The following is a 57,671-nucleotide window of genomic DNA, read 5'->3' on the forward strand; positions in this document are numbered from 1 at the left end:
TCGGCGCAGACGGTCACCACGCACGGAGCCTGGCGGACCATCGGCTGGTTGAAATGGCACGGCGCAAGTTTCTCGCGGAGAGCCTGATCGCGGGTCACCACCAGCGAATAAAGCTGCATATTGCCGCAGGTCGAGGCGCGCGAGGCGGCTTCGAGGCACTCGCGCAGCACCTCCTCGGGAATGGGCGTCGGGCGGAATTTACGTATCGAACGATGCTTGAAAAGCACACTTTTCATAAAGATCTGTTTTTTGAATCCTGGCATAAACAATACAATCCGCCCGCCGTTGCACGCCCGGGCGGATATTTTTCACAAAATTAGCAAAACTTTTAGAAGTTTTACTATTTTTGCCAAGACATAACCATTCAAAAAGTGCAGACGGCATTTGCAAAATACGAAGGCGCAGGCAACGACTTCATCCTGATCGACAACCGCGAAGGCGGCTTCACGCCCCGTGCGGAACTGATCGCAGCCTTGTGCGACCGTCATTTCGGCATCGGGGCCGACGGGCTGATGACCCTCGCCCGCAACGCGGAGATCGACTGTTCGATGCGTTATTACAACGCCGACGGATCGGAGGGAGAGATGTGCGGCAACGGCGCCCGCTGTTTCGCGCTTTTCGCCGAGCACCGGGGCATCGGCGGGGAGACCAAGTTCTTCGATGCCGCGGACGGGCTTCACACCGCCCGCATCCGCCGGCTGAAAGGCACTTCGGGAGAGATCGAACTGGGCATGACCGCCGTGCGGGAGATCCGCACGGGCGACGGCTGGTGGTTTCTCAACACGGGCGTCCCGCACTACGTCGAATTCGTCGACGAACTCGAAACGGTCGACGTTACCGGCCGCGGACGGGCCATCCGCCGCGACACGGCGCGCTTCCCGCAGGGCACGAACGTCAATTTCGTGCAGATCGCAGGCGACGGAGCGATCCGCATGCGCACCTACGAACGCGGCGTGGAGAACGAGACCCTCGCCTGCGGCACGGGAGCCACGGCGGCGGCCATCGTGACGGCCTTCGCGCGACAGCCCCACACGACCGATTTCCGCATCACCGTGCCCGGAGGTGTGCTTGCGGTACGGTTTTCGCATGAACAGGGAACACAAACCTATACGGACATCCGCCTGACGGGACCGGCGCGCCGCGTCTTCGAAGGAGTGTTCGACAGCGAAAATTTCTAAAACCAACCATTCATTTCCCCATGAGAACACAAAAGGGAATCCGCGAACACGACGCGGACGAACTTCGGAAAGCCAAACGTCTCGAACCGATACGCAAGAGCGGCAAGGAACGCCACGCGCTTTACAGCAGTTTCGCCGAAGAGGACGAAGAGGAGATCCTGCCCCTCAAACGCGAATCCGTCCTCGACTACCTCGACGAAGAGGAGGAATAAATCCGGATTCAATGACCGAAAAATTCATCATGGCGGGTCCCACCGCCCTGCACATCTGCGACTCCCAGAAAGGGGACAAATGCGTCGTGCTTCTGCACGGATACCTCGAATCGATGCTCGTCTGGGAAGATTTCGTTCCATTCCTCTACAAGGAACTCCGCGTGGTTACGTTAGACCTGCCCGGCCACGGCATCTCGGTCGTGACGGGCGAGGAGCATTCGATGGAGTTCCTCGCCGACACGGTGGCCGACGCCCTCCGGGCGCTGGGAATCCCCCGCTGCACGCTCGTCGGGCACTCGATGGGCGGCTACGTGGCCCTGGCCTTCTGCGAGCGCCATCCCGAAATGCTCGAAGGGCTGGTGCTGTTAAGCTCGACGCCCAATGCCGACACGCCGGAGAAGGCCGGGAACCGCCGCCGCGAAATCGCCCTCGTAAAGGCCGGGAAAAAGGATGCGCTGGCCCGCGTGGCCCCCGAAGCGGGCTTCGCCGAGGACAACCGCACCCGGATGAAAGACTACATCGAGGACCTCACCGAACAGGTCGCGGTCACCGAAGACGAGGGAATCGTGGCACTGCTCAACGGCATGATCGCCCGCAAGGACCGGAACGAAATGCTGCGCGCCTCGAAGGTTCCCCAGCTCTTCATCCTCGGCCGCAAGGACGGCTACATTCCGGTCGAAGCGGCCGAAAAGATGGTGGAAGGGCATCCGCAGGCCCGGGTCGTATGGCTCGAAAACAGCGGCCACATGGGATTCCTGGAAGAACCGGAAACCACGGCCCGGGCGATCCTCGATTTCGTCAACGGCAAATAGCGCCGTCCCGCTACTCGGCATAAATATTGAAGCTCTTCGGACGCTTCATCTCTTCGGTATAGACCCTGCCGAAACGGTCCGTCACGGTGATACGGAGGGTCGACACGGGACTTGACGCCTGCACGCTGAACAGGTGTCCCATTTTGTTGGCTGTGAACGACGGTCGGCTGCCCTTGTTCAGGCGCGGAATCGTATAGGTGATCAGGTGCAGGGGGTCGTACTCCCAGAGCCGCGTCACGGCGAGGGCGCCGCGCCCTTCCTCGGCCACCTCGATCTTCCACGCGGGGTCCCAGTTCCAGCAGTTGATGTAGACGCAGTTGTCGCTGCGCTGCCGGTCGAACGACTTTCCGTAGGCCTGCTGCGAGAACCAGTCGCGAATCGCGACCGGAGTGCCGTCGACCGTGATGGTCCTGTCGTCGAGATACGTCGCGGGATCGAGCCAGACCTTGTTCATGTCGTAGGTCCGGAACTGTATGTCGCGGTCAAGCCCCGTCCCCTTGTAATACCATGTCAAATCCTTGCCCTCCAGCTCGTAAACCCCATAGCCGCCCGGCGTTCCGTCCTTGCAGATATGACGGTCGGTATAGACGCCCGACCACCACCAGCAGGCACAGACGGCGCCCGTATTGTGGTCGATAACGGCATCCGTGAGCTGGCAGTTGCGGTTGTCGTGGCTGTGTCCCGAGAGCACGTGAACCTCCGAAAAACCTTCGAAGCAGTCCAGCAGTTGTCCGGCACGCGCCTCGTCGTAATAGGTGTTCCCGAACGAAGCATTGGGATAGGCCAGCGGCGCGTGCACCAGAACGAACAGCGGGGCCGTCCGGTCTTCGACCAGCGCGAGGTCCTTTCGCAGCCACGCCAACTGGTCTTCGGTGACATAGTTCTTATAGGACTTGTCCCCGATCGTTCCGACGGCTCCGCCGTTGTTGATATAGGCGATGTCGTCGAGGCAGACGAAGTGGGCTTTCCCGATATTGAACGAATAGTAGGTCGGCATCACCAGGTCGCGCCACTGCTGCGTGGCGGCCAGGTCCTCGGTGCAATAAGGGTCGTGGTCGTGGTTGCCGATGCAGTGGAAAGCGACCGTATTGAGGTCCTTCATCTCGGTGACGAAATCGTTGAGCGTGAAATAGTTCTTATACCAGTACTCGTCCCACGCCAGGTCGCCCATCGTCAGGATGTAGACCGGGCGCTGTTCGGTCAGGATGAGGCGGTTGACGTCGTCGACGAAATCGCGGAACTGCTCCAGGTCGTTGTTGCGGCGCGCCAGGTGGTAGTCCGTGGAGGCGACCAGCATGCAGCGGTCGTTGTCCACAGGGCGGAGCGTAAAGTCGAACTGTTCGACCGAGAGGTTCGTCGCCATGAACCTGCGCGAAATCTGCGGAATGTTCATCACCGTCTCGGGCATGTACCCCGAAGGGGTCGAAATGAAGACGCGGCCCAGCGATTTGTCCGAATAGAGGTAATAGCGCCCCTGTGCGTCGGTCGTGACGACCTCGACGCCGTCCGAAACGGCCACGCCGGGGAGCGGGTTGCCGTTCTTGTCCCGCACGACGCCCTTCACGTTCATGCCGGCGACGTCGGGCAGCTCTTCCAGCATGTCCGTATTGCGGATGCGGACGCTCACCCGACCGAGCCGCTGTTCCTGCTGCGCGCGCCGCACGACGACCGCATAGGTTCCGTCGGGCAGTCCCCGCGGAATCGTCACCACGGCCTTGTCGGCCGCGGCCTCCATCGGCAGGAAATAGACCTTCACCGTGCCGCCGCCTTCAGCGACCAGTCGGAAGAGGTCCTCTTCGCCGAATCCGTGTCCGCGGACTTCGAAGGTATCCCCCACGGCGGCCACGATCTCATCGCCTGGCAGTCCGACATCGGTCACCCAGACCGCCTCGGTCACGGGAGGCCGGATTTCGCGGGTGTTGTCCCGCTCGCAGGCGATGCAGATCAGGGAAACGGCCAGGACCGCGAAGAGCAGAACCACGCCCCGGCAAAATAACGAACTGAAAATTTCGATGCGTTTCATAGTGTCTCTTTATTCGTTGAAATTACTCGATGATCGATACCGAGGGCTGGCATTCCGTTCCGCCGCCGTCGACATTGACGATGCGCATGCCCGTATTCTGGGGTTTGGAGGCTGCCGCGCCCCGGGTCATGATTCCCGACAGGCAGCGCATCCGGAAGCGGGCCATGCCGTCCGGCGAGGACGCGGAGAGCGAGACGGTTTCAACGACTTTGCTGTATACGTCCTGCTGGAAAGCCATGTTGTAGGTGAGTTCCGTCCCGTCTTCGACCGTTGCGGTCTCCGCGTTCCGGACGGGTTTCCACACTCCGTCGTCCTGGTATTCGAGCATCCAGTATTTCGGACTCTTGTCCCCGAAGATCATCACGAACCCGATCTGCACGCGCGCACCGGCCGAAAGGCCGTCCAGGGGGCTTTCGAACAGCCAGCAGTCGCCTGTCCAGGCATAGGTCACGTTCGGGCACGACACGGGGTCCTTGCCCGTGAACGTCCACTTGGGACTCGTCTCCGAAACGCCTCCGGGGAGATACGAGAAACGGGCGGAAGAACTGCCGCGCTCGGCCGCAACGTAATGCTCCGTCGTCCAGGTCGTCTCGTAATCCGACAGATAATCCGCGCCCAGCAGCCATTGAACCCGGGATTTGGGCTGGCTGGGGACGTTCTGCACCACATCGGCTTCGGCAGAAAGCCCGTCGGCATCGTTATAAAAGCGGACTTTACCCGCGCGTGCGGCGCCCGTCGAATTGTCCGACGCCCGGAACTTATAGGTAGTGCGCCGTCCCGAACCGAACGAGGCGGACGAGGCGGAGAGTTGCGTGATCCACGGCGAGGGATCGACCGAGACTTCCGTATTGTGGTTCACGGCGACCTCGAACGTGCCGTCGGGACCGACCGTCACGTTTTTCTGCACGCAGGTAATCTGCTTCACCGGCTCCATGACGATCCCCGTCACGGCGTCGCTGCGCAACGAGGTGATGCGCAGGTCATCCAGATACCAGCAGCAGTTGTCGTCGCTTTCCGAACGGATGTTCAGACGGCAGCCGCGCGTGGCGCCCGTGATCGTCAGCGTCACGTCGTACCAGCCCTGGAAGGGATCGCCGGTCCACTTGGAACCGACGGGAACCCGCCGGAGGTCGAGGGTCTCATAGGTTCCTGCCTCGCAGTAGATCTCCAGCACGGCGTCGTAATCGCGCATGGTCAGCGCCCGGAACGTCACCGTCAGGTCCATCTGCTGCTCGATCTCGGCAAAGACGGGTGTCGTGAAACGTCCTTTCGAATTCGCCGTTCCGAATTTCAGACATCCGGCACGGGTATATCCGCGCAGGATTTCGCACCCCATGCCGAGCGGGTCGGTCGTATTGTCGGCCTGCTTGGGATAGAGGTCGGTCAGGGCCGTGCCGGCGCCCTGGTCCTGCGCGGCAACGTTGAACATCGCGTCCGAAGGTGTCGTCGCCCACGCGAAATCGTCCTCGAAGAGCACCCAGTCGAAACCCGCGGCAGGAGCCTGCACGACGGACAGCGTCTCGGCGGCCGAGCGTTCGGCCCCGACGGCGGTGATCGAAAAACGGCCCTTGCGCGAATCGCCCGCATTGGCGGCGGGTTTCACCTCGACGGTCACGGTTTCGCCCGCCGCACCCCCGGCAGGGGTGATCTCGATCCAGTCCGGCGTCCCCTCCCGGCCGACGGTCCAGTCGTAGTTGGATTTCACGCGGAAGCGGACCGGAGCGTCGCCCGCCGCAAGCCGCACGTAATTATCGGTAAGGTCTTCGACGGCGATGACCGGGGTTTGCACCCCGCGCTGCTGGCTGACGGCGATGCGCCGTTCGGCCGTGGCCGCCCGGATGATCAGCGTACCGCTCCGCTCGGCCCCGTCGTTCTCCTCGGGCGTAACCACGATGCGGACGGACGTGCCGGCTGCGCCCTTCGAAGGTGTGACGACGGCCCAGCCGAGATCCTCCGTCCCGGCCTCCCACGCCACGTTGGCATTGACCCTGAAACTCTGCGGCATGCCTTCGGCGTCGCAGACGACGCCTCCGTCGGTAAGGCCCTCGACGACGATCGAAGGAGTGTCGGACGAGGGCTGCTGGTGAATCGTGATCACATGTTCCTGCGTTCCGGCCCGGATGGCGATCGTGCCCGTACGCAGGTCGCCGAGATTGGAATAAGGGGTGATTTTCACCTGCACCAGACCGGCGGCTCCGCCTGCGGGGCTGACTTCGGCCCACTCCAGGCCCGAGGCGGCGAGCTGCCATTCCCGGTTGCTTTCGACCGTAAAGGAGATCTGTCCGGTATCGGAAGCCGCGATGGTGAATTCCTGCTCGACACCCGAAACATGCAGTTCATCGGCTCCGGGTGCAATCCCGTCGTCGTCGGAGCACGCACCGAGAAGCATCGGTGCAAAGAGCGGAAACAGCACCGCGAAAAGGTTGGATTTGAAGGGGTTCATAATGAATCGGATTGTAAGGGTTGAGATGTTGGTCCGAGCAAAAATAAAATTAAAATGCGGCATCGGCAAGCCCCCACGCAGGTCCCGTCCGACCGTCCGCGACGGCCTCCGGAGGCGTTCCGGCACTCCCGCACGTCCGGTCTTAACGGACTTGCAACGCCTTCCGGAGCCGTTTTCCCGGGAATGACGCCGCAGCGCATCCGGACGCCGCGACCGGCGGAGCCTGAACGCATAGACAAAATTTTGACACGGGCAGACAAAAATAAAACCGGAGGAATGCGTTTCTTTGCATTACGCCCCGGAACGCCCGGGCCTCGCCACGGCACGACTTCGCGGCGCGCTCCGTTCCGGCCGATAAAAAAACGCCCCGCGGCCGTTTGCACGCAAAAAAATCCTAAATTTGTTACAGGAACGCTTCCCGAGCCACTACCACCGATGAACCGGACCCCACATCTACCCGCCCCCATCTCCGTCCCGACCGCCGGACGCATGCTTCTCCTGGTGTTGCTGCTCTGCGTCTGCGGGAGCGTCTCCGCAGAGTCGCAGGCCGTCCAGCACCTCCCCAACCTGACGATCCGCAACTTTGCGCAGGACAAAGTCGGGTACATCTGGATCGCGACCGACAACGGACTTTGCCGCTACAACGGACAAACCTATTATTATTACCAGAGCGAGCCGGACGATCCGGGGTCGCTCCCCGCCAACCGCGTCCACGACATCCGCACTGACGCCGAAGGTACGCTCTGGATCGCCACTGCCGGCGGCATCTGCATCTACAACCCGCTGTACGACAATTTCGAACGCCTGCTGACCGAACGCGGCCTGCATCATATCGTCTGCAACGGGCGGCAGGTCATCTGCTCGGGACCCGCGGGAATGGTGCTCTTCGACGCCGCCAGCCGGAAGGCATTGCTCCGGAAAGATTCGGAATACCACCGTCCTCTGGTGCTGGAGGCCGACGGGCAGGGCTTTCTCTGGGGCGGCAGCGCCGACGGACGGAGCATCTTCAAGTATGACCGGGAACTGGAGGTCTGCGACTCGGCGATCCTGGCCCGTCCGGCGAGGTTCCGCTGCGGATGCCGCGACCGGCAGGGCCGTATCTGGTTCGGCACGGAGCAGGGCATCGTGGCCCTCGACCCCGCAACGGGACGTCCCGCGACCGACGCCCGGCTGCTGCGGTGTCTGGCCCACGCCGCCGGATTCAACGTCACGGTACTGACTCCGGCAGACGACGGCACGGTCTACATCGGCACGCAGGGCCACAACCTCCATGCGATCGACCTCTCGAACCACACCTTCGACCGCAACATCGTAAACCGGTTCTACAAACTCAACTACACGAGCGACTTCAGCTGCGGATTCTGCGACCGCGAGGGCAACGTCTGGATCGGTACGGCCGACCGCGGATACTACGTCCGCTTCACCTATAAAAAGAATTTCACACAAATGCCACGCCTCGGCAAACAGACGCTGGGCAAATTCATCAACGCCATCACGGTCGGGGACAACGGCACGCTCTGGATCGGCAGCCACTACAAGGGGCTGCTGGGCTACAACAACCGGGAATATGCCGCACGGTGGCACACGACGGAGAACAGTCCGCTCATGCAGCAACTCCAAAGCAACGGCATCACGGCACTCCATTACGACTCGTCCGACCGCCTGTGGGTCAATATCGACGACCGGATCGCCGTATGCACGACGGAACAGGTGGCCATCCGCAGCCATACGCTGCTTCCGGAGCGGCTGCTCGTCAACCGCTTCTGCGAGGACGCACGGCAGAGGGTGTGGGCCGCCACGCGGTCGGGGCTCGCCCTTTGGGAGGGAACCCGCCTGCAAAAAATCCGGTTCCGGGACTGCGACGTACAGGACGTCGCACTGTTGGACGACACGACGATACTGGCCGCCGTGTCCGGGGAGGGCATTCGCGCCGTCGACATCCGCACCCTCGACGCCCGCCCCTGCATCGAAACATCCGACAGTCTGATCGCCAGCGCCCTGCGGCGTCCCACCTGCCTCTATTGCGGCAAGGACGGCTCGCTGTGGATCGGCACGCGCTCGGGCGGCCTGCTGCGCTACCACCCGCAGCAGGGATTCAGGAGCTACACTCTCCGGGACGGGTTCGCCAGCAACGAAATCGCCGCCGTCACGCAGGACCCCCAGGGCAACACCTGGGTAGCGACATCCTACGGGCTTGCGCTCATCACCGCCTCGACCGAGCGCGTGATCACCTATTTCCAGACGGACCGGCTCCAGACCCAGCAATTCTATCCCCACTGCTCGCTCAACACCATGTCGATGATCTATTTCGGCGGCAACACCGGACTGGCGCAGTTCGCCCCGGGGCGCGTCATCCCCAAGATCACGAAATCGCCCGTGCCGCTGGTGCTGACCGAAATCCGGATCAACAGCGTCGTCCAGCACCCTGCGGAAGGCGAAACCCTCACCCGGACACTGAACGACACTGAGCGTATCGTCCTCAACCACAAGCAGCGGAACATCGACATCGGCTACGAGGCCGTGACGTTCCTCTCGCCGGAGAACGTCCGCTACGCCTACCGCCTCTACGGCGGCGACATCGACGAGGAGTGGAACTACGTCGAGAACCGACGCAGCGCCAACTACGCACACCTGCCCGCCGGACACTACACCTTCGAACTGAAAGCCCAGAACCCCGACGGATTCTGGAACGAGGAGCCTCGGCGGCTGGAAATCGTCATCAAACCCTCGCCGCTGCTGACGTGGTACGCCTTTCTGCTCTACATCGCCGCAGCGGGCGGGGCCGCCTGGTTCGCCAACCGCCTCTACCTGCGCCGCCGGCTGCAGAAGATGGAACTGCAGCTGGCCCGCACGGAACTGGAACGCGAAAAGGAGCTGACCAACATGAAGATCAACTTCTTCACCAATATTTCCCACGAGCTGCGCACGCCGCTCTCGCTGATCTACGGTCCGGTGAACATGCTGCCGGGCATCACCGACGAAAAACGGTCGCGCGAGCTGGTCAACCTGATCAACTACAACATCCAGCAGCTGCTCAAGCTGATCGACCAGACATTGAGCCTGAGCCGCATCGAGAACGACACCCTGCCGCTGTCGGTCTGCCGGCAGGACATCATTCCCTACGTCAGCCGCCTGACGGACGGCTTCGCCTGCCTCGCCCGCGACAAACAGATCGACCTGCGGACGACGAGCGACCCGGAAAGACGGATGGTCGTGGCCGTGGATGTCGACAAATTCAGCAAGGTGCTTTCGAACCTCGTATCCAACGCCCTGAAATACACACCGGAAGGCGGCCACGTCGACGTCGCGCTGACGCTGACGGAGACACTTCCCGAAAAGCTGGCGGGAGCCGCACCGGCGTCGCGATACCTCGTCGTGAGCGTCACCGACGACGGAATCGGCATGAGCCAGGAGGACGTAGGACGCATCTTCGAACGCTACAAACGCCTGACACAGAGCGAACGCAGCACGATCGGAACAGGTATCGGGCTTCACTACGTCAAACAACTGCTGCTGGTGCACAAAGGCAGCATCGCGGCCGAAGTGCGGCCCGAGGGCGGCATGCGCTTCACCTTCGCCATTCCGGTCGACGAAACACTCTACGACCTCGCCGGAGAGCCCGCCGTCGCCGCCGAATTCATCGACGGCATGACGGTCACCGACGCCCGGGAGATCCTGCCCGGCAGCGATCTGCCCGGGAATAGCGGGGGGGGGAATTCCGGACCGCGGCCGAAGGTCGTCCTCGTCGAAGACAACCCGCAGCTGCAACGCTACTGCCAATCGATTTTCGCCCCGCGGTTCGACGTTTTCACGGCCGACAACGGCGCCGACGGACTTGACCTGATCAACGCCGAAATGCCCGACGTGGTGATCACCGACGTCCTGATGTCGAAGATGGACGGTTACGAGCTTTGCCGCAGGATCAAGAACGACGTGCAGTTGAGTCACATTCCCGTCGTAATCCTCACGGCGAAAGTCACCGACCAGGACAAAATAGCCGGTTACCAGGAGGGTGCCGACGTCTACATGACCAAGCCGTTCAACCCCGAACTGTTGCAGACCGTCGTCGGCAACCTGCTGACCTCGCGCAGCAAACTGCGCGACATGATCCTTTCCGAATCCGGAAAGTCCGACGCCGGAACGGAAGCCGAAACGGTGAAACTCTCCGCGGCCGACCGGGCCTTCGTGGACAAACTGCGCGGACTGATCGACAGCAACATCTCGGACAGCACGCTCAACATCAACGCCTTGAGCGGCGAAATGTGCATGAGCCGCGCCAGTTTCTTCCGCAAGATCAAGTCGCTGACGGGCGTCACACCGAACAACTTCATCCTCATCTACCGCCTGAACCGCGCCGCCGAGATGATCCGCAGCCGGGAGTACCGCCTCAACGAGGTTTCCGACCTGCTGGGATTCAGTTCGCAGTCGCACTTCTCGCGCTGTTTCAAGCAGCATTTCGGAATTACGCCGAAAGACTATGCGGCGCGGGGGGGGGCCTGATCCCTCCGGAAGGGCAGATTGAGATTCTCATACATATTTTTAAGACTGCCGTGCCGGGGGTTTGACTCCGGCCGGAATACCTTTGCATTGACAAAACCAACCCCAGAAACCATGAAACGCATGCTTCGACTCGCACTGACCCTCTGCCTGCTTGCATCCGCCGGCCACTGCGCCGCACAGGCCATCGTCCGCAAATCCTTCGCCCGCGCCGAGCGGCAGACCGCCCTGCTGGACTCGCTGCTGACCGCCCCGGACCTTTTCCCCGCCTCGTGGAATCCGGACGGTACGATCAAGACCAACACGGCGCGGGGATGGATCAGCGGATTTTTCCCCGCCGACATCTGGCTGCTCTACGAATACACCCGCGACGCGAAATGGCTCGACATGGCCCGCCGCCGCACGGCGCCGCTCGACGCGCTGCGCCACTACACCAAAACCCACGACCTGGGATTCATGGTGGGCTGTCCCTGTCACCTCGCTTACCGCCTGACCGGAGACGATCACTACAAGCAACTGCTGATCGACGCCTCCGACGCCCTGCTCACCCGCTTCAGCCCCACCGTCGGGCTGATCCGCTCGTGGGACAACAAGGGCGGCGACCCGAACCCCTACCGGGTGATCATCGACAACATGATGAACCTCGAAATGCTGTTCACGGCCTCGAGACTCACGGGCGACAAACGCTACCACGACATCGCCGTGCGCCATGCCGACAACACCCTCAAAAACCACTTCCGCCCCGACAACAGTTCGTTCCACATCGTCTGCTACGACGCCGGGACGGGCCGCGTCACCGGACAGAAAGGCGGACAGGGCCATTCGGCCGCTTCGGCCTGGTCGAGGGGCCAGAGCTGGGGTCTCTACGGTTTCACGATGTGCTACCGCGAAACGGGCGACAAACGTTACCTGGACCGCGCCGTGAAGAGCGCCGAATACTTCATCCGCCATCCCCGCCTGCCCGCGGACCTCGTGCCCTACTGGGATTACGACGCCCCGGGGATCCCCGACGAACCGCGCGACGCCTCGGCAGCGGCCATCACGGCCTCGGCGCTGCTCGAACTGGCCCGGTATGTCCCCGAAAGGGAGAAGACCTATTATAAGACCGCCCGGAAAATCCTCCGCTCGCTCGCTTCGGACCGCTACCTGATCCCCGCCGGAGAGAAGTGCGGCTTCCTCATCGACCACAGCGTCGGCTCGAAACCCGCAGGCTCGCAGGTCGACGTGCCGATCATCTACGGAGACTACTATTTCCTCGAAGCGCTGCTCCGGCTGAAAAACTACAAAACACAGAAATAAGCATGAAAAAAGTTTTAGCGTCACTGACACTACTGCTCACGGTATGGGCCGCGGGAGCGCAGGAACACACGTCGATGGACAACCGGCAGGCCGACGGATACCGCGGCATCTGGTTCACGATCGGCCAGGCCCGTTCGGCCTACGGGGCCAAATACTCGGGCGGCCTGGGAACCTACACGATGAAGCACATCCCGATGGCGGTCTACGCGCCCCAGGCCGACAAGACCTTCTTCGTCTACGGCGGCACGCCCTCCGAAGACCGGAAATACCTGCTCTGCATGGCGGGCTGCTACGACCATAAGACCGGGATGCTGCGCCGTCCGGTCGTGGTTTTCGACAAGGGCGTGGACGGCGTCTGCGACCCCCACGACGACCCCACGATCCAGATCGACCGCGACGGATACGTTTGGGTGTTCGTCGCCGGACGCGCCAACAAGCGTCCCGGCATCCGCTACCGCAGCACGAAGCCCTACGACATCTCGGAATTCGAATACGTCAACGAGAGCATCATGGCCTACCCGCAGGTGCACTACCACCCCGAAAAGGGATTTTTCCTCTTCTTCACCCGTTATGACGGGGTACGGCAGCTGTTCTGCCAGACCAGCCCCGACGGCCGCGAATGGTCCGGCTACCGGCAGATCGCCTCGATCATCGACGAGGGCGAGACCAAATCGGGCCACTACCAGTTCACCAACCTCTGCGGCGACAAGCTGATGTGCTGTTTCAACCGCCACATCAACGGCGACGTGGACACCCGCACCAATATCTATTACATCCAGTCGGAGGACTGGGGCCGGACGTGGACGACGATCGACGGCAAACCCGTGGAACTGCCCATAACCCGTTCGAAAAACCCCGCCCTCGTGCACGACTACCGCGCCGAACAGCGCAACTGTTACATCAAGGACATCAATTTCGGCACGGACGGACAGCCCGTGATCCTCTACCTGACGAGCGACAACCACCTGACGGGTCCCGACGGCGGCATCCGCCGGTGGCACACCGTCCGCTGGAACGGCAGCGAATGGGTTTACAGCGAGATCACCACTTCGACGCACTGCTACGACAGCGGCAGCCTCTGGATCGACCGCAACGACGTGTGGACCGTCATCGCGCCGACCGACGCCGGTCCCCAGTACTGGGGCACGGGCGGCGAAATGGTGATGTGGCGCAGCCGCGACAAGGGACTCACGTGGGAGCGTGTCCGCACGCTGACCCACGACAGCCCGCGCAACCACGGCTATGCCCGCCGGCCGCTCAACGCCGACAAGAAATTCTACGCCTTCTGGGCCGACGGCAATCCGGACAGTTTGAGCATTTCGTACCTCTACTTCTGCAACGACAAGGGGAATGTTTTCCGCATGCCCTACTCGATGAACGCCCAGTGGCAGAAACCCGAGCCGGTTCCCGGCGGCAAACCCCGGAATTAGACACTCCTTCAAACACGACATTCAGCATGTACAAGCGACTTATCACCTCCCTGCTGCTCTGGGCAGCGATCCTCGGCGCCCCGGCGGCGGCCAAAGCCGGGAAACGCGACAGGCAGATCGCCAACCGCGTGGCGCAATGGCAGATCGACAACTTCGGCAATTACTTCTCGAAAGGCCTCCCGCGCAGCGACCAACACTGGGCCAACGGCGCCCTCTACCGCGGCATGGTCGTCTGGGGCGAAACGTCGGGCTACAAGCCCTGCGAGGAGTTCGTGCTCACCGTCGGCCGCCGCAACGGCTGGCGCATGGGACGGCGGCAGTACCATGCCGACGACATCTGCGTCGGACAGGCTTACCTGATGCTCTACCAGCGGCACGGCGACACGGCGATGCTCCGCCCCGTTCTCCAGCGCGCCGACTCGGTCATCGCCTTCCCGGCGAAGACCCGGCTGCATATCAAGGCCAGGGACGGATCGAAACGCTGGAGCTGGTGCGACGCCCTGTTCATGGCCCCGCCGGTCTATGCCCTGCTGACCCGGATTACGGGCGATCAGAAGTACCTGCAATTCATGAACAGCGAATTCTACGCCGCAACGGCGGCGCTCTACGATCCGGCCGAGAGGCTCTATTACCGCGACGCCCGCTACATTCCCAAGCGGGAGAAGAACGGGAAGAAGGTCTTCTGGAGCCGCGGCAACGGCTGGTGCTACGCCGCGCTGGCGATCCTGCTCGACACGGTCCCCGAAAGCGACCCGACGTACGACTACTACCGGCGGCTGTTCGTCGAGATGTCCGCATCGGTCGTGGCCTGCCAGGACCGGAGCGGTTCGTGGCATCCAAGCATGCTCGACCCCGAAGCCTATCCGATGCCCGAAAACAGCGCCTCGGGGTTCTTCTCCTACGGACTGGCGTGGGGCGTGAACCGCGGCCTGCTGACCGGAAGCGTCTACCGGAAGGCCGCGCGCCGGGGCTGGAAGGCCCTCTGCTCCCACGTGGACAGCGACGGACGCCTGGGCTACGTGCAGCCGATCGGCGGGTCGCCCGCCTCGACGACGCGCGAAATGACCGAAGTCTACGGCGTCGGCGCCTTCCTCCTGGCGGCCTCGGAAATCGTGAATATGTAATCCCTCGACACGGGAATCCGCGCAGGGAGGGATGCGACTTTGCGACAAAAAACAAAGACACTCGTGAAAGAAGAATCTCGTGCTTTGAGATACTTTTGACCACCAAACCTAAACAACCACCATCATGACGACCCTTAAAATCGCATGTGCGTCGCTGCTCCTCCTGTCGGGGGTCATGGCGGCGTCCTGCTCCTCGGATACGGAGACCGAAGCCGCCGACCGGGTGGAGGTCAGCGGCCTGGACGACACGGTGAGATTCACCTACGACGCCGCAGAGAGCGTCGCGTTCACCGTCGCATCGAACAAAACGTGGTCGATCGCCAAAAACGGACTCGACTGGCTGACCGTCTCGCAGATGAACGGCGGTTCGAAACTCCCGGCGACGGTCCGCCTCACGGCGGAAGCCAACGACGACCTGGAGCGCAGCGGCCATCTGACCATCTACGCCGGAGCCTTCGCGCAGACGGTGACCGTCACGCAGGAGGCCTGTCCCGTCGTGCCGACCATCACCCTGGGCGGACTTGCGGACAACACCATCGCTTTCGAATTCACCGACACCGAACCGGTCACCTTCAAACTGTACGCCAACGTCGACTGGACGGCCGACAAGCAGAACCTCGGCTGGGCCGAGGTCGCCCCGCTTTCCGGCGCGCGCAAGCAGGAGGCCACGATTACCGTGACCCCGACAGCCAACCCCGGCGACGCCCGCGAAGGCTCGATCTCGTTCCGGGCGGAGGGCATGGAGCCGGTCGTGGTGACGGTCCGCCAGGCGGCCTACCGCGACGAGCCGATGCTCGTCGTCACGGGAGCCGACGAAAATCGGCTGGCGTTCGCCAATACCCCGGAAACCCCCACCGCGCTGCACATCCTGTGCAACCGCGGCTGGACCATCACCAAAACGGACCTCGACTGGCTCACCGTATCGCCCGCAACGGGCACGGCATCCGCCGAACCGGCCGAAGTGACGCTTACGGCCGAGCCGAACGACGGCGCGGCGCGCAGCGGCACGCTGACCGTCCGCGCCGACGACCCGGCGCTGGCGGATGTCGTGATCACAGTCTCGCAAGCCGCCAAAGGCAATCCCCTGCTGGCGTGGTGGACACTCTCCGACGAAACGCTCAAGACGGTCAACGCCGGCTGGCCCGCGAGCGGGAAGATCCTCCCCGACCAGCCCGCCGGAACAACCGCCTACGGACAGTGGAACCACGTCGCCCAGACACCCGACTACACCACCAAGCTCATCATCAGCAGCGACGGCAAGGGACACTATGCCATCCAGCAGATCTGGACCGAGGACAACATGGAATTCGTCATCCCGGTGAAGAACTTCGCGGCCGGAACCTCCGTCAATTTCCGCTGCGGCATGAGCGGAACCGGAACAGCCCCCAAATACTGGTCGATAGACTATTTCGACCAGGGCGAATGGAAAACCGCAGGCACGCAGGAGTTCACCTTCCCGGTCGGCGACAAGCGGGTAACGGCGACCTTCGAGCTGACCGGCGCAAATGCCGAGACCGATATCGACCAAACGGTCACCTTCACCCAGCCCGTTGCCGACGGCAGCGTCCGCATACGCCTCCGCTGTGCCGACGGAGCCTGCCGCACAGACGGCAAATCGCTGCTGACCAAACCGGGCAGCGCCGGAACGATCCGCCTGCGCCAATGGTCGACGGGCGAACTCGACGCCATCGCCTTCTACCGGATCGACCCCTGAAAACCCCGCCGCAGGACTGCCGGCCGGTCTTCGCACCGGCCGGCGGCCCGCAGCTACAATCCCCGAACCTAAATAAACCCCATACATGGAAAAATTTCACCTCAATCCGTTTTCAATAACGCCGTCCGGGCTTCGCAGCCTGTGCATGACGCTGTTGATACTGCTGTTCGCAGCCGCTGTCGACCCGGCCGTCGCCGGGGAGCAGGCCGCCGGGACACAGCAACCGACGATCCAGGCCAAAGGCCGCGTCGTCGACACCAACGGCGCGGCGGTCGCAGGCGCGGCGGTCACGATAAAGGGAGGAACCGCCGGCGGCACGATCACCGACGCACAGGGGGCATTCTCGCTCCGCGTCCGCAAAGGCGCCCTACTCCACGTCTCGTTCCTGGGGTACCAGGCGCGGGAAATCGCCGTTGTCGACGCCTCGCCGCTGACGGTGACTCTCACCGAAGAGGCCCACAAGGTCGAAGACGTGGTCATCGTCGGCTACGGCGTGCAGAAGAAGGAGAGCGTGCTGGGAGCCATCTCCCAGGTGAGCAACGAACAGCTCGTCAATTCCGGCACGACCAACATCACCAACGCCATCGCGGGCAAGCTCTCGGGCGTGACGACCATCCAGACGAGCGGCCAGCCGGGCAACAACGACGCCGACATCTTCATCCGCGGCGTATCGAGCTGGAACGGCTCCAAACCGCTGGTGCTGGTCGACGGCGTGGAACGCAGTTTCGCGGACCTCGATCCCAACGAGGTGGCCTCGATCTCGGTGCTGAAAGACGCTTCGGCGACCGCCGTGTTCGGCGCCAAGGGAGCCAACGGCGTGATCATCGTGACCTCCCGCACGGGACGCACGGGCAAGCCGCGCATGAACGTATCGCTCTCCTACGGGCTCGACTTCCCGACGAAGATTCCCAACCACATCAGCTCGGCGCAGACGGCCTCGCTGCTCAACGTAGCGCTGAAAAACGTGCAGAGCTACGGCTCGCTGATCCCCCGGTCGGAGATCGACGAATATGCCCGGCCTTCGTCGCGGCTCAACACGATCCGCTACCCCGACAACGACTGGTTCGACATCGTCCTGCGCAACTGCGCCCAGACGGTCAATGCCAACTACAACGTCTCGGGCGGCTCCGAGCGCGTCAAATACTTCCTCTCGCTGGGCTACACCCACGAAGGCTCGATCTTCAGGGATTTCTCCGAATGGGACCACGCCAATTTCCGCTACGACCGCATCAACTACCGCTCGAACCTCGATTTCGACGTCACGAAAAGCACCAAACTGTCGGTCAAGGTCGGCGGCGTGCTGGGCATCCGCGACAAACCCACGGGCGCGAGCGTTTCGGGGCTTTTCAACATGATGTACTCCGCCTCGCCGATGATGTACCCGGCCTATTTCCCGGCATGGGTACTGGACGAGATTCCCGACAAGGACTATCCCGACGCCACGGGCGACCGCATCTCCAGTTCCCGCACGGCCTATTTCAAGAACGTGCAGGCGACGCTCTCGACGGGCGACTTCGACCAGATCACGGACAACAAGCTCTACACGGACCTCAATCTGGTACAGAAACTCGACTTCATCACCAAGGGACTTTCGCTCAAGGCCAACGTCTCGTTGAGCACCTACTATTCGCGCGTATCACAGACCGCCGCCAACACCAATCCGTCGTTCTACATCGACTGGGAGAAATACGACACGGGCGAGGGCAACCCGTGGATCTACTCCGCGGCCAGCGACGTGGTCTTCGAGCAGACGCCCTACGCCGTGACACGCGGCTCGATGGAGAACACCTATTACGCGACCTTCTACTGGGAAGGGGCGGTGGACTACAACCGCACGTTCGGCGACCACACCGTCACGGCGCTGGCGCTGTTCAACCAGCGCGAGAACATCAAGACCACGAATTTCCCCTACCGCACGCAGGGACTCGTGGGCCGCGTGACCTACGACTACAAGCACAAATACCTGTTCGAGTGCAACCTCGGCTACACGGGATCGGAACAGTTCGCGCCCGAAAACCGCTACGGATTCTTCCCGGCGGTGGCCGTGGGATGGGTTCCGTCGCAGGAGGGGTGGTGGAAACGGGCCATGCCCTGGTGGTCGAAGATGAAAATCCGCTACTCGGACGGCCTGGTCGGCAGCGACAGTTCCGATTCGCGCTGGCTCTACTTCAGCAGCTATTCGAGCGGCAGCGACGGCTACATCTATGAAAGCGCCGCCGCCAACCTCGTGGCGCAGTGGGAGGAGGCCCGCAAGCGCGACCTGGGCATCGAGATGGGCTGGCTGAACAACCGCCTGACGCTGAACCTCGACCTGTTCGACGAGAAGCGTACCAACATGCTCGTCTCGCCCAACGTCACGATGCTGGTGGGAACCTCCTACAAGGAGGTCAACCGCGGCAGCATGAAGAAACACGGCATCGACATCGAACTGGGATGGACCGACAAGACCGCCTCGGGATTCGCCTACAACCTCTCGGCGATGGTCTCGCTCAACGAGAACCGCATCACCAACTTCGAGGATGCGCCCTACGCCCCCGATTACCAGAAGACAGCCGGAAAACCCTACAAGGGGCAGACCAACGGCGTGGACATCGTCGACTCGGGGTATTACGAATCCATCGACGACATCCACAACTACCCGGCCTACACGGCCGACTGGAACTTCGTCAACATCGGCGCCTACAAATACCTCGACTACTCGGCCGACGGACAGCTCACGGACAAGGACCTGCACGCCATCGCCGGCAGCCAGTACCCGCTGGCCATCTGCTCGTTCAACGCCGGATTCAGCTACAAGGGATTCGAATTCAGCATGCTGTGGTATGCCAACTTCGGCAAGTGGGTCGAGTACAACAAGAGCTGGGAGATCGAGTTCAACAAGGGCGACTACCGCATCACCAAGTCGCAGCTCGACTACTGGCGGCCGGACAACCGCGACGCCGACCACGCCACGCTGGTCTACGGCGGCACGTCGGGACACCCGATGTACATGTGGGCGGGCGGCAGCGGCGACGCGGGCGCCAAGATGATGCTCGCGGGCCGCACGTGGCGCAAGGCCGACTACGTGGCCCTGAAGGAGGTATACCTCGCCTACACGTTCAACGCCAAGCGCCTGCGCGACCGCATGGGATTCCGCAGCCTGAGCCTCTACCTCACGGCGACCAACCTGTTCACCCTCTCGGGGCTGGTCGAAGGCGATCCCCAGAGCACCACCTTCACCTCCGGATTCTATCCGCAGATGACCAGCGTCAAACTGGGTGTCAAAATCGGATTCTAAAAACGGAAAGCATATGAAAAAACTGATACTATCCCTCCTGCTGGCGTGCTGCATCTCCGCCCAGGGCTGCCACTACCTCGACATGGACCCCGAAACCGGACTGGACGAAAACCAGGTGTTTTCGACGTGGGACAACTTCAAGGCTTACTTCAACAACGTCTACGAAGGGCGTACGGGCCAGAAGAGCAGCGGCGACAACATCAACATCAAACTGGGTTACCCGCTCTACATCGACTTCAACGACCGCCGCTTTACGTGGAACTCGCTGACCGACATGTGCGACGCCGGGCGCTGGCTCCGCGCGCAGCAGATCAAGGCCGGGGCGCTGGGCGCCAACGTCACCGAGTGGACCACCACCACGTCGCGCCGTCCGATCTCCTACTCGATGTTCCGCATCATCCGCGTGGCGAACAAATGTATCGAGAATATCGGCATGGTGCAGAACGCCAAGCTGATCGACAAGGACGACCTCATCGGGCAGGCCCATTTCGTCAGGGCTTTCGCCCACTTCACGCTCTGCCGCATCTTCGGCGGCATGCCCTACATCGACAAGGCGCTCGAAGCCGATGACAGCTGGGACATGACCCGTCTCTCGGCCTGGGAGACCTATGCCCGCTGCGCCGAGGACCTCGACCGGGCCTACGATTATTTCGTGGCCGCCGGAAAGGTGCGCCGCGATGCCCTTCCCGGCTCGGAGGGACACCTCACGAGCAGCGACATGGCCTACCCGAACGGCATCGCCGCCAAAGCCCTCAAGGCGCGCTGCCTCATCTACGCCGCCAGCGAGCTGAACAACCTCCACGGCCAGAGCGACTGGCAGGACGCCGCGGATGCCTGCGCCGAAGCCATCCGCCTCGCCCAGCAGTACGGTTACGACCTGGTTCCATTCACGGAGTGGAACAGCAACTTCTATGGCACGAAATACACCAACGAACACATCTGGGCCTGGAACTACGGCAGCAGCAAGATCAACACCACCACCTGGTCGGCGCACTTCGGTTACCCCGCTTCGAACTACACGAACGCCAGCGGCGACTGCCCGACGCAGAATTTCGTGGACCGTTTCGAGACCCTCGACGGCGATCCGCTCCTGACCGAGGCCGACCGGGCGGCAGCCGCAGCCGCGGGGCACTACAACGAGCAGGACCCCTACACGAACCGCGACCCGCGCCTGGACAAGACCATTCTCCACGACGGCAGCGTCGTGGCGGGCTGCCCGGCGGGAATCAACATCCACTACGACCCCGCCACGGGAACCTACCCGACCTCGTCGCTCAACAACAATGCCCGCACGTTCGGCATCGCCTGGGGGTCGAACGACTCGAAAGGCTACTCCAACACGGGCTACTACGTCAACAAGCTGTGGAACGGCGCGCTGGGGACCGCGGCCGCCCACCAACACACCGACCCGCTGATCCGCATGGCTGAACTCTACCTGAACTACGCCGAGGCAGTCAACGAGGCCTACGGGCCCAACGGCTCGGCCGGAGGGCTGGACCTCACGGCCGTGGAGGCCGTCAACAAGGTCCGCTCGCGGGCCGGGATGCCCGGCGTGCTCGACAGGTTCACGGGCGACGCCGCATCGATGCGCGAGCGCATCCGCAACGAGCGCTGCGTGGAACTGGCCTTCGAGGGACACCACTACTATTACGACATCCGGCGCTGGAAAATCGCCCCGCAGACGATGACCCAGACCCTGACGGGCATCTACATCGAGAAGACCGACGTCTCGGCCGAATACCCCCGCGGCCGCCGCTACATCCGCCGGGCCATCCCGTCGAACCGCCAGGCCAACTGGAAGAATGCCATGTACTACCTGCCGTTCCCGACCGAGGAGGCCAACAAGATGCAAAACTTCGTCAACAATGAACTTTGGTAGAACCCGACCGACTATGAAAAACAGCTACAAAATCCTGATAGGCACGGCGCTGCTGCTCTCCGCGGCGGCCCACGGCGCCGCGCGTCATGCCGGGCCGGGTTCCGGCGAAGAGATCACGACCGTGGAAACGCTCCGGACCGACTCCCTCGTCAGAGCCGGACGGACCATGCGCATCTACCAGAAACTCGACATGCCCTACGGCCGCACGCTCCGCAAGACGGCAGCGACAGGCAACGCCTCGACCTACTACGAGCAGGACATCGACAAATACCCGACCAACGACTTCCGCAACTCGCTCACGGGGGTCGTCGCCGGACTCACCGTGCGCGAGCTGGCGGGCGTCCCCGGCATGTACTACGGCGGAGAAACGGCCCGCACGGCCCTCTACGTGCGCGGTTTCTCCCCGGCGTATATCGTCGACGGCATGCCGGCCTACATCACCCAGCTGCAACTCGATCCCGAGGAGATCGAAAGCGTGACGCTCGTCCGCGACGTGGCCGACAAGGCGCTGTTCGGATCGCGGGCGGCCAACGGCGTGCTGCACATCACCACGCGGCGCGGACTGACCCGCGGCCGGACCATCCGGTTCGGATTCGAAAGCGGCGTCAGCATCGTGGACCGTTTTCCCGAATGGGTCGACGGCGTCGAATACGCCCGGCTCAACAACCAGGCGCGCATCAACAGCGGCTACACGCCCGTCTACTCCGACGAGGCGATCGCAGGCTTCGCCCGCAAGGACCCCAATGACCTGCAATACCCCAATGTCGATTACCGCAGCATGATGTTCACCGACACGAGGCCCTACTACAAAGCCAACGTATCCATCGACGGAGGCACGCAGAAACTCCAGTACAGCAGCTACATCGGCTATGCCGGCGAGGGCGACATCTACAAGGTCGGCAGCAAGGCCGACTTCAACCGCATCAACGTCCGCACCTACCTCAAGGCCGCCATTACGAAGGACCTCGACATCGACTTCGGATTCGCCGGAGGACTCACCTTCCGCCGCCAGCCCCGCTACGGCTACGGCAGTTCGGCGACGATCGAGTTCGAAAACGCGCTGAGCGACGTCCTCACGGTTCCGGCCGTAGCTTTCCCGCTGGTCGTATCGCGCGACGAGGAGACGGGCAACACCATCTACGGCGTCAGCTCGACCTACAAGGACAACCCCTACGCCTCGCTCACCGAGAACGGGTTCTCCACCGACCGCGGCCGCTCGGGCGTGGTCAACGCCACGCTCACCTACGACCTCGGGTCGCTGGTCAAGGGGCTGAAATTCCAGTCCTACGCGGGGCTGAACCTCTTCAACATGACCCGCATCGGCAAGAATCCCGACTACACGGCCGTCATCTACGACCCGGCCACGGGCGAGAGCGTCAAGACCTCGCACGAAGGCACGCAGGTGTCGGGCAAGTCCAACATGGGGAAGTGGACCCACCAGGGCCTCTACCTGCACGAAAAATTGAGCTACGAATACCGCAGCGACGACCACCGCGTCGGCGCGTCGGCGACCTACTACCTCGAATCGGTGGAGCGTTCGGGAAACAGCTTCCGCGAACGCCAGCAAACGCTCATCGGGACCTTCGACTACGCCTACCGCGAGAAATACCTCTTTCAGGCCGTGATCAACTACGCCGGATCGTCGATGTTCCGCCCGGGCAAGCGTTTCGGCGTCTTTCCCTCGTTCGGGCTGGGCTGGGTGATCTCCAAAGAAGGATTCATGGAGGACGTGAGGTGGATCGACTTCCTGAAACTGCGCGGCCAGGCCGGTATTCTCGGGCACGACACCTTCGGATCGCAGGAACTCTACGAAGATTACTACGTCAAAAGCTCGGGCATCAAGTTCGGTCCCTACACCACGGGGTACCAGTGGATCGGCTCGACGAACGCCTACCAGTCCTACGTCAACACCATTTCGCGGCTGGGCAACCCCGACCTGACGTGGGAGAAGCGCAAGGAGTTCTCCATAGGTATCGACGCCATGCTGCTGGGCAACCGGCTTTCGGTCGAGGCCGGCTACTACAACGCCCTGCGCGACGGCATCATCACCGACATGAGCGGCACACTGCCCGGAATCTACGGCATGGACGGCATCGACACCTACGAGAACTACAACCGCATCCGCTATCAGGGCTGGGAAGCGGCGCTCTACTGGTCGGACCGGATCGGCGAGGTGCACTACACCGTCGGCGGAAGCCTCTCGACTACACGCGGCAAGTATCTGCGCTATAACGAGAGCGTGGTTTACGACTACCAGAAAGTCACCGGCACGACGCTCGGGGCCTATCGCGGGTATGTCTGCCTGGGCAAATTCACCTCCCGGGAGGAGATCGAAGCGTCGCCCCGGCAGCTCTTCGACGACGAAGTGCAGGTAGGCGACCTGAAATACGCCGACCTGAACAACGACGGACTGATCGACAGCAACGACACGCGCGTCGTCGGCAACACCTCGCCCAAGGTCGACTACTCGGTGAGCATCAACATCCGCTACCGCAATTTCGACCTCACCGTCGTCGGAACCGGACGCGCGGAATGCGTCACGGCGATGACCAACCGCTATTTCTGGAACGGATGGAGCACCGGCGCGATCTCGGATTTCGTCCGCGACAACATCGGCGGCGACTACCCGCGCCTGGCGTACGTCAAGGCGACGAACAACTTCCAGGCGTCGGACTTCTGGCTGCGCGACGGCGGGTTCTTCAAGATTCAGAACGTAGAACTAGGCTACAACGTGCGCTTCCGCAGCCGGTCGGCCGTCAAGGGGCTGCGCATCTTCCTGCGCGGCGCGAACCTCTGCACGATCAGCGGCATCAAGGACGTGGATCCCGAGAACGTCAATGCGGGCGTCACGACCTATCCGCTCTACCGGACCTTCACCGCTGGATTCAAATTCACCTTTTAACCGAACGAGACCATGAAAAAATTGCTGATCGTCCTGTCCGCCGCCCTCCCGTTCGCAGGGTGTTCCGACTTCCTCGACCCAATGCCCAACGGCCATTATACGGACCGGAACCTGCTCGACTACCCCTCGATGATCCGGGGATTCGTCGAGAAAAGCTACGACCTGCTGCCCACCTCCTATTCGGGCGGCGAATACGTCTACCTCGACGGAGCCACCGATGACGTGGTGATCACCGCCCAAACCAACGCCATGCGGCGCTTCGCGGTCGGTTCGGGCACCCCGGCCAGCGATCCCTTCAAGACGTACTGGATACGCGACTACAAAGGCATCATGTACGCCAACAAGTTCCTCGACGATTTTCTGGGGCTGAATACCCGCTACATGATCGACAACGAGCAGAACCTCCGCGTGCAACGCTCTCTGCAAGGCGACGCCTATGCGCTGCGGGCGTGGTATCAGCTGGACCTGCTCCGCAAATGGGGCGGCAGGGGCACGGACGGACGCCTGTTGGGGTTCCCGATCGTCACCCGCCCCGTCGACGTCTTCAGCGCCGACGCCGGGGAGTTCACGCGGGCGACCTACGACGAATGTGTGGAACGGATTCTGCGCGACTGCGATTCGGCGCTCTACTACCTGCCCGAGGCCAACCGCGACTGGCTGGCCGGAGATGTCGCCGTCGAGGGCGCCGTGCGCTGGCATCGGTTCGACGGTGTGGCGGTCAAGGCCATGAAGGCCCTGACCTACCTGCAATGGGCGTCGCCGGCCTTCAACCCCTCGAACGACGAGGAACGCTGGAAGGAAGCCGCCCGCTATGCCGCCGAGGTGATGGATTTCAAACTCACGCAGGACGGCGCGCACGGCTTCGACCCCGCGGCCGCATTCGCCTGGACCGACCCGAACAGTCCCGAGATCATCTGGTCGTCGAACTACTCGAAAAGCAGCACGCTGGAGAACCTTTTCTATCCCGACGGGTTCCTCGGCTCGGGAGGTGTAGGCCCGACGCAGAGCCTCGTCGATGCCTTCCCGGCCGCCAACGGTTACCCGGTCGGCCATCCCTCGGCCGACAACGACCCGCAGAACCCCTACGCCGGCCGCGACCCGCGCCTGTACAGCACCGTTTTCTACAACGGAGCCGAAGTGCGGCGCATCACGAACAACGAGGTGATGTACACCTTCAACACCTCGGTCGGCGGACGCGACGAAGCGGGCGGGGTCAACAACACGATGACCAATTACTACATCCGCAAATACATCTATCTGGGCTGGAACAAGGCCGACGACAACATCCAGACGATGCCCAAGTCGATCTTCTTTCTGCGCTGGACACAGATGTGCCTGACCTTCGCCGAGGCTGCCAACCGGGTTTCGGGACCGACGACGCCCCTCTACGGCTACACGCCCAAACAGGCCCTCGCCTACCTGCGCAACCGACCCACCAGCGACGGCACGCCGGGCGTAGGGGCCGCGGGCGATCCCTACCTCGACGAATGCGCGGCGGCGGGCAGAGAGGCCTTCGAGGCACTCGTGCGCAACGAACGCCGCATCGAACTCTGCTTCGAGGGACAGCGGTTCTACGACCTGCGCCGCTGGGCCTCGGACGTGTCGGAACTGAACGGAACGATCCGCAGGCCCGTCATCACGCCCGCGGGAACCACCTTCACCGAGGTCGAAAAACGCAGCTACACCTCCCTCTACGTTCCCATCCCCTATTCGGAGATGGTCTGCATGAAGGGACTCGTACAGAACGAAGGCTGGTCCAACTGGGAATAACGCGAAAAACAAACCGTTTATGAAAAGAATATTTGCCGCATTGCTGGCCACGGCGCTCCTCACGGGCTGCTACGAGAAATACGTCAAGGATTACGATTACAGCGGCGTATACATCGCCTACCAATACGACCTGCGTACGTTCGTGGTCGGGGAGGGCATGAAATTCCAGATCGGCTCGGTGCTGGCCGGTGTCCTGTCGAACGACCGCGACCGCTCGGTCTACTACATGCTGGACGACGAACTGGTGACCGGAAACCTCGCACCCTACAACGGACTGGACGAGTTGGGACAGCCCTCCGAACCGTTCACGGCCTTCGAAGTGATGAGCGGCGCATCGACATCGGGCAACGTCAGCCAAAGCTACGTCACCGAGGCGGTCAAATCGAGCGGAATTCGGGAGCTGACGCCCCTGCCGCGCGAATACTTCCACGTCAGCCAGGAGGAGAAGATGACCGTCCCGCGGGGCCGCCATACCGGAACGATCACCGTCAGGGCCGACTCGGCGGCATTTCTCGCCGACGCGCAGGCGGGCAGCAAGCCCTACTATGCCTTCGGGTTCCGCATCACGAGCGCCGATGCCGACACGATCCTGCTCTCCAAGTCGTTCGAAGTGATCGCCGTGCGCTACGAGAACATGCTCTTCGGAAACTATTACCACGGCGGCACGACCTCCGTGGTCGATGCCACGGGCACGGTGCTCTCGTCCGAAATCTATCCGACGACGGTTCCCGGCGACGAGGGCACGCACGGCGTCTACACGCTCACGACCGTAGCGCCCGACGCCCTGACGACCAATTTCCGGGGAACGCAGGAAGGGTCGTTGCGGCTGACACTCGACGGAGCCAACGTCACGGTCGCCTCGACCGACGCCTCGCAGCCCGTCGAGGACCTCGGCAGCAGCTTCAATCGCGCGCGCCTGCTCCAGAACCGGAAAATATTCCTCCACTACCGTTACGCCAACGGCGACAACACCTACACGGTCGTCAAGGACACGCTGACGTTCCGCAACCGCATCCGCGACGGGGTGAACGAATGGCAGGACGAAAATCCCAAAAACTACGACTGACTCCGGCACACCGGACAGAACGGCCTTCGGGAGAATATCCTCCCCGAAGGCCGTTTTTACATTCCCGGAGACAAATTTCAGGCCCCGAAAGACGGGACTATGCGGGAATTGTTTACCTTTGCGTAAGGAGCCGCCTCCGGGCGCTCTGCAAAACCAACCAAGTCCTCCGGCATCAGGGTTCATCGCCGCGGGCACAAAACGAACGACCATGAACGTGGAAGAGATGATTTTCTGCCAGTGCTGCGGAATGCCGATGCAGGCCGCAGCGGATTTCGGCACGGAAGCCGACGGAACGGCCAGCACGGATTACTGCGTTTACTGCTACAAGGGCGGTTCCTTCACCCAGGAGTGTACGATGGAGGAGATGATCCGGCATTGCGCGCAGTTCCACAAGGAATTCAAGCACGGAGACGGCAGCAGTTATACCCGTGAAGAAGCCGTCGCAAGCATGCGGCAGTTTTTTCCGAATCTCAAACGGTGGCGGAAATAGGTACGGCCAGACGGTGAATCCGGACGTATGGCGTCTGTTTTCACCAGAATTTACGGAGACACACCTCAAACTCATGCCATGATAACCCGCCATCCACTGGGACGCCAAGATTTGCGGATTAAACGCCGGGACAAGGTGCTTGAAATCGGTCCCGGACACGACCCGATGTTTCGCTCCGATGTGATCGTCGACAAATTTCCGCACGACGACACCCACCGCTGCGGGAAGATCCTTATTTTCCCCCACCAGCAGTTCGTCGAAGCCGACGGGGAACAACTGCCGTTCAGCGAAAACGCTTTCGATTATGTGATCTGCAACCAGGTTCTCGAACATGCCGACAATCCCGCCCGGTTCATCGAAGAGATGGTCCGGGTCGGCGAACGCGGCTATATCGAGACCCCGAGCATGCTCGGCGAACTGATGTTTCCCAAGGAGTCGCACCGCTGGGTGATCCTGCTCATCGACGACAAACTCGTATTTTACGAAAAGGAGAGGATGCCGGGCAACTACCGCAACAACTACGGCGAGGTGTTTCTCAACTACCTGCCCTACCAGTCGCTACCGTTCAAGATGCTCTACGTGTCCGAACCCAACCTGCTGCTCAACCGCCTCGAATGGGAAGAGAGGGTCGAATATCTCGTAAATCCCGAAGACGACTATTACAGCAGCTTCTTCACCCGGAAATGGGACCGGGAGATGACCATGAAAATCTTCCCGCCGCGCCGGGGCCTGACCGAGATAAACCGCACACTCCGGGCCAGCTACTACCTCGTCCGGGAAAAAGTCGGACAGAAGATCCGCAAACGCCCGTCACCGATCACCCTCGACGAATACCTCACAGAACGGGACAAATAACGATCCGCTTTACAAACCGCCGCTATCTTAAATCGGTTTTATTCGTCGGGTCCTACCCCGCAGTTCGGATGTTGCGATAAACCGCCCGCGTTAAGAAAAAGCCCCCCCCTTCCCAAAGAGGGGGGGGGGCCGACTTAAGAGGCCGGGGTTAAAAGATGAAACCTTCGACGTATCTACGCAACCCAAAAAAAGAAAGCCGGACCCTGTATCAGGATCCGGCTTGAAGAGGCGGCTACCTACTCTCCCACGGGAAAACCGCAGTACCATCGGCGTAAGTGAGCTTAACTTCTCTGTTCGGAATGGGAAGAGGTGGAACCTCACTGCTATAACCACCTAAAAGAACCTATGCTTCAGTTTATCGAAGCCGTGCGAGTGATGCCTTTAGATCATCACAATCCGTCGCACCCGGTAAGAGTTGACATATTAGGGAAATGAGATAAAGAATTGCTGTAAAAAAGCCGTTCGGGTAATTAGTACTGCTCGGCTTTGACATTACTGTCTTTACACCTGCAGCCTATCAACGTAGTAGTCTCCTACGCCCCTCAAGGGAAAACTTATCTTGGGGATGGCTTCGCGCTTAGATGCTTTCAGCGCTTATCCAAACCGAACGCGGCTACTCGGCGGTACACTTGGCAGCATAACCGATACACCGGAGGTTCGTCCAACTCGGTCCTCTCGTACTAAAGTCAGGACCCCTCAATTTTCCTACGCCCGCAACAGATAGAGACCGAACTGTCTCACGACGTTCTGAACCCAGCTCGCGTGCCACTTTAATCGGCGAACAGCCGAACCCTTGGGACCTTCTCCAGCCCCAGGATGTGACGAGCCGACATCGAGGTGCCAAACCGCCGCGTCGATATGAGCTCTTGGCGGCGATCAGCCTGTTATCCCCGGAGTACCTTTTATCCTTTGAGCGATGGCCAGTCCACACAGAACCACCGGATCACTATACCCTGCTTTCGCACCTGGTCGACTTGTAAGTCTCACAGTCAAGCACCCTTATGCTATTGCACTCTACGCACGGTTACCATTCGTGCTGAGGGTACCTTGGGAAGCCTCCGTTACGCTTTTGGAGGCGACCACCCCAGTCAAACTACCCACCAAACGGTGTCCCCTCTCGAGGGTTAGAATCCAAGTACACAAAGGGCCGTATTTCAACGTTGACTCCACGAATACTGGCGTACCCGCTTCACTGTCTCCGGCCTATCCTACACATTGTGTACCCAAATTCAGCGTTAAGCTATAGTAAAGGTTCACGGGGTCTTTTCGTCCCGTTGCGGGTACCCGGCATCATCACCGGGACTACAATTTCACCGAGCTCACGGTTGAGACAGTGTCCAGATCGTTACACCATTCGTGCAGGTCGGAACTTACCCGACAAGGAATTTCGCTACCTTAGGACCGTTATAGTTACGGCCGCCGTTTACTGGGGCTTCGATTCAATGCTTCTCTTGCGATGACATCCCCTCTTAACCTTCCAGCACCGGGCAGGTGTCAGGCCCTATACGTCTTCTTTCGAATTTGCAGAGCCCTGTGTTTTTGATAAACAGTCGCCTGGACCTCTTCGCTGCGCCCACCTCGCGGTGGGACCCCTTTTCCCGAAGTTACGGGGTTAATTTGCCTAGTTCCTTAACCGTGATTCACTCGAGCACCTTAGGATACTCTCCTCGACCACCTGTGTCGGTTTACGGTACGGGTAACATATACTATAACTTAGAAGATTTTCTCGGAAGTCGACTTGGGTGAACTATCGGATTGGCCGTAGCCGCTCCGTACTGTCGGGGTTCAGCAAGGACTAACTCTTAATCTGTCCCTATACCTACGCCCTTTAACCACCTATTCCGTCAGGCGGCGTCACTTACGTTCCTTCGTCTCTCCATCGAGGTATATGTTAGTATCGGAATATTAACCGATTGTCCATCGAGATCACCGTTCGGCTTACCCTTAGGACCCGACTAACCCTGATCCGATTAGCGTTGATCAGGAAACCTTGGTCTTGCGGTGTGCGGGTTACTCTCCCGCATTATCGTTACTCATGCCTACATTTGCTTTTCCATAAACTCCACCTATCCTCGCGGAATGGCTTCGACGTCAATGGAATGCTCCCCTACCGCACTTTCGTGCCCAGAACTTCGGTGGTATACTTGATGCCCGTTTATTATCCACGCTTTGCCGCTCGACTAGTGAGCTGTTACGCACTCTTTGAATGAATAGCTGCTTCCAAGCTAACATCCTAGCTGTCTCTGCAGCAAAACATCGTTAGATCAACTTAGTATACTCTTCGGGACCTTAGTTGCTGGTCTGTGTTGTTCCACTCTCGTAACCGGACATTAGCACCCGGTCGCTCACTGCTGTAAATCATACTACTGGCATTCGGAGTTTGTCAGGATTTGGTAGGCGGTGAAGCCCCCGCATCCAATCAGTAGCTCTACCTCCAGTAGACTCTCAATTACAACGCTGCCCCTAAAGGCATTTCGGGGAGTACGAGCTATTTCCCAGCTTGATTAGCCTTTCACCCCTACCCTCAAGTCATCGAGAAGCTTTTCAACGCTTATTCGTTCGGTCCTCCAGTTGGTTTTACCCAACCTTCAACCTGCTCAAGGGTAGATCGCAAGGTTTCGCGTCTACAACCACTGACTAGCCGCCCTGTTCAGACTCGCTTTCGCTTCGGCTCCGTGCATCCGTGCACTTAACCTCGCCAGTGATTAGTAACTCGTAGGCTCATTATTCAATAGGCACGCCGTCACAGCACGAAGCTGCTCCGACCGGTTGTAAGCGTATGGTTTCAGGTTCTATTTCACTCCCCTGTTCGGGGTTCTTTTCACCTTTCCCTCACGGTACTGGTTCACTATCGGTCTCTTGGGAGTATTTAGCCTTACCGGGTGGTCCCGGCGGATTCAGACAGGATTCCTCGTGTCCCGCCCTACTCAGGATACTGCTATCTTATGACGAACTTACCTGTACGGGTCTTTCACCCTCTATGGACGAACTTTCCAGATCGTTCCAGTTCGTTGTCTGTCGAATGTTGCAGTCCTACAACCCCGGCATTGCCGTAACAATACCGGTTTAGGCTGTTTCCATTTCGCTCGCCGCTACTCTGGAAATCGATGTTTCTTTCTTTTCCTCCTCCTACTAAGATGTTTCAGTTCAGAGGGTTGGCCCATCTTTCGATGTGTCAGGTCTTCTACCTGACGGGTTGTCCCATTCAGAAATCTCCGGATCAAATCTTGTTTGCAAATCCCCGGAGCTTTTCGCAGCTTACCACGTCTTTCTTCGCCTCCAAGAGCCTAGGCATTCCCCATACGCCCTTATTTACTTTCTTACAACTTCCATCACACCCTATTGAGCTGTGTGACGGAACTCTATCTCATCTCCTTAATCATGTCAATGAACGTCGAATCTCTCGATTCCGAGTGGAGGATAAGGGAGTCGAACCCTTGACCCCCTGCTTGCAAAGCAGGTGCTCTAGCCAACTGAGCTAATCCCCCGAGTGTAGCATCGGTGTAGTCCCGTGCGGACTTGAACCGCAGACCCCTACATTATCAGTGTAGTGCTCTAACCAACTGAGCTACGGGACTGTATCCGCGGGAAAACCCCACTCGAGTATAACGTTAAAAATTACTGATTATTTCGAGAGAAAATCGCAGACCTATCTGTCGACGAAATAGTCACACTCTCCAGAAAGGAGGTGTTCCAGCCGCACCTTCCGGTACGGCTACCTTGTTACGACTTAGCCCCAGTCACCGGTTTTGCCCTAGGTCGCTCCTTGCGGTCACGAACTTCAGGCACCCCCAGCTTCCATGGCTTGACGGGCGGTGTGTACAAGGCCCGGGAACGTATTCACCGCGCCATGGCTGATGCGCGATTACTAGCGAATCCAACTTCACGGAGGCGGGTTTCAGCCTCCGATCCGAACTGAGATAGGCTTTCGAGATTCGCATCCCATCACTGGGTAGCTGCCCTCTGTACCTACCATTGTAACACGTGTGTAGCCCCGGACGTAAGGGCCGTGCTGATTTGACGTCATCCCCACCTTCCTCTCGGCTTACACCGGCAGTCCCGCCAGAGTGCCCAGCTTGACCTGATGGCAACTAACGGTAGGGGTTGCGCTCGTTATGGGACTTAACCCGACACCTCACGGCACGAGCTGACGACAACCATGCAGCACCTAGTTTCCTGCCCCGAAGGGAAATCCTGTTTCCAGAATCGTCAGTAACTTTCAAGCCCGGGTAAGGTTCCTCGCGTATCATCGAATTAAACCACATGTTCCTCCGCTTGTGCGGGCCCCCGTCAATTCCTTTGAGTTTCATTCTTGCGAACGTACTCCCCAGGTGGATAACTTATCGCTTTCGCTTAGCCGCCGACTGTGTATCGCCGACAGCGAGTTATCATCGTTTACTGCGTGGACTACCAGGGTATCTAATCCTGTTTGCTCCCCACGCTTTCGTGCCTCAACGTCAGATATAGTTTGGTAAGCTGCCTTCGCAATCGGTGTTCTGTATGATCTCTAAGCATTTCACCGCTACACCATACATTCCGCCTACCGCAACTACTCTCTAGTTCAACAGTATTAGAGGCAGTTCCGGTGTTAAGCACCGGTATTTCACCTCTAACTTATCAAACCGCCTACGCACCCTTTAAACCCAATAAATCCGGATAACGCTTGGATCCTCCGTATTACCGCGGCTGCTGGCACGGAGTTAGCCGATCCTTATTCGTACGATACTTTCAGGCTCCTACACGTAGAAGCGTTTACCCTCGTACAAAAGCAGTTTACAACTCATAGAGCCGTCTTCCTGCACGCGGCATGGCTGGTTCAGACTTGCGTCCATTGACCAATATTCCTCACTGCTGCCTCCCGTAGGAGTTTGGTCCGTGTCTCAGTACCAATGTGGGGGGTTAACCTCTCAGTCCCCCTATGTATCGTTGCCTTGGTGAGCCGTTACCTCACCAACCAGCTAATACAACGCATGCCCATCCATAACCACCGGAGTTTTCAACCAAAACCGATGCCGGTTCTGATGTTATGGGGTATTAGTACCAATTTCTCAGTGTTATCCCCCTGTTATGGGTAGGTTGCATACGCGTTACGCACCCGTGCGCCGGTCGCCACCCGGTATTGCTACCTGTGATGCCCCTCGACTTGCATGTGTTAGGCCTGCCGCTAGCGTTCATCCTGAGCCAGGATCAAACTCTCCATTGTATAAAAATAATGTATTGTTAGAGTCCTGACTATTCGTTTATCCTTTAAAAGGAAATTGACAGATAAATACTACAATTTTTCTCTCAAAATATAATCAGTAATTCAAAGAACCAGTTTAAAAAAGCTTCGCATTTTGGTTGCGAAAGAGATTGCAAAGATAAGTGTTATTTTTCAATCCGCCAAATCTTTTTTAAAGATTTTTTCCGCAGTCTCTTGCGAGACATCTGCGAAAGGGACTGCAAAGATAAGTAATCTTTTGCGAACCTCCAAAAACTTTTTCAAGAACTTTGCATCTTATTGAAATTCAGACTACAAACCCGCCTCAAGCTCCTTTATTGTAAACCCTCGACTTATTTGTAAGAACCGGTATTTCTCAAACGCGGATGCAAAGGTAGCGACTTTTTTCGAACCTGCAAATATTTGCGCATCTTTTTTTGAAAAAACCTCCATTTTCTTAAAAAACACCTCCCTTACCTATATATTAATAAAGAGAGCCAAAAACGACGGCTCCTTTTCAGGAGCCGTCGCAAAGCGATCGGCTGAAAACCAATCAGAGCCAGCCCCCATTCGCCGCGAGTCCGGACCGTGAGACGATGGCGAATTCACGCGAAATCTCCATATCGCCGGCCTCGGCCTTGACGGTAAATATCGTTACGCCGGCTTTCGGGCAGTTGAGCGTCAGCTTCGTTCCGCTGAATGCGGGAAGCGAAGTAAGTCCGACTTTCGCAAAATCTTCCGACAAAACCGATTTCAGTACGACCTTACTGTTCGCACCGCCGAAATAGCTTGCGAAGTCTACGACAGTCGCCTCGCCCGTCTTCACGTAGATCGCAGGGGTCCCCTTGATAGCCAACAAAAGTTTCAGCGCATCGATACATCCGCCGCCCATCTTGTTCTCATAGTTGGACATGGCGAGTGTAATCTTCTCGTTGTCATAGCCGTAAGAAATCTTCGTCCCGCCGAAATACCGATCGATGCCATACACCGAACTCAACAGCAGCGACGTATACTCGGCAGCCGTGAATTTCCGGCCCAACTGCGCAGCATAGGAGAGGCCCAGCGCCGCGACGCCCGATACGTGCGGGCACGCCATCGAAGTCCCCTGCATAAAGCCGTAACCATAGGAACCGCTCGATTTGCGGCCATCCTCATAATTTATTGCGTCATCACACAAAATCGTACTGAAAACACCTCCGTTGTAATAATCGACCGACTGGTCGCCGCCCGGAGCGGTGATATCCACCCACGAACCGTAACAGGTATAATAAGCGGGCTGAAACCCCCAGTCCATCGCCCCCACGGCGATCACCGGAGCATAAGCGGGCGGATACATTTTGGCATCCTGCCATAGATCGCCGTCATTGCCTGCGGCAAAGATCACCAGACCGCCCTGAATCGGAGAATCCGGATTCTCCGTCCCGGCATACTGAATAAAGGTATTCATCGCATCCTTCAGCGCATCGACATTGGAATAACCGTAATTCCACTCCTTCTCGTTATCATCCGGCGTAGTATCCTCACTGACGGTCCATCCCCAACTGTTCTGGGCGATGACGGCACCGTTTTTCAGCGCATACTCAAACGCCTTGGAGTCGGCATAGTAGTAATCGATATTGTTTTCGCCATAGCCCAGAATCTGGCACGACATGAGTTTCACGCCATTGCCGCCGTCACCTCCGGCGATGCCTCCGATACCCACGCCATTGTTGTTCACGGCCGCGATCACACCTGCCACGTGCGAACCGTGGTCGGCATATACCATGCCGTAATCGGGATCGTTGTAAGAGGATTTCCAGTCGAGCGTCGCCGATTGGTTGTAAAAATTGTAGCCGTGTTCCGACGTGGTGCCGGGTTTGGTCCAGATGTTGGCCTTCAGGTCGGGATGCTCGGTGTAGATCGGTTCGTCGATCACCGCAACAATGATGTCCGAACTGCCCGTACAAAGACTCCAGGCATCGGTCAGATTGATATCCGCACCGGTTTTGGATTTGTTGCCGGTTCCGGGGTTATCGTAATGCCACTGTTTATTCAGGAAAGGATCGTTCATGGCCATAACGGCCCGGGTAGAAACATTGGCTTTCGAATCGTTTTCGACAAAGTACGGCTTCACCGTCCCCTCTTTCATCACACGACGGTACTTGGGATCGATCGGGTATTGCACGACAGCAATCCCAGGCCTTTCCGCAAGCAACTTGCCGACTTCGGCGACATCCGTATGCTCGTCGAAATAAACCGTATACCACCGGTTGATCCCCGTAACCGAATAGCGATCCTCCCATGCAGGATCGTAAGCCCAAAGGCGTTCGAAGCGCGTAACGCCGATCCGTTCCAGCGCAGCGTCAATATCCTCTATTCCCGAGCGGGCGGCGACAGTCTCCCCGGAGCGGGTTTGCTGTGCCACGACTGCGGCAGCAGCTTGAGGCGTTAACTTCACGGCAACCGTGCCTTTGGCTGCCTTCGACAGCGATCCGGAGAAAACCGCCCCGGATTGGGTTCCGCCATCGGATGCTACTCCGGTCTGGTCTTTGGTACATGAAAACAACGCCAACAGGCCACAAACGAGCAAAATTCGTTTCATAATCTCTGTATTAAGTTTTCAAAGTTAGATTTTTTTCATAACTTATCCATTCGGAGCGGACTATTTTATAGCTCATCCGTCCCGAAACGGGATTTTTTATTAATTTTGTCCACAGAAAATACCGTGAAATGAATTTCAAGAAAATATCGCTGCTCATCGTGCTGCTGCTCATCGCAGATCAGGCGCTCAAAATCTGGATCAAAACCCACATGCACCTCGACGAGTCGATCATCGTCTTCCCCGACTGGTTCCAGCTGCGGTTCATCGAGAACAACGGCGCGGCCTTCGGCATGCACATCGCCTCGCGCGGAGGCTTCGACTGGGGCAAACTGCTGCTGGGCATCTTCCGGATCGTCATGGTCGGATTCATCGGCTGGCTGATGCACCACCTCTGCACCAAACGCAAAGACACGCCCAAGGGAGTGATCGTCGGTCTCGCGCTGATCTTCGCCGGCGCCATGGGCAACATCCTCGACAGCGCATTCTACGGGTTGATCTTCTCCGAATCGACGCCCTACACGGTGGCGCACTTCGGGGGACACTACGCCGGGTTTATGATGGGCAAGGTGGTCGACATGTTCTACTTCCCGCTGTTCCAATGGAACGGCATACCCCGCCTGCTGCGGTTCCTGGTCGACAGCAACAACTATTTCTTCGGCGCGATCTTCAACCTGGCCGATGCTTACATCTCGGTGGCAGTCGTCTATCTGCTTCTGTTTCAGTATAAGTTCTTCAGCAAGTAGATTTTTTTCGAAAAAAGAGTTGGTGTTTCAGAAAAAAGTATTACTTTTGCACACCGCAATTCCAGAAATGCCCAGGTGGCGGAATAGGTAGACGCGCACGTTTCAGGTGCGTGTGCCGCAAGGCGTGCAGGTTCGATTCCTGTCCTGGGCACTGGTAATCCCCGTAATCAGACGATTACGGGGATTTTTGTTTTCCGTCGACGGCATGACGATCAGTCCGCGGAATTGCTCACGGGCGGAAGGCTGCGGACCTCGGTCCGGCCGCCGCGGAAGAGGTATATCGCCGGTTCCGGCGCTGTGATCGTCCATCCGCCCAAACGGTACTCCCCGGCCCGGTGAACCACGGCGCAGCGTATTTTCCCGTATTCGACGGCCTGACATCCGGCATCGTTCCGGAGGATTCGCACGGCCGGATTCCGCGCGAACCGTTCGGTCCGTTTCGCGTCGCGGCACGGCAGAAAAGCGTAGGCATAGCCACCCGTCCGGGCCGGATCGTGCCCGAACCAGCATTTGAAAACCGGTCCCCGCTGGGTTTTGTCCCTGTAAAAAGGGTCTATCAGGTCCCATTTCCCCTCCTGAACCTCCGTGCTGACCGCAATCGGAGCGCCGTCCAGCGACACATACCCCCGGCCGTCGTGATGCACCCACGGCAGGCCGCCGGAAGCCTCGGCCGCCCCGCCCCGGGTTACCGGACCCGCAAGGTGCGTCTGATCCAGAGCCGTGGCGATCCGGAAAATCCGGGCGTCGGAACTGCGGATGTCCGCGCCCAGCGCCACGACGAGGTCCCCGAAAAAGAATGCCGACTTGAGGGCGTGAAGCCCGTCGCGCTCGATCTCCATCGTCGTACACAGCACATCGCCCGAAGCGAGGCCGCCCACATGTCCGGAACGGTTTTTCCTGGCCGCGGCGGAGTCGTCGCTCTTCAGAGGCGCACCGTCGTCGTAAGCCGTCGTCCCGGGAATCATCCGCCAGTCCCAATGGGCGAAGATGTTGTCGTACTCCCGCCCGTGCTGCATGAACAGCAGCGCCCCGTCGGCCGAGAAGTTGGCAAGGGTGTTCTCCCGGTTCGTGAACTCGAAGCCGATCGTACGGTCGGAGTGCATGCGGATCGACGCATACCATGTCCCGGTGCGGTAGATGCCGCAGTCCGAACGGTCGTAGTAACGCGGTCCGCGCAATCCGTCCGACCGGTTGTCCGGCGTCAGGATACCTTCGGCAAACCGCTTGAAAACCCGATGTCCCGGTCTTTTCAGCGCCGCGATGTTCTCCGCAGCGACGGCTGCCGACAAGGCTTTTCCCGGACCGCTGTCGATAAACACCTGCCGGCCGCAGAAACTCGGGTCCATCACACCCCGCCAGATGCTCCGGCAAATACCCTCCCGCATCAGGTTCTCGATGACGGCGCACTGCTCGTCCGAAAACATATAAGGCGTTCCGTCGAGAACCCGGAGCCAGAACGAGATGCCCTCGGCATAGGCCAGTCCGTAGTTCCCGAACTGAATCTGGGGCCCATGCTGATGAAACGACCAGTCGGCCTGAATGCCCTCGCCGTCGGTGACGACGATCTCCCCGGCGATCTGATCCCGGGCCTCGGCGACGAGTGCCTCGTCGTCCGTCAGCAGCCCGCGCATCAGGTTGTTCCCGGCCAGCCATACCTTGTTCTGCCCCGTGCGGCCGAAGCGCGAACGCTCGATGATCCGCAGCCCTTGCTCCAGTTCCGGAGCAGAAAGTTCGCCGCGGATCATCAGCAGAATCGCGGCGAGTTTCTTGGGAACCCCGATCTCCCCGTGCCACCAGTTCAGCGACGACGGCTTCTTCGCATACCAGTAGGCAAGCCCCTCGTGCAGCAGGCCGCCGATACGCCCGTCGCCATGCCACGCCGACGCAGGGTCGGCATAGAGTTTCGCCAGGGCGTACATCCGTGTCAGGTGCAGCGACGGCTGCCACCGCCCCCTCGTCCGGTCGTCGTAGTCGATATCGGTCCAGAATCCGCCCGCGTCGAACAGTCCCAGCAGACGCCGGACCTCGGCATCCGGAAGGTGGACCGACGTGTAAAGCTGGAGCAGCAGCACGTCGTTCGCCCTCCCGTAATCGGAATAGCGGACAAAACGTTCGGTCGTCTCCCCGTCCGGGGCATAGGACATCACCGACACGTCGACAAAGGCTTGCCTCACACGGTCGAGCGGACCGGCCGGAAAAGCGCGGAGCGTCGTCAAAAAAAGCAGAGCGGCCAGGAGGGCCGTACGTAAACCATTCATAACAGTTATCAGGATACTCGTGAAACGCCTCCGTTCCGAAGGCCGGAAACCGACCCGGAAAGCGGCATGACAAATATAAATCATTTTAGACCAAATATCCCCGCCGACAGCCCGGAAAAGCGACTTTGACCGGATTCTGCTCCCCTTTGACCGGATCGAATCCTTCCCGGAAGAATACAAAATCTAATTTTGAGTGACGGAAAAACCAACCGAAAAAACTACTGTCTGACATGAGAACCCGAACCTACCGCACAGCATTGCTGTCGACCCTCCTCCTCACGGGATGCACGCCCCGGGAGACAATGCCGGAACTGACCGACCGCGTATTCGCCGCAGCCGCGGCCCAGTACGAACAGCTCGAAGGCCGGCTGACCGACGAGACGCTCCCGAGATCGGCGGCCTCCGACGGAAAATTCATCTCTTCCGACATCCGCTGGTGGTGCAGCGGATTCTATCCCGGCTCGCTCTGGTATATATATGAGTATACCGGCGACAAGACATTCCGCGAACTGGCCGAAAAAAACACCTTCAAGCTCTACCCCCTCAAACTGAAGGGCACGGACCACGATCTGGGATTCCAGATGAACTGCAGTTTCGGCAACGCCTACCGGATCACCGGCGAGCAGAAATACCTCGAACCCATCCACACCTCGGCGCGGGTACTCGCCGGGAGGTTCTCGCCCGTGACGGGCGTCATCCGCAGCTGGGACTTCGTGCGCAAGGGCCGCGACTGGAAATACCCGGTGATCATCGACAACATGATGAACCTCGAACACCTCTACAACGCGGGCCTGCTCTTCGGGGACGACACCCTGAAGACCGTCGCCGTGACGCACGCCAACACGACCCTCTGCAACCATTTCCGGCCCGACTTCACGAGCTATCACCTGGTGGACTACGATCCCGCGGACGGCCGTGTCCGCCGGAAGGAGACCGTGCAGGGCTTCGGCGACGAATCCGCCTGGGCGCGGGGACAGGCCTGGGCGCTCTACGGCTACACGATGATGTTCCGCTTGAGCGGCTACGAATGCTACCTCAACCAGGCCGAGAACATTGCCGGCATGCTGCTGGAGCGGCTTCCCGACGACGGCATCCCCTACTGGGACTTCGACTCCGACCGCATTCCCGACGACCTGCGCGACGCTTCGGCCGCGGCGATCATGGCCTCGGCGTTCGTCGACTTGAGTTCGCTGACCAACAAGCCCGAAGAAAAGGGCAGATACCTGAAAATGGCCGAAAAGCAGCTGCGCACCCTCGCCTCCGACGCCTACCTCGCCCGCCCCGGGGAGAACGGGAACTTCCTGCTCATGCACAGCGTGGGGTCGCGCCCGGACAACCTCGAAATCGACGTACCGCTGACCTACGCGGACTACTATTTCCTGGAAGCCCTGCTGAAATACAGCCGTACAACCCAAACAAAACCTAATAACAACTAACACCGTGTGTAATTATGAAACAAAAACTGACCAAACTACTTTGTTCGGTGTTTCTCGTTGCCTTTGCGATCCCTGCGATCGCCCAGTCGTCCGGAGGCAGCAGCACCCGCACCATTACGGGAAAGGTGACCGACAGTGAGGGGGCGCCGATCGTCGGCGCGGTCGTCATGGCCTCCCAGCGCGAAGCCACGACGACCAATTCCGAAGGCAGGTACACGCTGGCCGTCCAAAGCCCCGACGCGGTTCTCCGGTTCTCCTGCATGGGCTACCGGCCCCGTTCGGAAAACACGGCGGGCCGCACCGTCGTCGACGTCTCGCTGGAGACGGACAACCAACTGCTCGAAGACGTCGTGGTGGTAGGCTACGGCGTCCAGAAGAAGGTCAACCTGACGGGCGCCGTCGCGTCGATCGACTTCTCGAAGACCAGCGAGAGCCGCTCCATCATCAGCACCTCGGCAGCGCTGGCGGGCCTGGCGGCCGGTATGAACGTCACGCAAAGTTCCGGCCAGCCCGGTTCGGACAACGCGACGATCCGTATCCGCGGCGACGGCTCGTTCACCTCCGGCGCCAACGGCCCGCTGGTGCTCGTTGACGGCGTGGAATGGAGCATGGACAACGTGAACCCGAACGACATCGCATCGATCTCGGTGCTCAAGGACGCCGCCTCGGCCTCGATCTACGGAACGCGCGCCGCCAACGGCGTCATCCTCATCACCACGAAAAACGGTTCGGCCGGGAAGGCCCAGATCAGCTACTCCTACAAGGGCATCCTGCAAATGCCCTACAACGACCTGCACTTCGTTTCGGACTACGCCCGGCACATGGAGCTTATCAACGAGTCGTGCGACAACATCGGGACCTCGCGCATCTTCTCCCAGTCGAACATCGACCTCTGGCGGGAGAAGTCGTCCGATCCCTACGGGGTCGGCGAAAACGGCGTCCCGAACTTCGCGCTCTACCCCAACACCGACTGGTTCGACGAGATTTTCGAGAACGGCTACTCCCAGGAGCACAACCTCTCGATCTCGGGCGGGTCGGAGAAGATCCGCTACCTGCTCTCGCTGGGTTACCTCGACAACCAGGGCGTCATGGGACGGTTCGGCATCGACTCCTCGACCCAGAAGGTAAACTTCCGCACCAACCTCGAAGCGGACGTCACGAAGTGGTTCACGGCGGGCGTCCGGCTGTTCGGACAGCGCCAGGAATACGGTTTGGCTAACATTTCCAACGCCTTCAACGCCCTTTACCAGACCACCCCGGGCGTCTATCCCGGCTCCGTCAACGCCTGGGGCCGTCCCGCCCTGGCCGCCGAGGAGTCCTCGAACGCCAACAACATCTTCGGAATGATGTACGGCTCGGGCGGCTACAACAACTCCACCCGCGTCAACGGCTCGGTCTACGCTACGATCCGCCCGTACAGAGGCGTGAGCGTCGAGGCCACGGTGAACTACTCCCCGACCTTCGGCGAGCGGCACTCCTACGGCCGCGAAAACGGCTACTGGGACTACACCACCGACACGCGCTATTCCAGTTCCGACCTCTCGAACGCCGGGGTTTCGAACACCACCTCGCGGAACTACTACCTCTCCTCGGAAATCCTCGCCCGCTACACGGCTACCGTCGGCGACCACGACTTCGGCGTGCTGTTCGGCTATTCGGCCATGGAATACCGGACCTGGGGCTGGGGCGTGAGCAAGCAGGGGGCCACGGACTGGACGCTGAACGACCTGGGGACCTACGAAACGCTTTCGGGATCGTCGAGCACGGCCAAAAACGGCTGGGGGCTGCGCTCCTATTTCGGACGTATCAACTACGCCTACAAAAACCGCTACCTGCTCGAAGCGAATCTCCGCGCCGACGGCTCCTCGCGCTTCGGCAGCAACAACCGCTACGGTATCTTCCCCTCGTTCTCGGCCGGATGGAAAATCCACGAGGAGCGCTTCATGGAAGGGACCGAAGACTGGCTCTCGAACCTCAAGCTGCGCGCCTCGTGGGGCAAGGCCGGTAACAACCAGGGCATCGGCAACTATGCCTGGCAGGCGGTTTACGCCACGCAGAACGTCGTGGTGGACGGGTCCGGCTCGAAAGGACTCTACATCTCCTCGCTGAGCAACGCCGACCTCAAGTGGGAAACCACCGCCACGACCGACATCGGTCTCGACATGGGCTTCTTCGACAACCGGCTCACGGCGGAGGTCGACTACTACCGCAAGAACACCACGGACATTCTCTACACCCCGACGATCTACATGACGATGGGCGAGGTGTCGGGCGTGCCCTCGAACCTGGGCAGCGTGGTGAACAAGGGTTTTGAGGTCTCGCTGAACTGGAAAAGCCGCATCGGCAAGGATTTCAGCTACTACGCCGGGGTGAATTTCTCGTACAACAAAAACCGGGTCACCAAGTTCAAGGGCGATCTGGTCAAGAGGTGGACCGACGGGGTCTACTCCAACAACCTCTCCGACGTCACGGCCGGCTACGGCAGCGGCAAGCTCTGCGAGGGGCACGCCCTGGGCGAGCACTACCTCCGAAGGCTCTACAAGGGCAACGGACGCGGTTACAGGGGCGGCGCCGTCGACGTCAACGCCGGACCGAAGGACGGCATGATCCGCACGCAGCAGGATTTCGAATGGGTGCAGGCCATGCTCGAAACGGGCTACACGTTCAACGGCGTGACGGCCCTCAGCAAGGACCAGCTCTGGTACGGCGACCTGATCTACTCCGACCGGAACGGCGACGGCAACTACGGCGACGACAACGACATGGACTTCAACGGCCGCACGAGCACGCCGTCGTACAACCTCGGCGTCAACCTCGGGTTCGCCTGGAAAGGACTCGACTTCAACATGACGTGGTCGGGTGCATTCGACTACTACATCATCTGGAACGCCCTCTACTACAACGGAACCCAGACCACGAACGGACACGGCATCAGCGAACGGGTGGCCGACAACCACTACTTCTTCGACGCGGAGAACCCCGCGGACGCGAGGACCAACCTCAAGGGAGCCTATCCGCGGCTGACCTTCGGCACACCCGGCGACAACCGCCAGGCCAGCGAGTTCTACGAGTACAAGGGCGACTACCTGAAACTGAAGAACGTCCAGATCGGCTACACGCTTCCCTCCCGGATCACGAAGAAGTTCTACGTCCAGCAGCTGCGGTTCTTCGTATCGGGAGAGAACCTGCTCACCATCACCGACTACCCGGGCCTCGATCCGGAGAAAGGCTCCGCCATCGGCTATCCCCTCATGCGTTCGGTCACATTCGGAGCACAGATAACATTCTAACGACTATGAAAAAGCTATATTATACGATCCTTGCCACCGCAGCGGCCCTGACGACCGCTTCATGCGTGGACCTGCTCAACACGGCCCCTGAAAACCAGATCGCCAGCGAGAACATGTGGACCACGCCCGAACTCGCCCTGAAGGGCATGAACGGACTCTACGAGACGTTCTACAACCGCAAACAGAGCAACGGCACGCAGGTCCGTTCGGAGAACCTCGACGGCCTCAACAAGTACGGCATCGAGGCCCTGGGATTCTGCACCGACTACTACGCCAACAACTACCCGATCTACCTGCTCTACAACCAGGCGAAGCGCGCCAACGACTGGCAGCTGGCACACGAATGGAGGTTCTGCTACACGATCGTGCACGCCGCCAACGACGCCGTCACGAACCTGCACAAGGCCGGGCTGGACGCCCAGACCTACGAGCGTTACCTCTGCGAGGCGCGGTTCCTCCGGGCCTGGGCCTACTCCCGGCTCAACAAGTTCTGGCAAGGCGTTCCGGTCTACCTCGAACCCATCTCTAACGAGCAGTGCACGCGGACGCAGGAGAGCGCCGACTACGTGTGGCGCGAAGTGGTGCTGCCCGACCTGAAATACTGCATCGACAACGCGGCGTTCCCCGACAACACCCTCGGGGAGAGCAATTTCGGCCGTCCGTCGAAAGGCGCCGCCTACGCCCTGCGGGGCATGGCCTACATGTGGCTCAAGGAGTGGCAGAACGCTGCCAACGACTTCGAGAAGGTCGGCCAGTGCGGCTACGGTCTCTGGCAGGGGGAGTACATCGACTTCTTCAGCCCCGACAACGAACGCGACAAAGAGATGATCTTCGCCATCCAGTACGACGAGGAGTCCGGCTACTGCGACAACATCCAGCAGGCCGTGGGCGCCCGCGACACCTACGGCGGCTGGGACGAGGTGAAACCGGCGTCGGATTTCGTCGACTACTACCAGAACGGCGACGGCACGGAGTTCAAATGGAGCCAGGTGACCGGGCTTGAGAACTGGGACCAGCTGACGCCCAAGCAGCGGGCCGTGTTCTTCTGCCGCGACGGACTGAAGAGCAACGCGAAACTGGCTTCGCAGAAAACCCAGGCGGTCGGCATCTGCGGACAGGACATCTTCGACCGCTACTACCTCGACAACGGCAACGAGGCCCGGATCAAGGCCGCCTACGACAACCGCGACCCGCGGCTCAAGCAGACGATCGTCACGCCTTACGAGCCGGTGGACTGTTTCTGCGCGGGACTCAACGGCGACGAGAACATGATCGGCAAGCAGCTCCGCTGGCCGCTCTACCTGCAGGGAACCAGCGGCGGCGACTTCTGGCTCGACAAACGCACCTCGGCCTACTACTGCTACCGCAAGTACGTGCGTTTCCTCAAGGGCGAACTGATCGACCGGCAGCGCTGCTACACGGACTTCCCGCTCATCCGCTACACCGACGTCATCCTGCAATGGGCCGAGGCGCTGATCGAGCTGAACGAGTTCACCCCGGCGAAGAACCTCATCGACCAGGTGCGCGCCCGCGCCCACATGCCGGGCATCACGATCGGCGACCTCGACGCCATGCGCGAGGCCGTACGCTACGAGCGCCGCGTGGAATTTCCGGTCGAGGCGGTGAACTTCTTCGACGAAGTGCGCTGGGGGACCTACAAGGAGACCAAGTTCCAGGGACAGGACGTCCACGGCGGCCAGTCCTGGTGGGGCGACAACACGGTCGAGTACGCCTGGTACTGGGACGACTGCCTCTGGCCGTGGTCCGTACCGCAGGGCGAGTACCAGCGGAACGCTTCGCTCACCACCCGTCCGGGCTGGGTCTATTGATTGTTAAACCTCAATCCGTTTACCGAAATGAAAAAGATTCTCATACTGTCGGCCGCACTCCTCACCGGCTTTTTCGCCCTCTCCTGCGGGGACTCCTCGTCGGAACCTGAAGACGACCCGAACATGCCCGCCGTGAAGATCGAGGCCGCGAATATCGCCGACAACAAGGCGACCGTCACCGCAGCGCTGGAAAAGGGCAACTTCTACGGGGCCAAGATCGTGACGGGCGTCCGCGTCTCCTCCCTCACGCTCGACTACACGCGGGAAATCCCCCTGATCAAGTACGTCGAGTCGAACGGCACGGCGGTCGAACTGCCCTTCACGACACAGCTCACCGACCTGATTTTCGAGCAGGACTACTTCTGCGCGGTCGTCGTCTACGACCGTACGGGCCGCGCCTGCCACTCCGCCTACCTCACCTTCACGGCCGAGGGCGACCCGGAGGGAATCAGCAACGACAATTCGGCCGGCGACCTCGAAGACAACCCGCAGTAAAACCCAAAACGAGCAAACGATATGAAAAAGCTACTTTATAGCGTCTCAACGGCCCTGCTTCTCCTCTCCTGCAGCACGGAAGACCCGTCGCTGGAGGCCGAACCGGGCAAGGGCGGAAACGTGATCACGTTCGTCGGCCGGACCTCGCCCGAGACCCGGACCGAGATCGGCGGGAAGGAAGGCAACTCCTATCCGGTCCTCTGGTCGCCCGGCGACCGGATCGGCATCATCTCTCCGGTCGAAACCCTTTTCCAGAACGCCAGCGCGACGCTGAACGCCAGCGACGCCGGCAAGAACAGCGGCATCTTCGTCCTCGAAACCGAAACCGTCGTGGAGAGCAGCATGGACCTGATCGTCTATTATCCGTACAGTTCCTACACGACCTACGGCGACGGCGCTCTCCGGTCGTCCGTCCCCATGGAGCAGCGGCAGGCGCGCCCGGGCGACTCCTCCCACACGGGGAAGTACACCCTGGCCTACGACAAGACCGTGATCGACCCCGCCGCCGCGGCCCCGGGCAAGTCCCCGTCGGTGTCGTTCTCGCTGCGGCACGCCGTGGCGTACGTCCGCCTCGTGATTTCAAGCACGGAATATGCCGGCTACAAACTCAACGGCGCATCGCTCTGGTGTGACGGCGAGGCCATCTCCGGCGACATCTCGGTCGACGTGGCCACGGGCGAAACCCGGACCGAGACCCCGCGCAACTACGCTACCGTCGTCGTGGAGGAGCCGCAGGCCCTCTCCTCGGCGCAGGAACTCTGGCTCGTGACGCTTCCCGTGAACCTGACCGGCAAGGAGGTTTACGTCTCCGTGGCCATGACCGACGGCACGAAAAACGTGACCATCCCCGTCAAGGTCGCCGTGAAGGAGCTGAAGGCCAACGCCGTCAACACGATCACCGTGGCGAACGTCTCCCTGGCGGACAACCGGTTCGCCTGGTATCAACCCGAAGAGACGCGCTATCTCGCCGAGGGCTGGGCTTACGGCGAGGCCAACACCTTCGTCACGAGCACCGACGGCGAGGAGATCACGGTCGACGTCAGGGCGCGCGGCTTCTTCAACGGCTGCGAGGAGCCGAAATACGCCAAAATCATCTTCGCCAACAACCTCTCGGGAACCAACTACACACTGGCGATCAACGGCAAGCGGAACAACCCCGACTCCCCGGCCGACTATGCCGAGGAGGTGGAGATCGGCAGCGACTACAAGCTGACGCTCAAGACCTCGAAGGGCAGCTATCTGGGCTGGTTCGGCAAGGTGGGCATCCTGAACGCCGAGAAGAAATTCATCTGGGCCTTCACCGTCTGGTATCTCCCGGGAGGCGTAGTGGGACACCCCTACAAGAGCGGCGTGGTCATGGACCGCTACATCGGCGACAGCTACGCCCCGAACTACAACAACTGGCACGGCGTGGGAGCCTACTTCCAGTGGGGGCGTCCGTTCAGCTTCTCCTGGGGTGCGATCACCTACACGGTCGCCTCGACCAACGCGACGGACCTCAAGGTTTCGGCGGCCAATCCGGGCGTCTTCTTCAAAACCGACGGCGCCTCGAAGCACAACGGCGACTGGTGGCTCGGCGACTGGACCGGCAAGCGCACCGACCGCAAGGACGACTTCTGGGGCAACCCGAACAGCACGGCGGAGGCCGGATCGCCCGCGAACGGCACCAAGTCGATCTTCGACCCCTGTCCCAAAGGCTGGATGGTGGCGTCCCCGGCAGTCTACAAGGAGGTGCTCGCCGGCAAGGACGACGCATTCGAAAAGAACGGCTCGGTACAGTCGATGATCTACAAATACGACGGCACGAACAAGGCTTACTGGCATTTCAGCGGCCTGAAATGGGCCTCGTCGGGCGGAAACCCGAACAACAACCAGAACGACATTCTGGGCGTCTGGTCCAATTCGTCCTACCACGGCTACGAAGCCTCGGACCACAACGTCTACCAGCTCTACTACCGCACGTCGCAGGGCACGTGGAACGACGGCGGCGGCCGTGCGGCCGGCATGTCGGTACGCTGCATGCAGGACACCGAAAACCGTTGACAACCGGAATCCGGAGGAGTGCCCGGCCGCCGGGCCGGACGCTCCCCGGCTTGCGAACAAAAAACTTTACAGCCATGAAGATATTGAAAAAACTGCTTTGGTTCGTCGCGGCAGCATGCGTCCTCTCCGGATGCGCCGACGACAGAATGATCTACAAACCCGGAAGCGGGTCCGGGAACGGCGGAAACGGCGGCGGCGGAGAGCAGCCGTCCGGTCCGGGCGACTATTCGAAACTCACGGCGGCCAACCACCCGCGGATCATCATGACCGAGGACGACGTGACGGCCATCAAGGCGAAACTGGCCGCCGGGTCCGACGCCAACCTGAAGAAACTCCACGAGTGCATCATAGCCTATGCCGACAAGGCGCTCACGGCCAAGGACCTGGTCTACCAAGTCACCGGCAAGCGGCTGCTGTCCGTCTCGACCGAGGCAGCCAACCGGATCATCTCCTGCTCCTACGCCTATCGCCTGACGGGGGAGGACAAATACCTCGAAAAGGCGGAGAAGGACATGCAGACGGTCTGCGCCTTCAAGGACTGGAACTCCGCGACCCACTTCCTCGACGGGGCCGAGATGGCCCACGGCGTGGGCATCGGCTACGACTGGCTCTACGGCCGGCTGAACGACGCGACGAAGAGGAGCGCCGAGAAGGCCATCCGGGACTACGCGTTCTACTGCGCGCTCAACGGCAAGTGGAACCTCAACTTCTACACCTCGGCGACCAACTGGAACCAGGTCTGCAACGGCGGACTGGTGGTGGCGGCGCTGGCCGTCTACGAGACCTGTCAGGACGACGCGCGGAGCATCATCGACAAGGCGATCGAAAGCAACGCCTCGGTCATGCCCGAGATGTACAACCCCGACGGCAACTACCCCGAAGGCTACGGCTACTGGGGTTACGGAACGGCCTTCGAGTGCATCATGCTCGCAGCGATGGAGTCGTGTACGGGGACCGACAACGGTCTTTCGGCCGTCGACGGTTTCAAAAAGACCGGCAAATGGATTCTCTTCATGGAGGGTATGAACAAGATGGCGTTCAACTACTGCGACTGCGCGCCTTCGAGCATCGCCTTTCCGCCACTGTGGTACCTCGCCCACAAGTTCAACGACCAGTCGCTGCTGTACGGCGAGCTGATGAAGCTCAACGACGGCCGCTACACCTCCTACGACTCGCCGAAATACTTCCCCATGGCGATCGTCTACGCGAGCAAGTTCGACCTGAACAGCATTGCGCCCCCGGAGGAGAAGGTGTGGAGCGGCAAGGGCATCAACCCCGTGGTGCTGGTCCACGGCGACTGGAGCTTCACCGACACCGACAAGTTCCTCGGCATCAAGGCCGGGCGGGCGAATTACAGCCACGGCCACATGGATGTCGGGTCGTTCGTCTACGACGCCTGGGGCACGCGCTGGTCCGCCGACCTGGGCCTTCAGAGCTACGGCACGGTCGAGAACATCAACCTGCCGGGTTACACCGGCGGTTTCGGAAGCTACGACCAGGGGGCCTTCCGCTGGGCCGTCTTCCGCTATAACAACTACAACCACAGCACCATCACCATCAACGACGCCCTCCACCGCGCCGGAGGCCGGGCCGAAATCACAAGCGTCATCAACACCTCCGCCTCGAAGGGCGCCACGATCGACATGACGGACATCCTTTCGACCGAATGCGAAAGCGCCACGCGGACCGTAACGCTCGAAAACGACACGGATCTCGTGGTCAAGGACATCGTCAAGGCCAAATACAACAAGGCGGCCGACGTCCGGTGGACGATGGTCACGCGGGCCATGCCGACCGTCGAGGGCAACCGGATCGTATTGCAGGGCGCGTCGAAAAAACTCTACCTCAAGGTGACCAGCCAGAACAACGCCAAAGTCACCCTCAAAACCTGGTCCACCGTCGGCGAATCGTACGACGCGAGCAACGCGGGCTACTACGAAGCCGGCTTCGAGGCCAGGGTGACCTCCGGCCAGACGGACACCTTCACCGTGACCCTCACCCCGAACGAATAGACCGAAAACGATGAAAACAACCCTTCTGTCGATCCTCCTGTCGGTAGCGGCCCTGATCCGGGCCGCCGCCGGCAACGACGGTCTGAACCTGTTGCAGGCCGAATATTCGAAACCGGGCGTCGCCGAATCCTTCGCAGCGGGGAAAGCATGGTTCCCGTTCCCCGCCTACGAAGACCGTGCGGGCTGGGCCGCGCTCTTCGGTCCCGACGCCGGGAAGGTCATCCGGCGGGGCGAGCAGCTGCTCGACTACCAATGGCAGTACATCCCCGCCAGCGCCTACCTCGCCTTCGAGCGGACGGGCGACCGGCAGGCCATGGAGAAGCCCGAAGGGGCCAACCGCGGCGCGCTGATCGCCCTGATCCTGGCCGAACTGGCCGAAGGCAAGGGACGGTTCATCGACCAGCTCGCCAACGGCGTCTGGCTGGCCGCGCAGCAGCCTTCGTGGGTGCTCTCGGCGCACCAGGGGCGGCAGCGGACCAAACGATCGCTTCCCGACGCCCGCGAACAACTCATCGACCTCGCATCGGGGCGTTACGGCTCCATCGTCTCCATCGCCTACCACTTCTTCCACCGGGAATTCGACAAACTCGACCCCTCCATCTCGGCCGCCACGGAGAACGCCGTCCGGCGGAATATCCTCGACCCGTACCTCGATCCCGGACAGCGGCACGCCAACTGGTGGCTGGGACTGGCGTCCAGGGGATCGATGCTCAACAACTGGACCCCGTGGTGCAATTCGGACGTGATCCTGTGCTTCCTGCTGATGGAGAAGAACCAGGAACGGCTCGACCGGGCCGTGGCCCAGTCGGTGGAATCCATGGACCTGTTCCTCAACTACATCCAGAAGGACGGGGCCTGCGAGGAAGGTCCCGCCTACTGGGGCGCGGCGGCCGGTAAGGTCTACGACTACCTCCAGATCCTGTACGACGCCTCGGGCGGCGCATTCTCGCTGTTCGGCAACGAGCGCATCCGGAAAATGGGCGAGTTCGTCTCCCGCTCCTACATCGGCAACGGCTACGTCGTCAACTTCGCCGACGCCGGGGCCAGACTGAACAACCCCAGCGAACTGATCTGGAATTACGGCCATGCGGTGGGCAGCAGGGAGATGACCGATTTCGCGCTCTACTGCCTGGCCGACCCCGCGAGCGGGAAATTCCGAAACCCCGCCATCACGGGCAACGACGCCTACCGGGCGCTCGAAACGGTGCGGTTCAACCCGCTGATCCGCGAGGCCGCGGATTCGCTGAACCGCCTTGCGGCCGAAACCTCTCCGGCGGAAGTGCGCCGCAACCTGCGGCGCGGCGTACCCCCGGCCACGTGGTATCCCGAGACCGAAATGTGCTTCATGCGCAATCCCTCGGGATGGTTCCTCGGAGCGAAGGGCGGCTACAACAACGAGAGTCACAACCACAACGACGTGGGGAGCTGCGTCGTCTACGTCCGGGACATCCCGGTGCTCGTGGACGCCGGCGTGGGAACCTACACCCGGCAGACGTTCAACCACGACCGCTACAAGATCTGGTCGATGCAGTGCGACTGGCACAACCTGCCGATGATCAACGGGACCGCCCAGCCCGCCGGCGCGCAGTACCGGTCGAAAAACGCGTCGTGCAACCTCTCCAAAGGGTTGTTCTCGCTCGATCTGGCCGATGCCTATCCGCCGGAGTCCGGATGCCGGAAGTGGGTCAGGACCTACCGTCTCGCCCCGAAGGGGACGCCCTCGGTGACGATCACCGACTCGTTCGCACTCGATGCGCGGAGGCAGCCGGACGTGGAGCATTTCCTGGTCAAGGGATCGGTCGTCCTGCCGGGCGGAACGCACCAGGGACGGACGCTCCCCGACGGAGAACTGCTGATCGTCTGCGACGAAGGGCTGGTCGTGAAGATGACCTTCCCGGCGTCGCTGAAAGCCTCGGTCGACGTGATGGAACTCACCGACCGGCGATTCTCCGGCGTGTGGGGCCGGAGCCTGCGGCGGATCAACCTCGCCTCGGCGCCCGACGCCCCGGCGAAGGGCAGCTATGAATTCCGGATCACCGAACTCGGCAAAAAGTGACGGCAATGCGACACCGGATCCTCCTCCTGATCGCCGCCGCGACGGGCCTGCTGGCCTGCGCCTGCGGCGGGACCGACGCCGAACGGCTGCACCGGGCCGCCATGCGGGAGTACCTCGACCCGATCCGGCCCGGATACGAGGGGCGGAATCCCTTCTGGAACACCTTCGCGACGAAGTTCATCTACGCCCCGGCCTTCGAATTCGAACCGGTGGAAAACGCCGTGAAATACCGCTTCACCGTCTCGCACCTCGGGACCTCGATGGTCGAGTCGCCCCGTTACCGCAAGGATGCCCCGACCGAAGACCCCGAACCCCGGCGGGTCCTCGGGCCGGGCGCTCCGACGGGACGTTCGTGGAGCTTCGAGGCGGAATCCCCGCAGCAGAGCCTCGCTCCGGTGTGGAACGACATCCCGGCAGGCCGGGTGCGGGTCACGGCGGAGGGGCTGGACGCCGCGGGACAGGTCCTGGGAAAGGCCGGGGAGCGGGAATTCCTGCGGGACTTTCCCTTCCGGCCGCCCTACAACGGCAACGTGAGGCCCTATGCCGAGGCGGCGCGCATGGCCGCCCTGTACATCCACGAACTCCCGGCGATCCGCCACTGGCTCACCGCCGCGGAGCCGGACATGACCTACCGCCACAACACCTACGCCTGCAAAATCGTGGGGGCCACGATCCGGCTGGAGGTGCTGGTCGCGAAACTGCTGCCCGCGCACCGGGAGGAGGCGCTCGCCATCGCCCGGAACGCGGCCCGCTTCCTGATGGGCCGAAGCCGTCCCGAAGACGACCCGCTGGCCTTCTTCCCGCCGACCTACTACTCCGACCTGATCTCCTCGTCGCGGGCCGAAAACCGCGGCAAGACGATGACCATGGAGGCCTGCGCCGCCGGAAACGCCTTCCTCGACCTCTACGACGCGACGGGCGACCGGATCTACTACGACCGGGCGCTGGCCATCGCGGAGACCTACTCCAGGCTGCAGCACGCCGACGGCTCGTTCCCGATCAAGGTCGATTTCGAGACCGGGGAGCCGGTCAACGGCTGCAAGGCGATGCTTACGCCGGTCATGGAGTATTTCGGACGGCTTGAGGACTGGTACGGCGTCACCCGCTACCGCGGCTGCCTCGCCCGGGCCGCGGAGTGGATGCGCGGCAACGCCCTCGAAAGCTTCGATATGACCGGGCAGTTCGAGGATATGACCGTTCTCGGGCAGCAGCCCTACCAGAACCTCACCAACTGCGCTTCGGCGCCCTACGCCTCGTGGCTGCTCAAAAAGCCCGGACGCACGGCCGCGGAGCTGGCCGACGCCGTCGACCTGATCCGTTTCAGCGAGGACCAGTTCGTCTGCTGGGACGTGTTGCCCGACGACGACGGCGTCCGGACGCTCTGCACGCCCTGCGTCTACGAACAGTACGGCTACCGGGTTCCGGTCGACAACAGCACGTGCGTGGTGGCGAACGCCCTGCTGGACCTCTTCGAGGCGACGGGCGACCGGCTGGCTTTCGCCAAGGCCAAAGCGCTGGCGGACAACCTCACCGTGGTCCAGAATGCGCTGGACGGGCTGATCCCCACGTCGCTCGACGTACGCGAAGGCGCCAAGAACCGGATACGGGGTTTCTGGGTCAACTGCACCTACGCCTCCATTCTCACGCTGCTCCGGATGGCGGAACTCACCGGAGAGGCCGCCGGTTTTTCCGCCGAAGTCCCGCCCTCACGCTGAAGCGGAAGACGGCCCGGAATTCCCGAAACCAGATATTTTTCGGTATCTTGTGCCATCAATCCGATGCTTTTCCGATGACGAAAACCTACATAGCGGCCCTGGTCCTGCTCCTGGCGACAGCCCTTCCCGGGTCGGCGATCAATCCCTACCGGCGGTACGACGCAAGAAGCGGGCTGTCCGACAACAGCGTGAAGGACATCTGCCAGGACAGCCGAGGCTACATGTGGTTCGCCACGAAGGACGGATTCAACCGCTTCAACGGCTACCGCTTCGACGTTTTCGGCTCGTCATTCTCCGGCGAGCACCTCAACATCGACGTCATCCGCCCCCACTCGGACGGAATCCGCATCTGGCTGGGGTGCACCGAAGCCCTCATGCTTTTCGACCCGCAGGACGAGAGCCTCACGCGGTTCGACGCCCGAAGCAGCGAAGGGAAGGGCATCGAAAACTGCATCAGTCTGCTGTACGACCCGCTGGGCGACCTGTGGATCGGAACCGACAACGGGCTGTTCCGCTGGGACGAGCGCATCGGCCGCCTCTTCCGCTACGAGCTGGAGGAGGGCGATGGCAGCGCGTGCCGCGGGATCCGAACCATCTTCGAGGACAGCGGCGGCGAAATCTGGGTCGGAACGACCGCCGGGCTGTACCGCTACCACCGCAAGACGGACCGCTTCGGCCGGAACGCGAAGCCCAAGCCGGAAAGCTCCCTGCTGGGCGACAACGAGATCACGGCCGTCGTCGAGGCCGAGGAGGGCAAACTGCTGATCGGCATGCAGAACGGCTACCTCGGCGAATTCGACGTCTACACGGGCCGGTTCACCGAATTTCCCGCCTTCGACGCCGAGGGAAGGAAACTCTCCGTCACGCGTATCCACACGATTTTCCGGCGGGACATGAACCGCTACATGATCGGTTCGGACAGCGGCCTTTTCTTCTTCAGCCGCAAGAACGGCGTCTGGTCGGTCTCCGGAGACGACCTCGCCGACGAGAGCATCTACCGGTGTTTCCGTGACCGCGAGGGCGGCGTCTGGATCGGGACCTATTTCTGCGGCGTGAACTACCTCTCGCCCCGGCAGGACGAGATTTTGTGGTACTACGACGACGGCCACCCGGAGTCGCTCGACGGCAACGCCGTGAGCCAGTTCTGCGACGACGGCCGGGGAAACCTCTGGATCGCGACCGAAAACGGAGGTCTGAACCATTTCGACGTCCGCAACCGGAAGTTCACCAACCACACCGCCCGCAGCCACAACAACCTGCATGCCCTCTGCACGGACGGGGACGACCTGCTGATCGGAACCTTCTCGCAGGGGCTGGACCGGATGAACCTCCGGACCGGGAAGGTCGTCAACTACCGGAACATCCCCGGGGATTCCGCCTCCCTGTGCAACGACTATGTCTACGCCATCTTCCGGGCAAGCGACGGGACGATCTACGTCGGAACGATGTCCGGCATGTGCACCTTCGACAAACGCCGGGGACGGTTCTCCCGGGTGGAGATCACCGAAGGCCGGTTCATCTACGACATCGCCGAGGACACCGGGGGCAACATCTGGGTGGCCAGCAAGGTGAGCGGGATATACCGTTATTCGCCCGGCGACAGGAGCTGGAAAAACTACCGTCACGACGAACTCGACCCCCGTTCGCCCGCCGACGACAGGTACATTCGGGTCTACGTCGACACCGGAGGGCAGATCTGGTTCTGCGGCGAAAGCGCCGGAATCTGCCGCTACGATCCCGCGACGGACGGTTTCGAGAACTTCGGCGCCGACGACAACCTGCCGAACGGCATCTACTACGGCGTGCTGGACGACAGCGCGGGCAACCTGTGGCTCTCCTCCAACCAGGGCATCCTCAAATACAATCCCCAGCTGCACACCTGCGTACGCTACACGACCGAAGACGGACTCCAGAGCAACCAGTTCAATTTCCGGTCGTCGCATAAGACCGGGGACGGAACGTTCTTCTTCGGAGGAATAAACGGCTTCAACTACTTCTCGCCGTTCAATATCTCGGTCAACAAGGTCCGGCCGGAGATCGTCATTTCGTCGGTCTGCATGCACCGGGCCGACAGTTTCTCGGTCGGTTCGGAACGGCAGGCCGTCCCCGACGGGAACCTGCGCATCTCCAGCAAGACGATCTCCTTCGACATCAATTTCGAGTGTCTGAGCTACGTGGCCCCGGGGCAGAACCGCTATGCGTGGAAACTGGAAGGGTTCAACAGCGACTGGGTCTACACCGACCAGCACTCCGTGTCGTTCATGAAACTGCCCGCGGGCCGCTACGTCTTCCGGGTGCGGGGCTGCAACAACGACGGCTACTGGAGCGATGCGACCCGCAGCCTGGAGATCAGCGTACAGCCTCATCCCTTCCTCAGCCCCGTCGCCAAGGGCGTCTATTTCCTGCTGGTCGTGCTGCTGATCGTCGGCGGGGTCCGGATCATTCTCCGGCGGCAGGGCGAAAAGAAGGAAAAGGAGCTGATCCAGGCCAAGATGGCGTTCTTCACCCAAGTGGCCCACGAGATTAAGACGCCGGTCACGCTGATCAAGTCCCCGCTCGAACGAATCATCGAAACCGGAAAATGGAACAGCGACGTGACCGCCAACCTCGACATCATGAAACGGAACGTCGACCGGCTGCTCGAACTCATCCGCCAGCTGCTCGATTTCCGGAAGGTGGACAACGAGGGGTTCCGGTTGAGCCGCCGCGAAATCGACGTCAGCCAGCTGGTCGAGGAGACCGTCGCACGGTTCCGCAACTCGACCGAAAAGATCGCCATCCGCACGGACTGCCCCGATGCGCACGTCCTGTTCTATGCCGACGGCGAGGCCTTCACCAAGATCTTGAGCAACCTGCTCGCCAACGCCCTGAAATACGCCCGTTCGACGGTCGAGGTCGTCCTCCGCATCCTGGACGACGACCGGGGACGGACGCTCCGGCTCTCGGTCCGGGACGACGGGGACGGCATCCCGCCCCGTATCCGGGAAAAGGTGTTCGACCTCTTCTACCAGAAGAACCCCGATTCGGGCAAGGGCTTCGGAA

The 57,671-nt window shown here is 60.8% G+C and carries 29 protein-coding genes, 3 tRNA genes, 3 rRNA genes and 1 pseudogene (2 of these 36 only partly in view); 26 read left to right on the forward strand and 10 right to left on the reverse strand.

The window, feature by feature from the left end; genetic code table 11:
* A protein-coding gene (locus ACGHP5_RS04230) for a nitroreductase family protein (RefSeq protein WP_295905220.1) crosses the window boundary here: on the reverse strand, window positions 1-236 show its beginning. 511 nt of this gene lie to the left of the window's left edge; 236 of the gene's 747 nt are visible here — the first part of the coding sequence; the start codon lies at window positions 234-236; its stop codon lies off the left edge, out of view.
* A 135-nt stretch (window positions 237-371) separates the two neighbouring features.
* Here ACGHP5_RS04230 and dapF point away from each other — a divergent pair, with 135 nt between their 5' ends.
* From dapF to ACGHP5_RS04245, 3 genes are read left to right on the forward strand one after another with little or no spacing between them, the layout of a single operon-like run.
* On the forward strand, window positions 372-1,178 hold the full coding sequence (gene dapF, locus ACGHP5_RS04235; RefSeq protein ID WP_295905218.1) for a diaminopimelate epimerase: 807 nt from the start codon (window positions 372-374) through the stop codon (window positions 1,176-1,178).
* A gap of 20 nt (window positions 1,179-1,198) precedes the next feature.
* Window positions 1,199-1,390: a hypothetical protein gene (locus ACGHP5_RS04240; protein ID WP_290532906.1), complete on the forward strand. Its 192-nt coding sequence runs from the start codon at window positions 1,199-1,201 to the stop codon at window positions 1,388-1,390.
* Between the two features lie 11 nt (window positions 1,391-1,401).
* Window positions 1,402-2,202 carry an alpha/beta hydrolase gene (locus tag ACGHP5_RS04245; RefSeq protein WP_337772519.1) on the forward strand — a complete coding sequence of 267 codons (801 nt, stop codon included), beginning with the start codon at window positions 1,402-1,404 and terminating at the stop codon, window positions 2,200-2,202.
* 10 nt (window positions 2,203-2,212) lie between these two features.
* On the opposite strand, the gene ACGHP5_RS04250 is transcribed toward ACGHP5_RS04245, so the two are convergent.
* Together ACGHP5_RS04250 and ACGHP5_RS04255 are read right to left on the reverse strand one after the other, a co-directional pair.
* Window positions 2,213-4,225 (reverse strand): calcineurin-like phosphoesterase family protein, encoded by a 2,013-nt coding sequence (locus tag ACGHP5_RS04250; protein ID WP_337772517.1) that lies wholly within the window; start codon window positions 4,223-4,225, stop codon window positions 2,213-2,215.
* Between the two features lie 22 nt (window positions 4,226-4,247).
* Entirely contained in the window at window positions 4,248-6,668 is a 2,421-nt protein-coding gene (locus ACGHP5_RS04255) for a BACON domain-containing protein (RefSeq protein WP_337657353.1), read from the reverse strand.
* A 489-nt stretch (window positions 6,669-7,157) separates the two neighbouring features.
* On the opposite strand from ACGHP5_RS04255, the gene ACGHP5_RS04260 reads away from it, so the two are divergent.
* The 12 genes from ACGHP5_RS04260 to ACGHP5_RS04315 all read left to right on the forward strand — a co-directional run bounded on the left by ACGHP5_RS04260 (window position 7,158) and on the right by ACGHP5_RS04315 (window position 28,971).
* On the forward strand, window positions 7,158-11,168 hold the full coding sequence (locus ACGHP5_RS04260) for a two-component regulator propeller domain-containing protein (protein WP_390568112.1): 4,011 nt from the start codon (window positions 7,158-7,160) through the stop codon (window positions 11,166-11,168).
* 120 nt (window positions 11,169-11,288) lie between these two features.
* Entirely contained in the window at window positions 11,289-12,464 is a 1,176-nt protein-coding gene (locus tag ACGHP5_RS04265; protein WP_337657350.1) for a glycoside hydrolase family 88 protein, read from the forward strand.
* 2 nt (window positions 12,465-12,466) lie between these two features.
* Window positions 12,467-13,894 (forward strand): BNR-4 repeat-containing protein, encoded by a 1,428-nt coding sequence (locus ACGHP5_RS04270; protein WP_390568113.1) that lies wholly within the window; start codon window positions 12,467-12,469, stop codon window positions 13,892-13,894.
* 26 nt (window positions 13,895-13,920) lie between these two features.
* Window positions 13,921-15,018 (forward strand): glycoside hydrolase family 105 protein, encoded by a 1,098-nt coding sequence (locus ACGHP5_RS04275; protein ID WP_390568114.1) that lies wholly within the window; start codon window positions 13,921-13,923, stop codon window positions 15,016-15,018.
* Between the two features lie 124 nt (window positions 15,019-15,142).
* Complete coding sequence (locus ACGHP5_RS04280; protein WP_390568115.1) at window positions 15,143-16,732, forward strand: BACON domain-containing protein; 1,590 nt, start codon at window positions 15,143-15,145, stop codon at window positions 16,730-16,732.
* 85 nt (window positions 16,733-16,817) lie between these two features.
* Window positions 16,818-20,009 carry a SusC/RagA family TonB-linked outer membrane protein gene (locus ACGHP5_RS04285; protein WP_390568116.1) on the forward strand — a complete coding sequence of 1,064 codons (3,192 nt, stop codon included), beginning with the start codon at window positions 16,818-16,820 and terminating at the stop codon, window positions 20,007-20,009.
* Between the two features lie 13 nt (window positions 20,010-20,022).
* Entirely contained in the window at window positions 20,023-21,888 is a 1,866-nt protein-coding gene (locus ACGHP5_RS04290; RefSeq protein ID WP_390568117.1) for a RagB/SusD family nutrient uptake outer membrane protein, read from the forward strand.
* A gap of 13 nt (window positions 21,889-21,901) precedes the next feature.
* Window positions 21,902-24,790: a SusC/RagA family TonB-linked outer membrane protein gene (locus ACGHP5_RS04295; RefSeq protein ID WP_337772509.1), complete on the forward strand. Its 2,889-nt coding sequence runs from the start codon at window positions 21,902-21,904 to the stop codon at window positions 24,788-24,790.
* A gap of 12 nt (window positions 24,791-24,802) precedes the next feature.
* Window positions 24,803-26,560, forward strand: a complete 1,758-nt coding sequence (locus tag ACGHP5_RS04300) for a RagB/SusD family nutrient uptake outer membrane protein (protein WP_390568118.1) — start codon at window positions 24,803-24,805, stop codon at window positions 26,558-26,560.
* A 19-nt stretch (window positions 26,561-26,579) separates the two neighbouring features.
* Window positions 26,580-27,626, forward strand: a complete 1,047-nt coding sequence (locus ACGHP5_RS04305) for a lipoprotein (protein ID WP_337755873.1) — start codon at window positions 26,580-26,582, stop codon at window positions 27,624-27,626.
* Window positions 27,627-27,834: 208 nt separating this feature from the next.
* Entirely contained in the window at window positions 27,835-28,116 is a 282-nt protein-coding gene (locus ACGHP5_RS04310) for a zinc ribbon domain-containing protein (protein ID WP_390568120.1), read from the forward strand.
* Window positions 28,117-28,194: 78 nt separating this feature from the next.
* Window positions 28,195-28,971, forward strand: a complete 777-nt coding sequence (locus ACGHP5_RS04315) for a class I SAM-dependent methyltransferase (RefSeq protein WP_390568121.1) — start codon at window positions 28,195-28,197, stop codon at window positions 28,969-28,971.
* A gap of 223 nt (window positions 28,972-29,194) precedes the next feature.
* On the opposite strand, the gene rrf is transcribed toward ACGHP5_RS04315, so the two are convergent.
* The 6 genes from rrf to ACGHP5_RS04345 form a co-directional block, all read right to left on the reverse strand.
* Window positions 29,195-29,308: ribosomal RNA gene (gene rrf / locus ACGHP5_RS04320) — 5S ribosomal RNA — on the reverse strand.
* A gap of 112 nt (window positions 29,309-29,420) precedes the next feature.
* Window positions 29,421-32,293 (reverse strand): 23S ribosomal RNA (locus ACGHP5_RS04325).
* A 92-nt stretch (window positions 32,294-32,385) separates the two neighbouring features.
* Window positions 32,386-32,459 (reverse strand) — tRNA-Ala (locus ACGHP5_RS04330).
* Window positions 32,460-32,475: 16 nt separating this feature from the next.
* Window positions 32,476-32,549, reverse strand: a tRNA-Ile gene (locus ACGHP5_RS04335).
* 103 nt (window positions 32,550-32,652) lie between these two features.
* Window positions 32,653-34,174: ribosomal RNA gene (locus ACGHP5_RS04340) — 16S ribosomal RNA — on the reverse strand.
* The 16S, 23S and 5S rRNA genes sit together here with 2 tRNA genes alongside, the layout of an rRNA operon.
* A 550-nt stretch (window positions 34,175-34,724) precedes the next feature.
* Window positions 34,725-36,752 carry a S8 family serine peptidase gene (locus ACGHP5_RS04345; RefSeq protein WP_390568122.1) on the reverse strand — a complete coding sequence of 676 codons (2,028 nt, stop codon included), beginning with the start codon at window positions 36,750-36,752 and terminating at the stop codon, window positions 34,725-34,727.
* A gap of 128 nt (window positions 36,753-36,880) precedes the next feature.
* On the opposite strand from ACGHP5_RS04345, the gene ACGHP5_RS04350 reads away from it, so the two are divergent.
* Together ACGHP5_RS04350 and ACGHP5_RS04355 are read left to right on the forward strand one after the other, a co-directional pair.
* Window positions 36,881-37,495, forward strand: a complete 615-nt coding sequence (locus tag ACGHP5_RS04350) for a signal peptidase II (RefSeq protein ID WP_337657270.1) — start codon at window positions 36,881-36,883, stop codon at window positions 37,493-37,495.
* 69 nt (window positions 37,496-37,564) lie between these two features.
* Window positions 37,565-37,646, forward strand: a tRNA-Leu gene (locus ACGHP5_RS04355).
* Between the two features lie 61 nt (window positions 37,647-37,707).
* Here the strand turns inward: ACGHP5_RS04355 and ACGHP5_RS04360 are convergent.
* Window positions 37,708-39,753, reverse strand: a complete 2,046-nt coding sequence (locus ACGHP5_RS04360) for a polysaccharide lyase family 8 super-sandwich domain-containing protein (protein ID WP_337757253.1) — start codon at window positions 39,751-39,753, stop codon at window positions 37,708-37,710.
* 230 nt (window positions 39,754-39,983) lie between these two features.
* Here ACGHP5_RS04360 and ACGHP5_RS04365 point away from each other — a divergent pair, with 230 nt between their 5' ends.
* The 9 genes and pseudogenes from ACGHP5_RS04365 to ACGHP5_RS04405 all read left to right on the forward strand — a co-directional run.
* The gene (locus ACGHP5_RS04365) at window positions 39,984-41,189 is read left to right on the forward strand and encodes a glycoside hydrolase family 88 protein (RefSeq protein ID WP_390568123.1); all 1,206 of its coding nucleotides are present in this window, start codon (window positions 39,984-39,986) and stop codon (window positions 41,187-41,189) included.
* 14 nt (window positions 41,190-41,203) lie between these two features.
* Complete coding sequence (locus tag ACGHP5_RS04370) at window positions 41,204-44,479, forward strand: SusC/RagA family TonB-linked outer membrane protein (protein ID WP_390568124.1); 3,276 nt, start codon at window positions 41,204-41,206, stop codon at window positions 44,477-44,479.
* A 5-nt stretch (window positions 44,480-44,484) separates the two neighbouring features.
* A complete protein-coding gene (locus ACGHP5_RS04375) occupies window positions 44,485-46,308 on the forward strand; it encodes a RagB/SusD family nutrient uptake outer membrane protein (protein ID WP_290533775.1) in 1,824 nt (607 codons plus the stop codon).
* Between the two features lie 27 nt (window positions 46,309-46,335).
* A complete protein-coding gene (locus tag ACGHP5_RS04380; RefSeq protein WP_321590103.1) occupies window positions 46,336-46,803 on the forward strand; it encodes a hypothetical protein in 468 nt (155 codons plus the stop codon).
* 21 nt (window positions 46,804-46,824) lie between these two features.
* A complete protein-coding gene (locus ACGHP5_RS04385) occupies window positions 46,825-48,846 on the forward strand; it encodes a hypothetical protein (protein WP_290533773.1) in 2,022 nt (673 codons plus the stop codon).
* A 74-nt stretch (window positions 48,847-48,920) separates the two neighbouring features.
* Window positions 48,921-50,858 (forward strand): heparinase II/III family protein, encoded by a 1,938-nt coding sequence (locus ACGHP5_RS04390; protein WP_290533772.1) that lies wholly within the window; start codon window positions 48,921-48,923, stop codon window positions 50,856-50,858.
* Window positions 50,859-50,868: 10 nt separating this feature from the next.
* A complete protein-coding gene (locus ACGHP5_RS04395) occupies window positions 50,869-52,914 on the forward strand; it encodes a heparinase II/III family protein (protein ID WP_337771411.1) in 2,046 nt (681 codons plus the stop codon).
* Window positions 52,915-52,919: 5 nt separating this feature from the next.
* Window positions 52,920-54,629, forward strand: a complete 1,710-nt coding sequence (locus ACGHP5_RS04400; RefSeq protein ID WP_390568125.1) for a hypothetical protein — start codon at window positions 52,920-52,922, stop codon at window positions 54,627-54,629.
* 74 nt (window positions 54,630-54,703) lie between these two features.
* Window positions 54,704-57,671: pseudogene (locus ACGHP5_RS04405) on the forward strand (two-component regulator propeller domain-containing protein) (its annotated part continues 92 nt past the right edge of the window); the annotation flags it as partial.

It is taken from the genome of Alistipes sp. i18-0019-D1 (assembly GCF_042852885.1).
Classification (GTDB): Bacteria; Bacteroidota; Bacteroidia; order Bacteroidales; family Rikenellaceae; genus Alistipes.

Coding starts and splice junctions, on each gene's coding strand:
- ACGHP5_RS04240 (WP_290532906.1), top strand. CDS start 1,199: ATGAGAACACAAAAGGGAATCCGCGAACACGACGCGGACGAACTTCGG.
- ACGHP5_RS04245 (WP_337772519.1), top strand. CDS start 1,402: ATGACCGAAAAATTCATCATGGCGGGTCCCACCGCCCTGCACATCTGC.
- ACGHP5_RS04250 (WP_337772517.1), bottom strand. CDS start 4,225: ATGAAACGCATCGAAATTTTCAGTTCGTTATTTTGCCGGGGCGTGGTT.
- ACGHP5_RS04255 (WP_337657353.1), bottom strand. CDS start 6,668: ATGAACCCCTTCAAATCCAACCTTTTCGCGGTGCTGTTTCCGCTCTTT.
- ACGHP5_RS04260 (WP_390568112.1), top strand. CDS start 7,158: ATGCTTCTCCTGGTGTTGCTGCTCTGCGTCTGCGGGAGCGTCTCCGCA.
- ACGHP5_RS04265 (WP_337657350.1), top strand. CDS start 11,289: ATGCTTCGACTCGCACTGACCCTCTGCCTGCTTGCATCCGCCGGCCAC.
- ACGHP5_RS04270 (WP_390568113.1), top strand. CDS start 12,467: ATGAAAAAAGTTTTAGCGTCACTGACACTACTGCTCACGGTATGGGCC.
- ACGHP5_RS04275 (WP_390568114.1), top strand. CDS start 13,921: ATGTACAAGCGACTTATCACCTCCCTGCTGCTCTGGGCAGCGATCCTC.
- ACGHP5_RS04280 (WP_390568115.1), top strand. CDS start 15,143: ATGACGACCCTTAAAATCGCATGTGCGTCGCTGCTCCTCCTGTCGGGG.
- ACGHP5_RS04285 (WP_390568116.1), top strand. CDS start 16,818: ATGGAAAAATTTCACCTCAATCCGTTTTCAATAACGCCGTCCGGGCTT.
- ACGHP5_RS04290 (WP_390568117.1), top strand. CDS start 20,023: ATGAAAAAACTGATACTATCCCTCCTGCTGGCGTGCTGCATCTCCGCC.
- ACGHP5_RS04295 (WP_337772509.1), top strand. CDS start 21,902: ATGAAAAACAGCTACAAAATCCTGATAGGCACGGCGCTGCTGCTCTCC.
- ACGHP5_RS04300 (WP_390568118.1), top strand. CDS start 24,803: ATGAAAAAATTGCTGATCGTCCTGTCCGCCGCCCTCCCGTTCGCAGGG.
- ACGHP5_RS04305 (WP_337755873.1), top strand. CDS start 26,580: ATGAAAAGAATATTTGCCGCATTGCTGGCCACGGCGCTCCTCACGGGC.
- ACGHP5_RS04310 (WP_390568120.1), top strand. CDS start 27,835: ATGAACGTGGAAGAGATGATTTTCTGCCAGTGCTGCGGAATGCCGATG.
- ACGHP5_RS04315 (WP_390568121.1), top strand. CDS start 28,195: ATGATAACCCGCCATCCACTGGGACGCCAAGATTTGCGGATTAAACGC.
- ACGHP5_RS04345 (WP_390568122.1), bottom strand. CDS start 36,752: ATGAAACGAATTTTGCTCGTTTGTGGCCTGTTGGCGTTGTTTTCATGT.
- ACGHP5_RS04350 (WP_337657270.1), top strand. CDS start 36,881: ATGAATTTCAAGAAAATATCGCTGCTCATCGTGCTGCTGCTCATCGCA.
- ACGHP5_RS04360 (WP_337757253.1), bottom strand. CDS start 39,753: ATGAATGGTTTACGTACGGCCCTCCTGGCCGCTCTGCTTTTTTTGACG.
- ACGHP5_RS04365 (WP_390568123.1), top strand. CDS start 39,984: ATGAGAACCCGAACCTACCGCACAGCATTGCTGTCGACCCTCCTCCTC.
- ACGHP5_RS04370 (WP_390568124.1), top strand. CDS start 41,204: ATGAAACAAAAACTGACCAAACTACTTTGTTCGGTGTTTCTCGTTGCC.
- ACGHP5_RS04375 (WP_290533775.1), top strand. CDS start 44,485: ATGAAAAAGCTATATTATACGATCCTTGCCACCGCAGCGGCCCTGACG.
- ACGHP5_RS04380 (WP_321590103.1), top strand. CDS start 46,336: ATGAAAAAGATTCTCATACTGTCGGCCGCACTCCTCACCGGCTTTTTC.
- ACGHP5_RS04385 (WP_290533773.1), top strand. CDS start 46,825: ATGAAAAAGCTACTTTATAGCGTCTCAACGGCCCTGCTTCTCCTCTCC.
- ACGHP5_RS04390 (WP_290533772.1), top strand. CDS start 48,921: ATGAAGATATTGAAAAAACTGCTTTGGTTCGTCGCGGCAGCATGCGTC.
- ACGHP5_RS04395 (WP_337771411.1), top strand. CDS start 50,869: ATGAAAACAACCCTTCTGTCGATCCTCCTGTCGGTAGCGGCCCTGATC.
- ACGHP5_RS04400 (WP_390568125.1), top strand. CDS start 52,920: ATGCGACACCGGATCCTCCTCCTGATCGCCGCCGCGACGGGCCTGCTG.